The sequence below is a fragment of the Flavobacterium sp. 245 genome (genome assembly GCF_004362055.1).
Classification (GTDB): Bacteria; Bacteroidota; Bacteroidia; order Flavobacteriales; family Flavobacteriaceae; genus Flavobacterium.
The window spans coordinates 1-57671 of sequence record NZ_SNXB01000013.1 but is presented as its reverse complement, the minus strand read 5'-3'; the positions used below and the strand labels follow the sequence as shown (position 1 = coordinate 57671).

The following is a 57671-nucleotide window of genomic DNA, read 5'->3' as shown; positions in this document are numbered from 1 at the left end:
TTTCGAAGAAGCGGCAAGTGCTAAAGCTGCCGAAGGCTGTCCGATAGTAACCGAATTAGATTGACTTGAGCAATCATCTGTTACAGTAACGGTATAAGTCCCAATAGGAAGATTAGATACAGAAGCAGTTGTTCCTACTACAGCATTAGAAGAGTTTTTCCATGAATAATTTACGGTGCCAACAGAATTAGTAACCGCACCAGCAGTTACACTTCCGGTACTAGTGTTATAACACAGAGCATCTGTTTTACTAGAAATTGCAAGTGCTAAAGCTGCTGCCGGCTGTGTTATTATGATGGTTAAAATTCCTGTAGCACAACTATTACTATCTTTTGCGCTAACTTTATAGGTTCCAGCGGTTAAACCAGATATATTTTGTGTTGTAGCAAAATCGACATCATTTTTAGTCCATTTAAAAGTGTACGGACCTTGCCCTCCAGTTGGATTATTAAGCGTAATAGCGCCAGTGTTTCCTCCAAAGCATTTTACATTTGTTTGTGATGCAATAGTAATAATTGGGCATGGAACATCGGTCATTGGAGATACAATATCCTGCGTTGCATTATTACAGAGCGCGTTTTGGAAGAAAAGCTTCGATGTGCTCACTTGTTGACTGCCACAAGTATTTGGTTTTGGAGTCAATCGATATTTTAAAGTGATCGTCTCAACATTTAAGAAATCAATATTCCAGGCAATTTCTTGTCCTGTAATTGTTGTAGTTCCTTTGGTTACAGAAACAGATCCGATGGTGAAATTAGCACCTATGGTTTCTTTCTCAAAAGGAGTTCCAGTTATTGCTTTTGCAACCCAAGATAACTGAGTGAAAATTTGATTATAAATTCCAGTTAAATCTGCACCAGATTCTGTGAAAAATGAACCGCCAGACTGAACGTCATTAAGTATAGTCTGAGCATTTGATTGTTCTGTTCCGCTAATAGCGCCAAAGAGTCCAACAGAAAAAATTTGATTACTATAATTAGTTCCTGAAACAGTAACTGTTTTAATATTATTTGCAGTAGTTATAATTGCTGGTGAGCAAGATCCGCCACAACCGTCACCATTAGTACCGGTTCTATTTGGAACTCCATCCGTTAATAAAACTACACTTCGTGCTGTAGCACAATCGAAAGTAGCGCCCTTAGCAGGATCAGGATCTAATAATATTGATCTGGCTTTTGTCAAACCATCTTGAATATTGGTGTTTCCATTTGCAGAAAGTCCATTTATTACTGATATTAAGTCCGCTTGACCGCTGCTATTTGTTAAATATCTTCTAATTGACGCAGTTGAACTGTAAGTTACAATACCCACCCTGTTTTTCCCTGTCGGGTTATTAGCAGGAAGAAACATTTTATTGATAAAATCAATAGCAGCATCCTGAGCATAGGCTAGAGGTTTCTTACCGTTTCCATCCCCCATACTTCCAGATACGTCAATAACTAAAACAACCTCTAAAGGTCTAGTAACTGGATTTGAACCCTGAATTTTTAATTCAACATCCAGCGCTCCGCAAACTCCAGGAGCAACAGTAACTGTTTTTGTTGGTGTTATTGTTTGCGCAAACCCTATGCTAGATGAAAATAAGAAAAGCAACATACAAAACGGTATGCAGGCTTTTTTTATTAAATGGATAAAGTGTAATGTTTTTTTCATTTTATAGGAATTTAAATTGAAAAACAACTAAATATTTTGCTGTGAATATTTAATTTTCAGAAGGATTGTTTACGATTGTATGTACAACAGTGTTTACTGTGTAATTAGCACAATTTGATGAAGTAGCATTGATTTGCATGCAGTTCCATTTATTGTACGCAGTGCCTTGTGGAACCGTTAAATGAACCTGAAAAGTTGCAGTCTGATTAGCTGGTAGTGAAATAGATGTTATGGCAACATTGCTATTATCAAGAAAACTACCAACCAAATTTACGTTTTGAGATGAACTGCTGCCGTCATTGTTAGAGCAGCTTGAATTTATGTTTAAAACACTTAAATTATAAACATCATCTGAATTTCCTGTATTGGTCAGTACCAATGTAAAATATGCGCCGTCTTTACCCGCATTGCTGTAAATTCTGTCTTTTTCAACTCCGAGAGTTGCTTTGCAAGAACCAGTTTGGGCAAATGATACAGTTGTTATCAAACAGAGCAGTACTGAAAAAAGACCTTTTTGAAAGATGTTTTTTCTTACTGAAAAAATAGCCTTACAATTGGTAATAAATTTCACTGCTTTTTCAAGAGTAGATTTACTTTTCATAACTTAAGATTTAGTTTTGTGGTATTTATGAAATTTTAACACAATCAAAATTATATTAGAGTTTTTGTATTTGATTTTTTTTGTCTGCAACTAACCTAAAAACTCGTTTAACTACCTTTTTTTAACAAAAAAATGGTCGAAAAAAATCAATTTTTGACCATTTTAAGCAAAATAAGTTAAGCTATTTTCTTCGTTTTTTGATGAAAAATAGACTTTTTGAATCTTTGTAAATGGTTAATAGTCAGTTATTTAGTTAAAATTTTATTGATTTGCAAAATATCGATTAAGTGTAAGTTTTAATAGACGAAGTACACTTTTTATTTAAAATTGAAATACCTTTTTTTTGGATTGTTAAAGTTTTGTGGATTTGATATTCTTGTTAAAATTTTCACAGAATGTTAACAGAAATAAAAAAAAGGGGAGGATTAAAAATTCTTTTGTAAATTAGAACTTAGAAAGCAGTTTTATGACAGTGTATTTATTTTAAATAATCTCTTTTTATGAAAAACTTAATTTTAATACGACACGCAAAATCAAGTTGGGAAGCACCTTTAAAAGATTTTGACAGACCTTTGATGAAAAGAGGGATTTTAGATGCTCATGAAGTGTCTTCAAATATTTCAAATTATCTACCTAAGACCTATATAATTTGGAGCAGTACTGCAGCACGTGCCTCAGAAACCGCTTTAATTTTTGCTCAAAACATTTCGTACCCTATAGAAAGTATCGTTTATAAAGACGACCTTTATACTTTTGATGACAAACAGCTCGAAAAAGTTATCAAATCGTGTGATAATAGTTTCGAAAGCGTTATTCTTTTTGGACATAACGAGGCTATTACAAATTTTGTTAATAAATTTGGGGATGTTTTTATCGAAAACGTCCCGACTTCAGGTTTTGTTTCCCTGCAATTCGATTCAGACAGTTGGGACGCACTCAATAAAGGCAGGACACATAAAACAATTTTCCCCAAAGATTTAAAATAAATAAAGTGTACGAACAGAAATATATCGATAGAGAAAAAAGTTGGTTAGCGTTTAATGCAAGAGTACTTCAGGAAGCTGCAGATAACACAGTTCCACTTTTAGACAGACTGCGTTTTGTTGGAATTTTTTCAAACAATTTAGATGAGTTTTTCAGAGTTCGGTATGCTGCAATTCGAAGATTAAGTCTTTCAGGTATTTCTGGTGAAAAATATTTGGGTGGTATTTCTGCCCATCAGTTAATTAAAGATATTACTGAAATTGTAATTCAGCAACAGTCTGAAAGTTTGCGTATTCTTGGAAATATTGAAGCTGAACTAGAAGCTGAAAATATCTTTATTATAAACGAAACTCAAATTACACCAAAACAAGAATGTTTCTTAAAGGACTTTTTTACACAAAAATTAAGTCCAGAATTGGTGACAATCATTCTTAACGACTTGGCTGTTTTTCCAATTTTAAAAGATACTTTAGGTTATCTGGCAGTTCGATTAGAATTAGCAAATGACGAAGTTCGTTATGCCTTAATCGAAATTCCAAAAAACATCAACAGGTTTGTTGTGCTTCCTTCAGACGATGAAAAGCAATATGTGATTTTAATTGATGATGTAATTCGTTATAAACTAAAAAGCATTTTCAACATATTTGATTATAAGACTGTTTCGGCACATATGATCAAAATTACGCGAGATGCACAGTTAGATATTGACAGCGACTTAAGTAAAAGTATGCTGGAGAAAATATCTACTTCTGTAAAAGATCGACGAATTGGTGAGCCGGTTCGTTTTATTTATGATAATTTAATTGAGGAAGATACACTGCAGTTCTTTTTAGAAAAAATGAAAATTGTAGAAACAGACAGTATCATTCCTGGCGGTCGTTATCATAACCGCCGTGATTATATGGATTTTCCAAATTTAGGACGTTACGACTTATTATATAAGCCAAACGAACCTTTGCCTGTTCCGGGATTAAGTTTGGATGGCAGTATTTTAGAAAAAATAAACAAGAAAGATTATTTGGTGCATGCACCTTATCAGTCATTTTCATATTTAACAAAATTTCTGAGAGAAGCCGCTTTAGATCCAAAGGTTACAAGCATTAAAATTACTTTATATCGTTTAGCAAAGAATTCGCAGATTATCAGTTCGTTAATCAATGCAGCTAAAAATGGTAAAAAAGTAACGGTTCAAATTGAGCTTCAGGCACGTTTTGATGAGGCCAGTAACATTTCCTATGCAGAGCAAATGCAGACTGAAGGTATTGATCTGATTTTTGGAATTAAAGGTTTGAAAGTGCACAGTAAAATATGTGTAATTGAAAGAATCGAAGATGGAAAAACACGCCGTTACGGATTTATTTCAACTGGAAACTTTAACGAATCAACGGCAAAAATTTATACTGATGTGACGCTGTTTACCTGCCATCAAGGAATTTTAAAAGACACATCAAAAATATTTGAATTCTTTGATATCAATTATAGAGTACACAGATATAAGCATTTAATTGTTTCACCTCATTACACACGAAGCAAGTTTATAAAGCTTATTGACCGTGAAATTTTGCACGCACTTGCCGGCAGAAAAACACATATTAAATTAAAAATGAATAGTTTGTCTGATTTTAAAATGATCGACAAGCTTTATGAAGCAAGTAATGCAGGGGTAAAAATTCAGCTTCAGGTAAGAGGAATTTGTTCATTGATTCCTGGAATTCCCGGAATGAGTGAAAACATTGAAGCCATAAGTATCGTCGATAATTATTTAGAACATACAAGAGTTTATATTTTTGGAAACGCAGGCCTAACCGAAGTCTACATTTCATCAGCTGATTTTATGACCAGAAATCTTGATGGAAGAGTCGAAGTGACCTGCCCAATTTATGACTTAGAAATTAAAAAAGAATTGATAGATAATTTTAATATTGCCTGGAAAGGGAATGTTAAAGTGAGATATCATTCTTATAAATTAGATAACAAATACAAGCCTCGTAATCATCATGCCCCGTTTAGAGCGCAATTTGAAACCTATAAATATTACCAAAATAAAATTGAAATAGCTGAAGCGGTAACACAAAAAATAAATTAATTAAAACCAATTTTTCAAATCATAAGTGAGCATGATTAATATTAGAAAATTTGCAGCAATAGATATTGGTTCAAATGCCATGAGGCTACTGATATCGAATGTTGTAGAGCAAGACGGCAAAGAACCTCAGTTTAACAAAAGTTCTCTTGTTCGTGTTCCAATTCGTTTGGGACAAGATGCCTTTACTGTTGGAGAAATATCACAAGAAAATACAGATCGAATGGTGGATGCTATGAAAGCATTCAATCTTTTGATGAAAGTTCATAAAGTAGAGCGTTATATGGCGTTTGCTACTTCGGCAATGCGTGAAGCGTACAATGCCAAAGAAGTTGTGGCTTTGATTAAAAAGAAAGCCGATATTAAAATCGAAATTATTGACGGCAAGAAAGAAGCAGCAATTATTGCTTCTACAGATTTACATCATTTATTAAAAACAGACGAAACCTATTTATTTGTTGATGTTGGTGGTGGAAGTACTGAATTTACATTATTCTCTGATGGAAAAATGATCAACTCAAGATCATTCAAAGCCGGAACAGTACGTTTATTAAATAATATGGTTTGTGATGTGGTTTGGGATGAAATTGAAAAATGGATAAAAACCAACACTGCAGATTATGATGAGGTTACTTTGATAGGATCTGGAGGGAATATCAATAAATTATTTAAAATGTCTGGAAAACAGCAAGAAAAACCGCTTTCATACATTTATATTAATTCGCAATATGCATTCTTGAATTCATTGACATATGAGCAAAGAATTGCTGAGTTAGGTTTGAATTCTGACCGTGCCGACGTTATTATCCACGCAACACGAATTTATTTAAACGCAATGAAGTGGAGCGGTGCGCGCCAGATTTATGTTCCAAAAATTGGACTTTCAGACGGAATCGTAAAAGCAATGTATTACGGTAAAATTTAATTTTTCTCCACCAATTACACTAATTTCCACCAATTTTTATTTTTAAAATAGTTTAAATTAATTCGTGAAAATTAGTGTAATTCGTGGCAAACTTATACTTAAGAATAAATGAATAAAACGAGACTTGAAGCCTTTAGTGACGGTGTTTTGGCAATCATCATAACCATTATGATTTTAGAAATAAAAGTGCCTGAAGGACATGAATTTGCCGATTTAAAACCGCTTATTCCTAAATTTCTAAGTTATATTTTGAGTTTTATTTATGTTGGAATTTATTGGAACAATCACCATTATTTACTTCATGGTTTATCAAAAGTAAACGGAAAAGTGCTTTGGAGCAATTTGCATTTATTGTTTTGGTTATCACTAATTCCGGTTTCAACAGGTTGGATGGGTGAACACAATTTTGCAAAAGCATCAATGGCTTTGTATGGAATCATTTTATTGCTTTGTGCCATTTCTTACGTCATTCTGCAGTATGTAATTATCTGTAGTGAAGGTGAAGATTCAGTATTGCGAAAAGCACTAAATAGGGATTTAAAAGGAAAAGCTTCGGCAGTTTTATACATCATTGGAATCGTATCTTCGTTTTACAACGAATGGATTTCAGGTGCGGCGTATTTTGTTGTAGCAATGTTATGGCTCATTCCCGATAAGCGAATTGAAAGAGCTTTTTATTCTAATGATTAATCCATGAAATCAGTTTTTCAGTCTTTTCAGAGCTTCTCTCAAGAAGAATTAAATCTCTTAGATGATTTAATTACATTTCGAACTTTAAAGAAAGGAGAATTTTTATTGACTGAAAATCAGGTTTGCAATGAAGTCGTTTTTATAAAAAAAGGAATTCTGCGTTCTTTTTTTGTTAATCATAAAGGTGACGAAATTACAAACTGTTTTGCTTTTGAGAATGAATTTATGGCTTCTTTCGCCAGTTTTATTACTGAGGAAAAAGCAGAGGAAAATATTCAGGCTCTCGCCGAAACCGAACTACAGATTTTAAACCGAAGTGCTTTGGATAAACTTTACAAATCAGGTTTGAACTGGCAGGAAACGGGAAGAAAGTTAACTGAAATTGAGTTTGTCAATCTTCATAAAAGAATGGTTTCTTTTCAGAAATTATCTGGAGCACAGCGCTATGAGGAGCTTTATCTCAATCATCAAAAATACTTACAGCTTATTCCATTGCAATATTTAGCTTCTTATTTAGGAATTACACCGAGACATTTAAGCCGAATCAGAAAAAGATTTTTAGAGACATTTGTCTAGTCAAATAATTTATCCTAATGGTATTTTTGAAAAAACATTGATATGAAAAAAATACTGATTATAAACGGACATCCTAATGCAGCAAGTTTTAATTTTGGAATTGCCGAATCTTATAAAAATGGCGCAATTGCTTCAGGAGCTCAAGTTGAAACGATTACAATTGCCGATTTAAAATTCAATCCCAATTTGCAGTTTGGTTATCAAAAACGAACGGAATTAGAACCCGATTTAATTGAATCTTGGGAAAAAATCAAAAAAGCGGATCATTTAGTTTGGATTCATCCTGTTTGGTGGGGCGGACTTCCAGCAATTACAAAAGGTTTTATCGACCGTTTGTTTTTACCTGGAATGGCTTTTCAATACAGAGAAAATTCGGTTTGGTGGGATAAATTGCTTAAAGGAAAAACAGCACATATTATTACAACTTTAGACCAGCCCGGCTGGTACTATCGATTGTTTTTTGGTAGGCCTAGTGTGAATCAGTTAAAGAAATCAACTTTAGAGTTTTGTGGTGTAAAACCAGTAAAAGTGAGTTATATCGGAATTGTAAAAACTGCTGATGAAAATCAAAGAAAAAAATGGTTGGAGAAAGTTTATAATTTCGGATTTCAGAATAAATAAGATTCTAAGAAGCAAAAAAAATTAATCCTTTAAATCTAATCCAAATGTGTTGCGCAAAAGTTCAATATTTGGATTGATTTCTAAAAATCGATTATAACGATCCTGATTATTATAAGATCGTTTTGTTTCGGCTTGTTCATTCACAATTACGTCAATTGTAATGTCATGATTGTGCAAATGTCCTTTTAAATGCCCTAGCAAACCATTCATCTGGCTTTCAAATTCTAGTTTTGAGCCTTCGTTTGGCAGTTCATAAGTAATTGTTGTGCCATTCAAAACGGGATCACTAATCAATAATATGGACTCCATAATCTTTAAGCCTTTTTGACCTAAACGTTCTGCATATTTAGTCCAATGAAGACGCATATCTGTTTCGTTAAATTCTTCTGTAGGTAATACTGACGAAGGTTTGACGTACGATTTACTGCTTGCCTCTAGTTCCTTTTTCTTGCGAATACTTGCTAAAGAAAATGCGGAAACTTTTGGCGTGTTGTCTGTTTCTGTTTTTGGAGCTTCCGGAGTTTGAGCTTTTGGAGTTTCAGAAACAGTTGTGTTTTGCGTATTTTCGGCTTCAGCTGAAGTAGTTACATTTTCTGATTTTGTGTTTTCGGAAACAGTTTGGTTTTCAACTTTGGACTTTACACTTTGAACTTCAACAATTGAAAAGCTTCCATTTTTATAATAAGTAGGCGGAATTATGAATTGCTCAGCTTTTTTTTTTCTCCATCAAAATTGATAGAGGCTAATTGCATCAAACATAATTCAACTAAAAGTCGCTGATTCTGACTCAATTTGTATTTTAAATCGCAGTCGTTTGCAATGTCAATTCCTTTTAATAAAAATTCCTGAGAACATTTTTGAGACTGAACGCCATACATTTGCTGTGCCTGTTCTCCAACTTCTAATAAAGCAATAGTTGCAGGAGTTTTGCTGACTAACAAGTCTCTGAAATGAGATGCTAATCCGGCAATAAAATGATGTCCGTCAAAACCTTTTGAAAGAATATCGTTGTATGCTAATAAAAGATCTGGAATCTTATTTTCTAAAAGTAGATCAGTGATTGAAATATAGGTTTCGTAATCTAAAACATTTAGATTTTCGGTTACAGCTTGACGCGTTAAATTAGTGCCGCAATAGGAAACTACACGGTCAAAAATGGATAAAGCATCACGCATGGCACCATCTGCTTTTTGAGCAATAATGTGCAGTGCATCATCTTCAAAATTGATTCCTTGACTCGCAGCTACATCTGCCAAATGTTCTTTAGCATCTTTTACTGTAATTCTTTTAAAATCAAAAATCTGACAACGAGATAAAATCGTCGGAATGATTTTGTGTTTTTCTGTTGTTGCTAAAATAAAAATAGCATGTTTTGGCGGTTCTTCTAATGTTTTCAGAAAAGCATTAAAAGCAGCCGAAGACAACATATGAACCTCGTCAATAATATATACTTTATATTGTCCGGTTTGTGGCGGGATTCGAACCTGATCAATAAGGCTACGAATATCATCAACCGAGTTGTTTGAAGCAGCATCCAGCTCAAAAACGTTAAATGCAAAATCTTCATTTGGATCATCATATCCAGGCTGATTTATCTTTCTAGCCAAGATACGTGCGCAGGTAGTTTTTCCAACTCCACGCGGTCCTGTGAACAAAAGAGCAGAAGCAAGGTGATTGCTGTCAATAGCATTCAACAAAGTGTTTGTAATGGCTTTCTGGCCTACAACATCCTTAAAGGTCTGCGGGCGATATTTACGAGCCGATACTACAAATTGTTCCATATTCTTTTTTATTCGATAGCAAATATAGGGTATAATTTAATGATTTAAAAATTTAAAAATTGAAAGATTTTAAGTGTTTTCAACATTAAAAAGTAACGTGTTTTTTTAGAGAAAGTTGCATTTTTGAATTTAAGTTTTTTGTTTTAATTATTTCTAATGAAATATAGTTTGATTACTATTTTGTAATAAAAAATGTACTATTTTTAATCCGAAAACAATATTGTTTTTGCTAAAAACGAACCTTTTAAATTATTATAAAATGAACTTTTCAAATTTTTTTAGTGTTTTATTGCTGACTTTTTTTTCAATTTCTATTAATGCTCAAAAACAAGATGAAAAAGCTGTTGCCATCATTAACAAAGAGTTGGATGCAATGGGAGGAAAGGATTTCATTAAAAGCATTAATACACTTTATACCAATTCTGTAACGCAAATGGAAGGCCGCACGGCAAATTGGGTGGTGAAAGAAATGAAACCTAATATTGGGAGTTTTGAAATAGTTTACGGAAACCGAGTTGTTTTCAAATTTTGGTACGATGGAAAAACAGGCTATAATTTAAGTGGTGGCGAAAAAACGCTTGCAGATCAGGAAAATTTTAAAGACAAAAAATTCAAGAAAAATATATTCAATGAATTAGATTATTTAGATCCCACATTATATAAATTGGAATATTTAGGAACTGAGGATTTTGAATCTTCAAAATGTCATAAGATAAAGGCAACGTGCAGTAATAAAAAAGTTGAATTTTTATATTTTGATGAAAAAACATCTTTCCTGATTAAAACAGAAACGGTAAACGGCGAAAAAGATTCCTTTTCAGTTGTTGTCTATGGAGATTTTAAAAAATTCGACAAACTGACTTATTTCACTACAATGCGATTTGGAGCTGACAAAGATGCTCAGACAGCAACGATTGTGGAACTTTTTTATAATGACAAAGTAAACGAAAACGATTTTAAATAATTAGATAAACAATATTTTATGAATGCAAAACAAATAGTTAGATTAAGCAATATTATCGGGATTAGTCTATACTCTTACTGGTATATTGGGTATTTACTTTTATAATGATTCAGGTTTTTGGTTTAAAAGTGTTTAAAGAGAATATGACCGAAACGTTTTATCTAAGTATTTTAGGAATTCTTGCTTTGATGGTGGGTTCCTTGATTATCAATTTAATGTTTAATTTGACCAGAATTGCCGAAAGACATAATCTTGATGCAGTAACTAATAAATCAAATAGATTGCGATTTTTGACTTTGATTTTAATTTTCCCCTTGATCGCTGTAATTTTATTTGGTGGAGATTATTTAACCTCGGCGAGAAAAGAGGAACGATTGATTAAATCGGCTGAATCAATTATTGCGATTAATAAAGCGAATAGCGATAAATTGGTAAACTATAATTTTTCTGAAGGCTATATAAAAGAGACTGCCGATATTTTGGCTATTTTGTCCAAAACCGATAAAAATTTCCCTAATGTTACTGTAATTGTAAAAGATTCGGTTAAAGGTTCTCAAGTTTATTTAGGCTTTAGTGATTATTATGAAGGGAGTTTGAAAGACACTATTCATCCGCAGAAAAAAAGATATATTTATCAAACTACTAAAGAAGAAAGAGATTATCTGAAAAGTGTTTTTGAAAAGGGAAGTAACGAATTACGCTATAGTTCTCATAATGGTTATTATGAATTGTTTTATCCTTATGAAAAAAACGGAAAGAAAATAATTCTGTATTTTTCTGAACAACAACGTTATGGGAAACTTGGAAGTTAGTTAGCAAAATATGATAAAATCAAATAATCCTTTATGAAGCAATTTAACTTCGTTAACAATACATTAAATCTAAAAGTAAAAAAGTCTCCATTTTTAGTAAGAGCATTACTGTTTGTGTTGGCTTTTTTATTTTTTGTTTTTCCGCTTGGCGGAGCAATTTTTGGCATTGCAAACGGAGGCGGTTTACAAATTGGTTACTTTATTGGAATTGGAATATTTTCATTAATTGGATTTTATATGGTAAGGATTGCTTTATGGAATACTTATGGTGAAGAAACGATTCAAATACTAGAAAATAAAATCATTTATGAAGCAAATTATGGATGGTTTAAAGATGGAAAAAAAGAAACATTAATAGTAAAACCTCAATATTCTTTTGCTCCAATTGGATATGAAGAAGATAATCAAGGGGTTTTAATAATTGCTTCTCAAGAAGCTAAAATAGAATCCGTGGTTAAAGTTCCAATGTCTCAATTGGAGGAATTAATAACTGTTTTAGAAGGTCGTAAATAATAAATTCTAAATCCATTTTACATGAAAAAATATTTAATACTTATTGCAATTGTATTTTGTTCTTTTAAAATTCAGGCCCAAACTAAGCAGGATTCACTAGATATTAAACGTGTAGCTTTAGCCTATATTGAAGCGCAACATAATCCGAATCCGAAACTTATGGAAGGCGCACTACATCCGAGAATGGTGAAAAGATCTGTTTTTAGAAATAAAGTCGCTCAAAAAGATTATATCTCAGAGTTTTTCGCCGAAAACATGGTTATTTTGGCAGAAACTTATAATGTGAAAGGGGATAAATTTCCTAAGAATCCAAGAAAAGAAATCAAGTTATTAGATGTTTCAGCTAAAACAGCATCAGTTAAACTACTTGCCGATGCCTGGATTGATTATATGCATATTGTGAAGGAAAATGGTGATTGGAAAATTATAAATGTGCTTTGGCAATATAATGATGTGACACAGCATGAATAATTTAGAATGACAGATATAGATAAAATAAGAGTTAAGTCAAAAAACTTTTCGATCATACTTGTTTTGGAATTTATGTATTGTTTTCTGTTATTCTTTATGCAGAAAGTTTTTTTCTTGAAATCAATAGTGATTCTGTTTTTGTATGTTTTTTTATTGATTGCTTTGCCATTGGTATTTAATGTTCATTTATATTTTAAAAGTAAAAAGAAACTTGATTTTGTTCAATCTAACAATATTTTGATTGTTCAGATTCTTGTTTTAATATTCTGTTTCGAATATTTAATATAACTTTAGAATTGAAAAGCAAAAGAACTAAAATGAAAAATCCAATCATAACCGTTGACGAAACCCAAGGGCACCAATTAAAAATTGCGGGAGGAAATTACCGCATTATTATTTCGGGAAAGGAAACCAATGGCGAATATGCTGTCATCGAAATGTCGGTTCCTCCGGGTGCTGGACCAAATCCGCACGCGCATGTTGATTTTACCGAGACTTTTTTTGTGTTGGAAGGAGAGGTTGCATTTAAATCGGAATTAGGGATTTATGTTGCGAAGAAAAATGCTTTTGTCAATATTCCGAAAGGAGGCATTGTGCATGGTTTTAAAAATCTTTCAAACGAACCAGCAAAACTTTTATGTACGGTTACTCCCGCCGGATTAGATGATTTGTTTGAAGAAATGGCAAGTTATATGGAAACTAATTCTTCAGATTCTGAAATTGAAAAGAAAGAAAAAATAAACTCCATTTTTATAAAATACGGACAACAGATGTTCCCTCCAGACTATTTGGATTAATTTTTTAGTTTTCAAATTCAATTCCAGTTTTCAGCTTAAATCTTTTTTAAAATTTTGACTTCCTTAAAAAAAATGGACTGGTAAAAATATAATAATTGCAACCGTATTGTATAAAGTTTTAGTAGTTAATCTGTTTAATTTTAGATAGTTAATTATTAAATACTCTGTTATGAAAATTCAATCAATTTTATTGGGAATGGGGCTTGCTGTTTCTTTGTTGTCTTGCAGTCCGAAGGATGCCGATTTAGAAAAAGAAATTAGTGAAAAATTAAATACGCCTGGAGTACACGTAACAGTGCATGAAGGTGTTGCGACTATTGTAGGAACCTGTGATGATGAAGCTTTCAAAAAAAATATTGAACGTTCTGTTAAATCAGTGCAAGGGGTCAAATCGGTTGTGAACAACTGCCAAATTCCGGAACCTAATGTAGAACCTGCTGCAGCGGCTGTTGTAATCAATCCAGATAGTGATCTGGATAAATCAGTAGGTAAAGTTATAAAAGCATATGATGGCGTGAGTGCTACAGTGGTAGGCGGTGTGGTAACGCTGTCTGGGGAAATTAAAAGAGAACAGTTGCAACCTTTAATTCAAAGTGTTCAGGAATTGAAACCCAAAAAAGTTGATAACAAACTAACTATTAAATAAATTGTTATGAGTTTACAAGATAAATATAGAGAATTGACCGATATGGCTTCTCAGTTAGGAACAACAGATTTGCAGGTAAGAGAACAAGATAATGTATTGTATATTGATGGTACAGTAAAATCGGCATCTGAGAAAGAAAAACTTTGGAATATTTATGGAGAAATTGATCCTGATTATCGATCTGCAGATGTGGTGATGAATATTGAAGTCGAAGAGCGAGTTTCAAAAGAATATACAGTTGAAGTTGGTGATTCTCTTTCTAAAATAGGAAAGGCATATGGAGTTTCTTGGCAGGATATTTTTGAAGCGAATAAAGATATTATTTCCAACCCCGATTTAATTCAGCCCGGCTGGAAATTAAAAATACCGACAGTATAATATTGAGAAAATTTTAATAAGAAAAATCCAAATTCCAATTTCATATCATGTAAAATTGGAATTTGGATTTTTTTTGTTCTCAAATTTCAGGTTGAGATTTTAAAAAAAACTACCTTCCCCTAATACTTAAGTTAAACAAAAATTGTGCTGTTTCCTGATCTGAATCGGCAGAAAAACCTGCTACATAAACTCCTTTTTTTCCGCTAACGGACTTAATTCCGTATACAACTGCCTCATCGCCTGGATCTGAATCCCCTTCGTATCGATACACATGAACAATTTCAAATTTCTCAGGATTTTTTTTAATCATGTCAGCATTTCGATTAAAATCGCACGTAAATCCTTTCTCATTCAATTGATCTAAAGCCTTTGAAACAGTTGCGTAATGATACATTCTTTTCATGATAACTGAATTTAAAAATTATGGAATTTTAAAGATAACTATTTTAAAATTAAAAAGTTATGATAAAATTCATAAAATGGAGAATTTAAAATCATTATTCTTAGTTAGTAAATCGCTACTTTTGCAGCGCAGACCGCCTTATCGTCGTTCCGTTTATCGGGAGGGAGGAAAGTCCGGACACCATAGAGAAGCATAGCGGGTAACACCCGTCGGTCTTAGAAATAGGGCAAGGACAAGTGCAACAGAAAGTATGTACAGGTAATGCTGTAGTGAAACCAGGTAAACTCTATGCGGTGAAATACCAAGTATATCAGCATTTAAGGGCTTCTCGTCCGTTGTTGAAGGGTAGGTAGCTTGAGTCCCGAAGCAATTCGGGATCTAGATAAATGATAAGGTATTGTCTCGTTGAAAAACAAGACAAGAACAGAATCCGGCTTATAGGTCTGCTTTTTTTATATATTTGTGAAACTATCTAACTAATTTTCATGAATATTCCTGCTCCCAATTCTTTTTCAAAAACCAAAAAAAGCTTTCTTCATTCAGTTGTTACAAATCTTACTTTTTGGGTTTTAATTTCAATTATTGCTGGTGTTTTGCTCGGGCATTTTTCACCTGAAAATGGCGTGAAAATGGAATTTCTGGGCAAGAAATTTATTCAGCTTATTTCGATTTTTATTGGCCCAATTATTTTCCTGACTATTGTTTTAGGAATTTCCGGAATGGGAAATCTTAAAAAAGTAGGCCGAATTGGCGTGAAAGCTTTAGCTTACTTTGAAGTAGTTTCGACAGTCGCATTGGCTATTGGTGTTGCGGTTGCGTATTTTTTTAAACCCGGAAAAATTGACAAATCACGATTGGCAATTGGGGATGCAAGTCAGTTTACAAAAGGTGCTGCCGAACATTTTTCGTGGTTGCAGTTTTTCTTGTCCAACTTTACTTTGCAGGTTTTACTGGCAGCGATTGTTTGTGGTATTGCTTTGAATTTTTATCAAAAAAGAGAACAAACAATTTTAGTTTTAGAACGAATTTCAAATGTTGTTTTTACAGGTTTAAAATATGTAATGTATCTCGCTCCAATTGGCGCTTTTGGCGGAATGGCATACACGATTGGGAAATTTGGTTTGGCAACTTTAATTCCGCTCGGAAAATTAATGCTCTGCGTTTATTTGACAATGGCTTTGTTTGTCTTTTTGGTTTTGGGAAGCATTCTAAAATACTATAAAATCAGTATTTTTTCAATTTTAAAATACATTAAAGAAGAACTTTTACTGGTTCTCGGAACTTCGTCTTCTGAAGCTGCTTTGCCAAGTATTATGGTAAAACTGGAAAAAATGGGTTGCAGCAAATCGGTTGTGGGATTAGTAATTCCAACGGGATATTCTTTTAATCTCGACGGAACTTCGATTTATCTTTCAATGTCGGTATTATTCATAGCGCAATTGTATGATGTACATTTGAGTTTTTTCGAAATCTTAAGTGTTATCGGGATCTTGATGATTACTTCAAAAGGAGCGGCAGGTGTGACCGGAAGTGGTTTTATTGTTTTGGCTTCAACGTTGACAGCGCTTCATAAAATTCCGGTTGAAGGATTGGCATTTTTACTTGGCGTTGATAAATTTATGAGCGAAGCCCGAGCCATTACGAACTTGATTGGTAATACTGTTGCTACGATTATAATCTCAAAAACAGAAAGAGATTTTACAGAACTGAATTTAAATCCTTATTTAGAGGAATGATTTTTTAATTATGAAGGCACAAAGAAACAAAAGCCAAAAGCCCAAAGCCGTTTAAAACTTTGCATCTTAGAACCTTTGCCACTTTGCACCTCTAAAATTTAAGATTCGTCTTTTGTAGTTCGAACCAAACTGATTCCGGACATAAAAAATACGATTCCTAAAATTCCGTAAATAATTAAGGATTTTACATCTCTGGTTCCTCCACTTGTGCCGGCAAAAATCACGGCAGTATAAATAAGTCCTATAATTCCGAGGATTGTCAATAATCCGCCGAATAATCTTTTTAGGTTCATGATAATTAGATTTAAAAGTTCTATACCAAATTTATTGCTGTAATGGTTAAATATTGTTATACAATTACTTATGAAAATTATATGATTCGAAGTAATTAATTTGTAAGAAAATAATTTTGTTTTTGTGAGTTTCCTATAGTTTAAATACTATTTTTACCTAAACTAATCAATAACCTTTAGAATGAAGAAAAATTATTTTTTGTTAGCATTGCTTATCGGAGTTACATCAATTTATGCTCAAGATGAGGCCTCGGTTTCAGTTGAAAAAAATCAATTTAAAATAAATATGTTATTTCCGGGATTTGTCTATGAACACGGATTTTCTGAAAAAAATACACTTTATTCTGAAGTAGCTTTAGGTGTAGGATATCAATATAATAGCTATCACAACGACGGAAATGTATTTATTTCGCCGTTGATCACTGAGCAATTTCGTCATTATTATAATTTAGAAAAAAGAGCCGCTAAAGGAAAAAGAACTGCTTTTAACTCAGGAAATTATATTGCTGCAAATGCGATGTATAATTTTGAGTCAATCTCAACCAATGATGAATATGGAAGCTATGTACCATCATTTACCTTAGCAGCACTTTGGGGCTTGCAACGTACTTACAAAGGGAAATTCAATCTTGAATTTAGTGTTGGGCCGGGAGTGAATTTTGACAAATATGACACAGAATTTGTGCCAGTTGGAAACTTTACTTTAGGCTGGGTTATAGGAAAGTAAAACTTAAAGAAAAAAACAGAAAAACCTTGACGAATCAAGGTTTTTCTATTTTAAATTCTAAGCCAATATTACGAACACTTTCAATTTTGATTTTTGGATCTGAATTGAAATATTTTCTAAGCCTGCTGATAAAAACATCCATGCTTCGACCAGAGAAATAATCATCTTTTTTCCAGACAGACATTAAAATTTGATCTCTCTTTAGTAATTGATTATGATTTAAATACAGATATTCTATAAGGGACGCTTCCATTTCTGTGAGTTGCTGGACGTGATTTTTATTATTGAGAGTTAGTCTTTCATTATCAAAAATATACGAACCAATTTCAATTATATTATTTCCTTCCAGACTTCTTTTTTGTTCGATTCTCTTCAAAATATTCTGCAAACGCAAAACCAGTTCATCAACTTCAAAAGGTTTGACAATATAATCGTCGGCACCTAATTTTAAACCTATGATCTTGTCTTCTTTTAACTTTCTTGCCGTTAGAAAAATAAATGGAACTTCGGGATTGATTGTAATTATTTTTTCGGCCAATGAAAATCCGTCCAATACAGGCATCATTACATCAAAAACACAAATATCAAAAGTTTGATTTTTAAAATAGTCTAAAGCTATTTCGCCATTTTCTGCCCAGATTACTTCAAATTGATGCAGTTCTAAATATTGTTTTAAAATGGCTGCAAAGTCAAAATCGTCTTCAGCTAAAAGTAATTTTTTCAAAATAAGGTATTTAAACTTTTAATAATATGGTAAACTGAGTGCCTTTTCCTAAATCACTCACAACGTTAACAGAGCCGTGATGTGCTTTCACAATTTGATTCACATAATAAAGGCCTAAACCTAAACCTTTTGTGTTGTGCAGATTTCCTTGTTGTACGCGATAAAATTTTTCAAAAAGAAGTGATTGCTTGTTTTTTTCAATACCAATTCCGTCATCTTCAAAACTAATAGCAAATTGATTTTCAACTATTCGTGTTTTAACTGTAATTTTATTTGAACCGTATTTTACAGCATTTTCAAGCACATTTAAAAATGCAGTTGTTAAATGAAATTTATCTAAAATTAAAATCGTTTGCTCCGTTTGAAAATCGGTTTTGATATCGATTTTCGGAAAAGTAATTTTAAAATCGTTTACAATTGAAAGAAGAAAATCTTCGGTTTCTATCTTTTCTTTTTGTAATTCAAGGTCATTTTCTGCCAATGAATTCGCCATTACCTGATCAATCAAATTTTGAAGACGATTGTTCTGGCGCGAAATGGTATTGATAATGGAATTGAAATTTTCGTCATTGTCACGAATGTTTTTCTGTTCCAAAATTTTTGTTGAAATCCCCAAAGTCGCCAAAGGCGTTTTGAGTTCGTGGGTAATATTGTTGATAAAATCAGTTTTTACGTCGCTTACTTTTTTTTGTTTGATTAAGGCTTTGATTGCAATTACAAAAAGACCGATAAGCGTTGCAATCGAAAATAAAGACAGAATCAGAATCAACGTCATTCGTCTTAAAATGATCATTTCCCAGTCAATAACCGAAACATACATTGAATCTTCTGTCAGCAAATTATAATCTTGATTTTCAAAAGTTCCGTTTGTAGTTCCAACATAATTCCGAACTAAAAAGGCATGATTTAATGAAGCCAGATTTCCATACAATTTGTTTTGAATAAAAGGCTTTTCAGAGAAAATGGTATCGGCTTTTTTTGCGTTTTTATATAAAATGAATTTGTTTAGTACGATTGCAAAATCTATTTTGAAATTTGGAAGGTCTCTTTCGAATTTAAGCTTGATTCTTTGCGTTAAAATGTTTTGATATTCATTGCCTAAAATCCCTTTTTTGACATCTATTTTATTGTTTTTTCCCTGAATATATTTTTCTGATAAATCCTTGTAAAGTGCCTCTTTTTTAGAAACTAAAACCGAATCAATATCACTATAATTATTGGTGATTTGAGCAATTTCATTTTTAATCTGTGCATGAAATTCGGCTACTTTATAATCGTAGGACGTTTTTACCAAATAGCATTGTACGGTCGTTAACACAATAAGTGCTACGACAGAAAAAGCGATTAATAAATTGATTTTGTGTTTCATTTTTTATTTGAAATTATGGGTCGCAGATGAAGCGGATTAAACGGATTTCCGCTGGTTTGCTTTCTTTTTTTTTACCAATTCACTAAAAATTAATCTGTGTAAATCAGTTTCATCCGTAAAATCAGTGTGCCAATTTTCTCCACCCAAAAATAATGCTTTTGCAACATAAAAAAGCCATTAACCGCGCATTAACCTACAATTAACCTTCAGAACTTTTTTTTAGAACCACTTTTGCACTTTCTCAAATCAAAATAATCTAAAAATTGTTTTTATATGCCTTTAAAAATTCTAGTTCTAATTATGCTTTTTTTGTTTTCCTTTCTTGCAAATGCACAAAATGAAACGCCAAAAGATTCGACTTCAACTCATTTGAATGAAGTTGTAATAAGTCAAAACAAAAAGACTTTTACAAATTCAAACGGAAACATTAAGGTTGATGTTGCAAATTCAATTTACAATTCAATTCCAAATCCAATTGATTTGCTTGCAAAACTGCCAGCTGTACAAGTCAGTTCAGATCGTGAAAAAATTACAGTTGTCGGAAAAGGAAGCCCGCTTATTTATATCGACAATCAAAAAGTGACGATGAACGATTTGAATGCTTTGGCTGTCGCTGATATTAAAACTATTGAAATTATTCAGAATCCATCTGCTAAATATGAAGCTGAAGGGCGTGCCATAATTTTAATTACTAGAAAACTGAGTAAAAAAGAAGGTTTTAAAACTGAAATTTCTGAAATAGCTTCTTTCAAAAAGAACTTCAATAATTACTTAGGATTTAACTCCAATTTCAAGAAAAATAAGATTGAATGGAAAGCTAATTTTAATTATAATCGCTTGAATCCTTGGGAAAGCCATAGTATTAATTATCAAATTCCAAATCCTGATATCGCTTCTGTATATGATGTTTCGGCCAATACAAAAAGAAAACAATTTGTTTTTGGAGGCAGACTATTTTACAAAATAAATGAAGATGATTATTTTTCGTTTAATATCAGCAGTAAACTACAAACGGATGTTTTTCCGATTAATACTTTGACGGAAAATAAAAATAAAGAAGAAGAAAATAATGTCGTTACTTACAGCGACAACGAAGGGAAAAAGAATTTTATAAACTCATTTTTGAATTACTCTAAGAAAATAAAATCTATTGGGGCGCAGGTTTTTACAGGATTGCAGTATTCTAATTTTAATCAAACATCGTGGAGTCAGGTGCAGAATAATTTTAATATGACGGAATTTGAATTGGCTCAAATTAGGGATCAAAAATTCAAAGTAAATGTTTTTTCAGGAAGAGTTGATTTAGAGAAAAAGTTCAAAAATGAAATGAAACTGGAAGCAGGCGGGTTGTATTCGTCTGCAAATTCAAAGTCGGATATTGATATTTATTATTATAAGACCAATACAAATGAAATAAGTAATTATAATTTTAAAGAAGAAAATTTAGCAGGATATAGTCAGCTTTCTGGAAAAATTAAGAAAGTTGATTTTTCAATTGGAATTAGAGTTGAAAATACAAATGTCCTCGGAAAATTTGAATCAGAATTATTGCCTTTAGTTGATAAAAACTACACTAATTTCTTTCCGAAAGCGCAATTCACATTTACAATAGACAGTACAAAAAGTGTTAGTTTTAATTATGCTAAAAGCATTACAAGACCCAATTATTCTTCATTAAGTCAAGGAGCAACTTATATCAATCCGTACTTTTTATATTCGAGAAATGTTTTTCTTAATCCAACAATTATTGATGAAGTTTCGACAACTTTTCAATATCATGATAAATCGGTAAGGTTAAGTTTTACTAAAGCAAAAGATCCTGTTTATAGTAGTTTTTCGTTTGATGATCAAAATAATATAATGACTTTTAAGGACATAAATTTTGATAAATCATCTGGTTTTTCCGCCGATTTTACATTACCATTTACCTATAAATTTTGGACAATGACAAACTCTTTGATTTTTATTTTAGAAAAAGTGGAAGATAAATCTGCAGCTTTTCTGGCTACTAAACCGTATTTATATTACACCTCAAATAACGAATTTAAACTTCCAGAAGGATATTCCGTTGTTTTGAATTTTTGGGGTTTAACAAAACAATACAATGGCGTTTTTGAAACAAGCCGAAGATTTGTTGTTGACATTGCGGCTTCAAAAATCTTCTTTAAAAATTGGAATTGTACTTTAAGCTGTAATAATATTTTTAAGAATGTAGTTCAAAGCGAAAATTTTACGTTCAATAATATTAGCTCAAATTCGAGATATGTAGTTGATAGTCATGAGGTGTCAATCGCTATTAAATATTCTTTCGGAAAAATAAAAGAAAGCCAATTCAAAGAAAAAAATATTGATGAAAATGAAAGTAGAGTGCGATAAAACTGAAATGATTTTTTTAAGCTTATTCTTATAGATTTTGAAAAAAAGTAACGTTCTTTAGCTTGTAATTAAAAGAATAGAAATCTAAAAAAGAATATGAAAAAAAGAATACTTACTGCTTTGTTTTTATTGAGTTTTGTTTTCGCTAATTCGCAGATTGTGAAACCTTTTGTTGGTGGCGGTGTTTATATTCATTCCGATTTTGAAAATTCAGGCTTTTTAAGCTTAAGATCTGGAGCTGAATTTAATGCGAGCAAATACATAAAACCTGAAATTGAAATTAGCGGTTTAATTGGAAGTCTGGAATCTAGCAGTAAGCTTGATGCTAATAATGTAATGGTTGCTGAAATTTCAAGATCGGTATCTGCGGTTAATTTTAGTTTTTGCCCAAAAATTATTCTTGGCAACGAATTAGTTTCGTATTTTGAAATTCTTCCAAAGTATTCTATTTCAACTATTGAAGCTCACAAAAATTCTTATAATTATACTAACGGCAATTTTGTCTCTAGTAAAATGGAAATTGCAAAAGAATGGAGTCAGTCTATCGGTATTGGGATTGGCTATTGTTTTAATTTTTCTGATGAGTACTCGGATGCTATGAGTCTTATTTTAGATTTTCAGAATGTCGATCTCGGAAAACCATTAAATAAATTAAGTCCGAACGCCAGTCGCGTTGATACAAAATGGACATTAGGTTTTGGCATTAACTATTATTTTAATTTGAGAAAGAAGAAGTTTTAGAATCAGAAGTAAAAACAAAAAATCCCATGAATTTCATGGGATTTTTTTATAACCTAAAAAATAAGAATAATTAACCTTCGTCTTCCTCTGTAATTTTTATTGGAGAATCTCCAGGAAGTTCTTCATCATCATCGGTTGAATTTAATTCGAAGAAACTGAAAAAAGAACCTCCGTAACTTTTCTGAAAAGAAAAATTACTTAAATGATCTAGTTTAGTGTATTTAGAATGCTCAATAATCATCATTCCGTCTTCGTGAAGCAAATCTTTTTCAAAAACAGTCACTACTATTTTTTCAAAAGTTGCCTGATCTAATCCGTAAGGAGGATCGGCAAAAACAATGTCGTATGAAGTTTTGCAGTTTTCTAAAAATTTAAAAACATCACTTTTAGTCGCCGCAATATCAAAATCATATTCTGATGAAACTTGCTTGATGAATTTTACGCATCCAAAATCACCATCTACCGAGGTAATTGGCGCGCTTCCGCGTGAAGCAAATTCATAACTGATGTTTCCGGTTCCTGAAAATAAATCTAAAACCTTTAAGCTGTCAAAACTAAAATGATTGTTCAAAACATTAAACAATGCTTCTTTGCTCATATCAGTTGTTGGTCGTACAGGAAGATTTTTTGGTGGAAAAATTCGGCGGCCTTTGTGTTTTCCTGAAATGATTCTCATGATTGGAATAAGATATAATGTTTTTTATTTTCTGTTAAAGAGAAGCTGTTTTTTTGCTGTAAAGTGCTTACATCCATGAAGGATATATTACGAATGTATTTATACGCAATGGCATAAAACGGATCGTTCTGGTCTATTGTGCCCAATAACTCGAGTGGGAAAATCTCTGGATTTAAGTTCGACTGTTCGGCAGTAAATAGTAGGTAATATATGAAATCTTCAGGGGTTTGATATTCGAAAGAATTGAAAAAAAGCAGTTTTTGATTCTGAACCACAATAACCTCAAACTGGCCAGGATTAAAATTGACCACCATTTTCTTATCGTCATTGTTTCTTGAATTGTCTAAGATTTTTTCGACCAAAATGCTGTTTGCATGTTTGTAGTCAAAAGATCCAACATTATCAATCAAAAAATTATTGATATTCACATACGGAATATAAACAGAATTCATTTGATAATTGGGAATTTCATCAAAAGTAAAAAAATCCGTTTCAAAAACTTTTGTGTTGTATTGCAAATAACTTCCTAGATATTCTTCATCAAACAAAGCTGTTGGAACAAAAGTCGACAGATTGTTAGTATGAATAACCATTACTTCATCATAAGTATCTTTTAAAGGCGGATTATTCTTAAAAGCTTCGGTAAAAAGATCTTCAATTTTAGTGCTTTTGTTTGAAGTGTCGAACTTTATTTCTTTGTACGAAGTAATAATATTATTTAAAGTATCAAAACAACAAAATGAAAATCCAGTCAGGGAAACCTGAATAGAAAGCTTTTTGTAATTTTTGGAAGTAATGTTAGTATTTTGCAATGACATATTTGATTTACAATTCGTTACCTGTTTTTTAATCAAGAAAGAATTTAAGGCGACCACAAACTTACAAATTAAAAAGGAACAATAATAATTGCAATTTCAAAAAACGTTTTCAAAAACATTTTAAAGTATCGTTAAGTTTTCTTTACCATTTAAATTTGCAAATAAAGGAACTCAAATTTTAATAACTATATAACTTATATAAGTTCATAAAGCAAAGAACTCAATAGTAAACTTTAGTTTTCTTGCATTACTTCAATGAGTTTTCAATTTTAAAGATTAAACTTGAATTTTCTTATATGACTTATATGGTTATAATTGATTTTGCGATTAAAAAAGACGAACTTTGTATGACAATTTTACCTTATGACTTCAACATTGTTTTACAGCGTTTTACAAAAAAGATTCCCTTTTGCACCTACTTACAAACAAGATATATTTTTTCAAAAAATTGCTATTTTTTTGACCGAACCTCAAAACGATACCATTTTTGTATTGAAAGGATATGCCGGAACGGGAAAAACAACGGTGATTTCGACTATTGTAAATAATCTTGGAGAAATTAATAAAAAGTTTGTTTTGCTTGCGCCAACGGGCCGTGCGGCAAAAGTGATTTCGAATTATTCAAATACTGCTGCTTTTACAATTCATAAAAAAATATATTTTCCTAAAAAATCATCAGGTGGAGGTGTGGCTTTTACAAAACAGGTAAATAAACATAAAAACACCATTTTTATCGTCGATGAAGCTTCGATGATTTCAGACAGCTCTCTGGACAGTGGTTCGCTTCTTGACGATTTGATTAATTATGTGTATTCTGGAGTCAATTGTAAAATGATTCTTTTAGGAGATACTGCGCAGTTGCCACCAGTGAATTTAGATATTTCGCCAGCGCTTGATATTCAAACTTTAGGTGTTCATTATGATAAAGAAGTAGAACATATCGAATTAGATGAAGTAATGCGTCAGGAAGAAAGTTCAGGAATTTTATTCAATGCGACAGAGTTACGTGAATTATTGAAAGAAAGCTTTATTACCGAATTTAAATTCAATGTAAAAAAGTTTAAAGACATTGTTCGTTTAAGCGACGGTTACGATATTCAGGATGCTATAAACACTGCTTACAGCAATTATAGTATTGAAGATACGGCGTTTATTGTTCGTTCAAATAAACGTGCAAACCAATACAATGAACAAATCCGAACCCGAATTTTATTTAAAGAAAGCGAACTTTCTGTTGGTGATTTTTTAATGGTTGTCAAAAACAATTATTTCTGGCTTAAAGAAACTGATGAAGCTGGATTTATTGCCAATGGAGATATTATCGAAGTTCTGGAAATGTTCGGAATTAAAGAATTGTACGGATTTACTTTTGCGAAAGTAAAAATAAGAATGGTCGATTATCCAAATCAAAAACCTTTTGAAACGGTTTTGCTTTTGGATACCATAAAAAGTGAATCTCCGTCTTTAACTTACGAAGAATCAAACCGTTTGTATGAAGAAGTAATGAAAGATTATGAAGATGAACCAACAAAATACAAGAGGTTTCAAAAGGTAAAAGAGAATGAATATTTTAACGGATTACAAGTAAAATTCTCTTACGCGATTACCTGCCATAAATCACAAGGAGGACAGTGGGATACCGTTTTTATCGAACAGCCTTATTTGCCAAATGGAATTGATCGCGATTATATCAGATGGCTTTACACGGCTATGACGCGTGCCAAAAATAAATTATATTTGATAGGATTTAAGGACGAGAGTTTTGAGGAATGATTGTGTTTGCCACGAATTTCACGAATTAGCACGAATTTTATGAAAAGAACCATATTGATTGTTTTGTTGTTATTGATGATAAGTTGTGATAAGAAACAAGAAGGTGAAAAAGTAGCTTTAAAAAATAAAACAGTAGTTTTTTTCGATCCGCTCTCTTTAGGAGCTTCAGGTGTAGACGCCAATTTAAAAATTACTGCTTATTTTAGTGAATGTGGAGAATGGGGAGGTCATCATGAGGATCTAAAGATATTTTCAAAAGAAGGAAATTACAAAGACCAATTTTTGAATTATAGAAAAACAAATATTGATTGTGATAATCGCGATTCAAAAGGAAGAAATATAGAAACTGTAGTTGTTCAAAAAACAATAAAACTTACTGAACCGAATAAGAAATCTTTAATTGCATATATGAAAAGAATGATTGAATCAAAGGTTCAAGAAAGATTCCCAGGCCACGCGGGTGATCAGTTTTCAATATTAAATGCTGATTCAACTTTTGTAATTGAAGTTTATGATAAAGATTCAAATAATGTGAGAAGTTATAATCAGCTATTGACTGAATTAAGACTTCATAAAAAGTAATTTGTGTTAATTCGTGAAATTCGTGGCGAAAGAAAAAATATTTTTACAATGACAACACTAAATGATTTACATTCGATTTCGTCTACGTTTTCGAATACAGATAAAATGCCGGTTCTATTTTTAGGACATGGCAGTCCGATGAATGCAATTGAAGAAAATCAGTTTGTGGCTCGTTTTCGTGAGTTGGCTAAAACTTTGCCACAGCCAAATGCTATTTTATGTATTTCGGCACATTGGTTTACAAAAGGAACAAAAGTTACTTCGATGGAAATGCCAAGAACCATTCATGATTTTGGAGGTTTTCCGCAGGCACTTTTTGATGTTCAATATCCCGCAAAAGGAAGTCCGGAATTGGCTTTGGAAACAAAAAAAATATTAGATCCAATTCAGGTCGAATTAGACGAACACTGGGGTCTAGATCACGGCGCGTGGAGTGTCATTAAGCATTTATATCCAAATGCCGATGTTCCGGTAATTCAGTTAAGTATTGATTATACAAAATCGGGTCAATATCATTTTGAACTGGCTCAGAAACTTCAATCATTGCGACATAAAGGCGTTTTAATTGTTGGAAGCGGGAATATCGTTCACAATTTGCGTTTAGTTGATTTTAGGAATTTTGATAAAGACAATTACGGCTACGATTGGGCGATTGAAGCCAGAGAAACGGTAAACAATTATTTATTGGATGGAAATTTTCAGCCTTTGATAGATTTCGAAAAAATGAGCAAGGCTGTTCAGATTGCAATTCCAACACCGGATCATTATTTGCCTTTATTGTATACTTTAGGTTTAAAGGAAAAATCAGAAGAACTAAGTTTGTTTAATGATAAATTATTGGCGGGTTCTTTAAGTATGACCTCGGTAAAAATTATGTAAAAACTTTGTGGAACTCTTTGCAATTCTTTGTGCAACTTTGCGTAATAACTATACTACAGAGATTCTCAGAAAAAAAATATAAGATAATATGAAAATAATAGCGGTAATTCCGGCACGATATGCATCAACACGTTTTCCTGCAAAACTAATGCAGGATTTGGGAGGCAAAACAGTAATTTTAAGAACGTATGAAGCCTCAGTAGCAACAAATTTATTTGACGATGTTTTTGTCGTAACCGATTCTGATTTAATTTTTGATGAAATTGTTTCCAATGGCGGAAAAGCAATTATGAGCATCAAAGAACACGAATCTGGAAGCGATCGAATTGCAGAAGCTGTTGCCAATCTTGATGTTGATATCGTGGTAAATGTGCAAGGTGATGAACCTTTTACAGAAGCAGGACCTTTAGAGCAGGTTTTATCTGTTTTTAAAAATGATGAAGCTAAAAAGATTGATTTGGCTTCGCTGATGCGTGAAATCACAGATGAAGATGAAATCAACAATCCAAATAATGTGAAAGTGGTTGTGGATCAATCGCAGTTTGCATTGTATTTTTCAAGATCTGTAATTCCGTATCCGAGGGATAAAGATGTTGGTGTTCGTTACTTTCAGCATATCGGAATTTATGCTTTTAGAAAACAAGCTTTATTAGATTTTTACAGCCTTCCTATGAAGTCTTTAGAAGCTTCTGAGAAGCTAGAGCAACTTCGTTATTTAGAGTTCGGAAAACGTATTAAAATGGTCGAAACAACGCATGTTGGAATTGGTATTGATACGGCTGAGGATTTAGAGAAGGCGAGAATGATGCTGAAGGATATCTAGTCTCTTAAATTGAACGCGGATGAAACGGATTCGCTTTCGCGAAAGCGCGGATTTATACGGATTTTTTTGCGTCTGTCAGGCTGAGCGGAGTCGAAGCCCGCGTTCCAATTGGAGTGCCTTCGACTTCGCTCAGGATGACAAAAATGAGGATAAAAGAAAAGCTCCAAATCAATTACGATTTGGAGCTTTTCTTTTATCTAAAACATTCTAAAATCCTTAGTACAAACTAGGAAATTTAGAAGGATTAACTTCATTCATCATGCTATACACTTTCTCGAAAATATCTTCGGCAGAAGGTTTTGAGAAATAATCGCCGTCAGTTCCGTATGCTGGTCTGTGGGCTTTTGCAGCAAGCGTTTGTGGTTTGCTGTCAAGATATTTGTAAGCATCTTGTTCTTCTAGAATTTGCTGTAAAATATAAGCAGAAGCTCCACCTGGAACATCCTCGTCAATTACTAAAAGACGATTTGTTTTTGCAATACTTTTTACAATATCTTTATTTATGTCAAACGGAAGAAGTGATTGAATATCGATAACTTCACAATCGATTCCTAAGTCTAATAATTCGTTCGCCGCTTGTTGAACCAGTCTTAAAGTTGATCCGTAAGAAACTAAAGTAATATCTGAACCTTCTTTCATGGTTTCAATTACTCCAATTGGCGTTTTAAATTCACCAAAATTCAATGGCGCTTTTTCTTTTAAACGGTAACCATTTAAACATTCAATTACTAAAGCCGGTTCGTCACACTCTAAAAGTGTGTTGTAGAATCCTGCCGCTTGTGTCATGTCTCTCGGAACTAAAACGTGAATACCGCGAATCGCATTGATAATCATTCCCATTGGAGAACCAGAATGCCAGATACCTTCTAAACGGTGCCCGCGTGTTCTGATAATTAATGGCGCTTTTTGTTTTCCAACCGTTCTATATTGTAAAGTAGCCAAATCATCACTCATGATTTGGATTGCATATAATAAGTAATCTAAATACTGAATTTCAGCAATTGGGCGCAAGCCTCTTAAAGCCATTCCAATTCCTTGTCCAATAATAGTGGCTTCGCGAATTCCAACATCGGCAACACGAAGTTCACCGTATTTTTCCTGCATGCCTTCTAAACCTTGGTTTACGTCACCAATGTTTCCAACATCTTCGCCAAAAATTAAAGTTTCTGGATATTTAGCAAATAAAGCATCAAAGTTATCACGCAAAAGCATTCTTCCATCAATGTCGGCTTTCGTATTATCTCCGTATTCAGGAAGTACTTTTTGAACCGAAAAAACATTTTTATCTGAATCCGAATGTAAATTACTGCTGAATTTTTCCTGAGTTTCATTTAAAAATTGGGTAATCCAAGCTCTTAAAATCACTTTGCTGTTTGGAACTTCGATAAAACGAAGAATCTTTCTCGCATAAACCAATAATTCCTTTTTAAGCGGTGCTTTAATCGCACTTAATTCCGAAATATATTTTCTGATTCTGTCTTTGTGGTTGATACTTGCTTCTGCAATTTGTTCCAATAAAGCCAAAAGGTTGTTTTGTTCCTCAATAATAGGATTAATGAAGGAATTCCAAGCCTCTTTTTTAGCTTCAAGAACTTCTTTTTTCAATTGGAAATCAATTTCTGCAAGTTCTTCTGGTGATGCAATATTAATTGCAATCATCCACAAACGCATTTGGCGAATACAGTCAAAATCTCTTTCCCAAGCTAGTCTTTCTCCATTTTTATAACGTTCGTGTGAACCAGAAGTAGAGTGACCTTGTGGTTGTGTTAATTCATTTACGTGAATTAAAACCGGAATATGTTCTTCACGCGCGATTTGTCCGGCTCTTTCATATGTTGAAACCAGTTCAGCATAATCCCATCCTTTTACTCTAAAAATATCATAACCTTTAGAATCTTCGTCACGCTGATATCCTTTCAGGATTTCAGAAATGTTTTCTTTTGTAGTTTGATGTCTGGCGTGAACCGAAATTCCGTATTCATCATCCCAAACGCTCATTACCATCGGAACCTGTAAAACTCCAGCGGCATTTATCGTTTCAAAAAACAAACCTTCAGATGTACTTGCATTTCCTATAGTTCCCCAGGCAACTTCATTTCCGTTTACAGTAAATTTATCTTTGATGGTAATTCCGTCAACATTTCTGTAAATTTTTGATGCCTGTGCTAATCCCAATAATCTTGGCATTTGTCCGGCTGTAGGTGATATATCTGAACTTGAATTTTTTTGTTTTGTTAAGTCTTTCCACGACCCGTCTTCGTTTAAACTGTGCGTTACAAAGTGTCCGCCCATTTGTCTTCCGGCAGACATTGGATCAAAATCCAAATCGGTGTGGCCATATAAACCAGCGAAAAATTGTTTTGGAGTAAGCTCGCCAATTGCCATCATAAAAGTCTGATCGCGATAGTAGCCAGAACGAAAGTCACCGTTTTTAAAAGCTTTTGCCATAGCAAGCTGCGGCACTTCTTTTCCGTCTCCAAATATGCCAAATTTGGCTTTTCCTGTTAATACTTCTTTACGACCTAAAAGACTACATTCACGGCTAGTTACTGCAATTCTGTAGTCGTTCAATACCTCAGTTTTGAAATCTTCAAATGTCAAAGTAGTATTGTTTTTTTCTTTTATCATAATCTTTAATGGTCATGTTTAGACTGCGAAATTACTTAAAAACAATCAATAATCATAATTCTTTAAAATAAATATAATTTAATTATCTGTATTTAAAATCAAAAAACTACGTATTTTATTTATGTGATTTTTAGTTAAAAATGTATTTTTATGATAATAATGTAACTTTTTGTTTAAAATTTATTTGATTAGAACCATTTTCTAGTAAAAAGATTAACTAATGTTTTTGGGGCAAATGTGATAACAAATCGTATTTTTTCGTTGTATTTGCTTTGTGAAATTTCCCAACCGTTATTAGAATACACCGGAAAATAAAGTTCAAAATAATCAGGAACCAAATTTAAACGAATACCGCTGTCATAAGCAAAAAAAGCTGTTTGATGCTTATTTTTCAAAAATCCAACATCTCCATAAACTTCAATCCAATTCCAAATTGCGTAACTCGCATTTAAAGTTGTCATCCATTGATTGGCATATGAAGGTTCTAACTGTGACTTAAAACCACCTTCGGCAATTACGTACTGCTGACTGAAAAATCCAGTAGATTCAGATCTTCCAAAAAGATTATAATCAAATAAATAATCAGTTGGTCTGTCTAAACCAAAACTGAAATAATCTGAATTTGTTGTATTATAAAGGAATGTTCCTGCGTATAATCGTAAATTTAATTTATGATTGTTTTCAAATAAACGTCTGTATTCTACTTCTCCAGAAAGCTTTCCAAAATCTCCTGAAAACTGAATATCATTCATATAACTAAAATGATTAACCAATTCGGTTTTTGTATTGGAATAACGCGCGTTAAAAATGGAATAATTTGGTTTTGAATTATCAGTAATATAATCACTTGCCTCGCGATTTACAATTACTTGGCGAAACATAATAAGCTGTTTTCTGTTGTCTCTAAAGTTTTCTTCACGTATGCGAAGCTGCACCATTGGGTTTAATCTTAAGTAAGTTGCATCTGGCGCATAATGAAAATAATTTTGACTGATTGAATATCGAACATTAAAAAGGGTGCTGTTTCGATAGTATTGGTTCCAAGAAAATGCCGAAGAACCAGATATGGTTTGTGCTTTAATAGAATAAGCCGGATTAATATCAAAGGTAAACGGCTTGTCTAAAATGGTTTTGTTATGAAAACGAATTCCCGGCGTGATACCATCATAATAATTATAGGTTAAAGTCGGAATGTATAAAATCTGATTGTAATAAGGATCTTCTAGGTCTTTGGCAAAATTAAATTTAATAGGACGATTTGTAATTGCAATTGTTTTTAGAGATTTCCAGTTATTGCGCTGATTGTATTCTGGAACTTCATTATCATAATTCAAGACTAATTTATCGGCATTTTTTCGAGTAAATTGATAAATCGAATCATTGTTTTTTGGTTCAATCCATTCTTTAAAAACAACTTCATTTTTTTTAATTCCATAAACGGGAATTGGCGCATAAACTCCGGTTACATTTTTGATTGAAAACTGAACAGAGTCTTTGGTTCTTGAAACATCGGTAAATCTAAAATCAATAATGTCGCGTGATTCAATAATAGTTTTAAAAAACCAATCAATGTTTTTTGTGCTATTTTGGGTTAGTATTTTTTCAAAATCATATCGATTCGTTTGTTGTGTTTTATTCAAAGTATAAAATTCCTGAACACTTTCTGGAACAATATTATGATTTAAATAATCGTCTAAATAACTCAAGCTCAAACCAGCGCGATATTTGCTTGCGATTTGTTCGTTGAATTTAATTAATGTATTTTTTGGATCACCAAGTGGCTGATCTAAATTTTTTCGAGCCATCAGCATATAATAATAGCTGTATTGCTCATTAAAAGTCAAGTTAGTAATGTTGTAACTTTTAAAAAGTTTCATGTCCGAAAGCTTGCCAAGCATTTTTTGATCTAAATGGTGTTCTTCCATATATTTCATCATGGCATAAATCTGAATTCCATCATAAATCCAGTTGTCTTTTCTTGGATTCATGCGAAGACTAGTTTTTAAATAATTGCTCAGATATGTTTTCAGAAAAGTAATTTCGAACATAAATTCATCTGAAAACGGACTAATAAACGACGGCAACTGATTAAGTCCGTAAAAAGGATTTCGATCATAATCTGCCTGAGAAACTGTAATCTTTGCGTGCGGGTATTTCCCAATAAATTCATTTGCAAAAGAGGCCACTCTGTCAATGACCAGCGCGCGTTGAATTTCGTTCAGTTTTTTTGTTTTTAAGTCAGAAACTACTTCGATAGAACCATTTGAATAAGTTCTGAAACTGTTCTGTTTTTCAATAAACAAATTAAAATCGGTTCTGTCACTTCCTGAAAAAGTGTACGTACTAAAAGCAGGATTTGAGTCGTCTTTTGAAACCGAATTCAAATCAGTGCTGATTGAATAATTTGCAGGAAGTTTTATTTCAAGCTCATAATTGACAGCGGCATTGGCAATATCATCGAGATTGAAATTATTATTTTTTACAAAACGGTGATTTTCAAATCGGGCAGGGCTTAAAAACCAGTTTTTTAAGTTCATGCCACCATTTTGATCAAAACCATAATGTGTAAATTTTGCACTAGGTATTTTAGAAATATAAGTAAGATGCAAATCTATTTTTTCGCCCGGACGAAGTTTTCTATTTAATTTTACAACAATAAAATCAGGATTTTTTTCTGTTCTTTCCCATTCCAGTGCCGTATTATCAGAATCGGTCAGGTTTAAAATTGTTGTATTGCCTCTTTCTTCGGGTTTGGCAACATGAAAACCTCTGTAAAATTCATCCGAAAAGCGTTTTGCCAAAGGCGTATTTTTGTCTGAAAAAGCATTGTTCCAGTCATTCAAAACAATTGAAATCAACGAATCGTTTGAAGTATTGTAATAGGTAATATCCTGTTTGACATTTAGTGTTTTAAGTTCAAGATTCACCGCCACTTCCATCTTAGATTGATGTTGTGCGTATTGTTTTATTGAACTTAATAAAACTAAAATGAAGAATATAACTTTATAAAATGATTTCAAGGATGGCTTAGAAATTAAGGGATATACTTAAGTTACGAGCTTAATGTTGTTTTGGTTTTTTGTAAAAATAACATAAAAAAAGCTGTTTAAAAAAAACAGCTTTCAATTTTTATATTTTAACCATATAAGCAATATTAGAAATTTTAGTTTTGCTTACTTTTCACGCAAAGATTACATGTACTTATATTGCTTATATGGTGAAAAAAATATTAGAAATTCGGACTTAAATCGTATTTCTTGTAGAATTTATCTAGAACATCAACAACTTCATCTTCAGTATCAACAATTTTAAATAAGTTTAAATCTTCTGGACTTACCGTTTTCATTTTTTCAACCAAAACCGTTTTAACCCATTCGATCAATCCTGACCAAAATTCAACACCAACTAATATAATTGGGAATTTTCCAATTTTCTTAGTTTGAATCAAAGTAATCGCTTCAAACATTTCGTCCAAAGTTCCAAAACCTCCTGGCATAACCACAAAACCTTGCGAATATTTAACGAACATTACTTTTCTCACAAAGAAATAATCGAAATTCAAGTTTTTATCATGGTCGATATAAGGATTAAAATGCTGTTCAAAAGGTAGTTCAATATTCAAACCAACTGATGTTCCGCCACCTAAATGTGCACCTTTATTTCCGGCTTCCATAATTCCTGGCCCTCCGCCTGTAATTACGCCATAACCCGCTTTACTGATTTTAAAAGCAATTTTCTCTGCCAGCAAATAGTATTTGTCATCTGGTTTTGTTCTTGCCGATCCAAAAATCGAAACACAGGGACCAATACGCCCCATGCTTTCATATCCATTCACAAACTCCGACATGATTTTAAAAATCGCCCAGCTGTCATTGGTTCTAATTTCATTCCAAGTTTTCTGTTTTAAACTGTCTTGAATTACTTTATCTTCATCATTATCAAAATCTTCTAATCTCATTTTAGGTATTTTAATTATTTATATTTTTATTTCTAGCTGTGTCGTTTTAATTATTGTCATCCTGAGCGTAGTCGAAGGTTAAGGAGCTATTTCCTGCTGTCCTTCCAAATCTTTTGCGCCGAACCCCGGCACAAAAGGATTTTCCCTCCCATCAGGGCTAGGGCAATCGGGTTCAATTAAACAATCGGTTTAATCGAAGCAATTTTCTTTAAAATTTAATATTTTAAAAAAGAGCGGATGCTAAATTAACACTTTTTATTAGAATTGTTACAAAAAGGGAAGCTTATAATCTAAAAGTAATGTTTAGATAATAATGAAATTTAGTTTGGTGTTTCATTATCAATTAATTATCAAATAGGATTTTTATAAAGTCTGATAATTTTGTTCTGATGGAATTTTAATAATGCTTTAAAAAGAGCTGTAGGCTCGATCTATATTATAGGGATGGATTTTAATCCATCCCTTATTAAGATTTTTATTCTAGTTCTTTTTTCAAAAACTTAGCTGTATAACTTTTTTTATTTTTCGCTACTTCTTCAGGAGTTCCTTTTGCAATCAATTGCCCGCCACCTTTTCCACCTTCGGGGCCAATATCAATTATATAATCGGCAAGTTTGATAACGTCCATATTATGTTCGATAACAAGAATCGTATTTCCTTTGTCAACCAGTTTATTAATAACTTCCATTAAAACTCTGATGTCTTCAAAATGCAAACCTGTTGTAGGTTCGTCCAGAATATAAAATGTATTTCCGGTATCTTTTTTAGATAATTCTCCGGCTAATTTTATACGCTGTGCTTCACCGCCTGAAAGCGTTGTACTTTGCTGACCAAGTGTAATGTATCCTAAACCAACATCCTGAATCGTTTTTACTTTTCTGTATATCTTAGGAATGTTTTCAAAAAACGGAACCGCTTCATCAACCGTCATATTCAATACATCCGAAATTGACTTTCCTTTGTATCGAATTTCCAATGTTTCTCTGTTAAAACGTTTACCCTGACAGGTTTCGCATTCTACATAAACATCAGGCAAAAAGTTCATTTCAATAGTTCTAACACCAGATCCTTCGCAGGTTTCACAGCGTCCGCCTTTTACGTTGAAGCTGAAACGTCCGGCTTTGTAACCACGAATCATACTTTCAGAGGTCATTGTGAACAGGTTTCTGATTTCTGTAAAAACCTCTGTATAAGTTGCCGGATTCGAACGTGGCGTTCTTCCAATTGGACTTTGGTCGATATCAATTACTTTATCAATATGTTCTAAGCCTTCTATTTTTTTATAAGGCTGTGGTTTTTTCACGCCATTAAAATAATAAGCATTCAAAATCGGGTAGAGTGTCTCGTTTATTAAAGTTGATTTTCCACTTCCTGAAACTCCAGTCACACAAATCAATTGTCCTAAAGGCAATTCAATAGAAACATTTTTCAGGTTATTTCCTGTTGCTCCGCTTAGTTTTAAAAACTTTCCATTTCCTTCACGGCGCTTTTTCGGAATCTCTAATTTCATTGTACCATTCAAATATTGAGCGGTAATTGTGTTCGATTTTAAAGTTTCGGCAGGAGTTCCAATACTGATAATTTCTCCGCCATATTTTCCAGCTTTTGGTCCAATATCAATTACATAATCTGCCGTTTCGATCATGTCTTTATCGTGTTCAACCACAATAACGGAGTTCCCGATGTCTCGTAATTGTTCCAAAGATTTAATCAGTTTTTCATTGTCTCTTTGGTGCAAACCAATACTCGGTTCATCCAAAATGTATAAAACCCCAACCAATTGCGAACCAATTTGTGTTGCCAAACGAATACGCTGCGCTTCACCTCCAGAAAGTGATTTTGAACTTCGGCTTAAAGCCAAATAATTCAAACCTACATTCATCAAAAAGTTCAAACGATCTTTGATTTCTTTAACAACTTCAGAAGCAATCAAAAGCTGTTTGTCGGTCAAATGGTTATTCAAATCCTGAAACCAAGCCGTTAAATCAGAAATATCCATATCACACAATTCGGTGATATTTTTTTCATTCACTCTAAAAAACTGTGCTTCTTTTTTCAAACGTGAACCTTCGCAAACCGGACAATTAATTTCGTCCATGAAATCTTTTGCCCAGCGTTTTATACTTGTTGTTGCGCTTTCGTCATATTGATTTTTGATGAAATTAGAAATTCCCTCAAAATCAATTTTATAGTCTCTTGTTACACCAAGATCTTTCGAGCTTACTGTAAATTTATCTTTTCCGCCATGCAAAATCATCGTCATGGCTTCTTCCGGAATTTTCTCAATTGGATCAGTAAGCTTAAAGCTGAATTTTTCTCCAATAGTTTCTAATTGCTTAAAAATCCATGAAGATTTATATTCACCAAGCGGTACAAAACCACCTGCTTTTATCGATAATTTCGGGTTAGGAATTATCTTTTTAACGTTGATTTCATGAACAGTTCCTAGTCCGTTACAATGAGGACAAGCGCCTTTTGGCGAGTTGAATGAGAATAAATTCGGTTCCGGATTTTGGTATGAAATTCCTGTTGTTGGACACATTAAGTTTCTACTGAAATAACGAACTTCATTAGAATCTTGATCTAAAATCATCAGAACATTTTCACCGTGATGCATGGCAGTATTGATACTTTCAGCCAATCTTTTCTGATTGTCTGGTGTATCTTCAATCTGCATTCTGTCAACTACAATTTCAATATCATGTGTTTTATAACGATCTAGTTTCATTCCCGAAACCAAATCTTGAACTTCACCGTTTACACGAACTTTCAGAAAGCCTTGTTTGGTAATTTGCTGGAATAATTCGGCATAATGTCCTTTTCTGGCTTTAATAACCGGAGCAAGAATATTGATTCGTTTGCCATTATAATCTTGGATAATCAAATCTTTAATTTGCTCATCAGAGTAGGAAACCATTTTTTCGCCAGTGTTGTAGCTGTATGCATCAGCACCACGGGCGTATAAAAGTCTAAGGAAATCGTAAATTTCAGTAATTGTTCCAACGGTCGAGCGCGGACTTTTGCTGGTTGTTTTTTGTTCAATTGCAATAACTGGCGAAAGTCCGTCAATTTTATCAACATCAGGACGTTCTAAACCGCCAAGAAATTGTCTAGCATATGCTGAAAAAGTTTCAACATAACGACGCTGTCCTTCGGCATAAATCGTATCAAATGCCAAAGATGATTTTCCCGAACCCGATAAACCAGTAATTACAACCAGTTTTTCACGCGGAATAGAAATATCGATATTTTTAAGATTATGAACTCTTGCGCCAAGAACTTCAATAGTATTGTCTTTTTCTAACATAATTTTGAGCAAAACGCAAAGTTACCACTTTGATTTGTTCTTTTTGTGCTCGATAGCAAAAGTTTATGTTACAATTAGTAACAAAAAACGCTGACTTAAATTGGTCAGCGTTTTGATAATTATCTTGAAAACAATTTCATTTAGAATTTTTTACTCTATAAGATTTACAATTCATTATTATTTAATATCTGCAGAAGAATTAAATGTATTGTATGCCGAAGCATATAGCATAAGATGGTGTAAATTCTGCGTCATCTTTTGACTTGGTTCGATTTTTTTGTTGAAAATGAAATTGTAAAATGACTTTCTCGTAGAATATAAATTCAATTCGCTTAGAACTGATTCAAATTTTTCTGAAAATATTTGATTATGTTTATTTAAAACTCTTGTTATTTCAATAATTCTGAAACCTTCGGCGTTGACTTCTGGAGCCGTGTCTTTCATTTTTTTTATTGCGTTATTAATTTGTTTTGAAGCCTTGGTAATTTTCTTCCTATTTTCATTTACTTCAACATTTAAATCTACAAGTGCTGAAACGCTGGCTATTACAGTTTCAATTGCAACAATTCCTAATTCAGCATAAAGATCTCCTTTTGTTACTTTTTGATTGTTTTTATATCTTTTTTCCAATCGTATGAAAGAATTATCAACTGAAGTTAATATATCCATACCTGCTTGATCAATTCTTCCGTGAAAATTCACAGAAAACTCTTGAGGGCTTGAAGTGAATGAATTATAATCGTAATTAGAAATAAAATCATTTTTTTCTTGCATCTTTTTATCGTTGGATATTTCCTTTATTTTAGATAAAAGATTTTTAAAAACGGCAATATTCTTAACGACTTCTTCTCTTTCTTCCTGCAACAGATGAAAAGCATTTTCTCGATCTTTGATTAATATATAATAATTTGATTCTATAGCTCTAAAATGCTTTTCTAAACTTTTTAAGTCTCTTTCATCTTGTTGGAGACGGTTGTAATTTCCTAGTGTAGCTATGTTTTTTAACCAGCTCATGATACTAATTCTTTAACAATGTTAGTGTTTCTTGTCAGTTCGTTTTGTACATTTTTAATACTGTTGCTTCGGTGCTCAACATTCTTAGAATTTACTAATTTCAGAAATTTTTCATTTTTGTTAAAAACTACAAATGGCAATGCAAAAAAATCAATAATTATGAGAGAACATATAAAGTAAAAGACTTTTAAGCCAAAGTTGTTTTCTAAAATAGTGATGAGCCACAAATCAAAATTATTGTAATGAAAGCGGAAAGCAAATGAATTAATTATCATAAATATAAATACAGGAACGCTATATATAATATACATAAAGTTCCTTCCTGTAAACAAGTATTGTCCGCCAAAGAAACCTCCAAAAAATAAACTTTGATAAGCATGTGATAATTTTCTATTTCTGTATCTTTTCTCTTTTTTTCTAGTGAAAAGATTTCCTGCAAAAAAGTATAAAAAACCAAATAATACTAACCAGCTATATTTAGAAAAAAAGCCTGCTTTTTCATTTCTTAAAATTGCGATTTTACGGTAATCATTGTTTGCATTTGCCAGATTCTTTACGATACGGTATGTTTCAGCACGTTTCTCAATTATTGAAATATTGTTTGGATTCTGGAGTAAATATTTGGTGTAATATCTTATTGCTTTATTGTACTCTTTTAAATTTAAATTGCAATCCCCAATAAAAGTTAAAATTTCAGGGTTTTTAATTTTGTTCTCTAATGAAGAAAAATTCTCTAAAGCTTTTTTATAATTTTTAATTTCAAAATAAATTTTCGCCTTTTGGTAAGTAACAGTAGATTTATTCGTTTTAGAATCCAATTTTGAGTAGTTTTCATAATCATTTACGCTTAAATTTAAATCCCCATTTAAAGCATAAGTATTAGCTCTTTTAAAATAGTACTCAGATTTTTTTGGAAATTTTTTTATGCAAACAGTATAATCTTCAATTGCTTGATTAAAATTTGCTTCTTTTAAATTATAATCTCCTCTGACATTTCGCGCCACAACATCTGTTGAATAGTATTCTAAGTATTTATCAATATCTTCTTTAAAATCGCTCATTTCATTCAAACCCTGATTAGCAATTGCACGGCCAAAATACGCTTTAGATTTATCTCCTTCTAATTCAATTACTTCATCAAAATCTTCGTACGCATTTTTATGTTTATTCAATTTTAAATATGAATTTCCTCTTAACATTAATGCTGTACTTAATGTATCTGTAATTTTTATAGCTTCGGATGAAAAATTTACTGCATTTTGAAATCTACTATTTTTGAATTCATTCGAGGCTTGAGAAATTAGATTATTATAATTTTTTATCTGTTCTTGATAACTAATTTTTTCTTTGCATCCTGTTAATGAAAGAATTGTGGCTATAATTATTATATGTTTTTTCATAACTAAAAATCCAACTCAAGCGGCGTGTTTTTATCGGTCAAAACTTTATTAAAGAGATCAAAATTTTCCAATGGATTTTTCGAAACAAAATCGCTCACCCCTTTTAATCCTTCTAAAATTAATTTTTCATTATTTTCCTTTAAACCCTTATCAATAATTTCAAAATGTTTATCTATAATTTGGCTTCTTTCAGCAAACACATTATTTATGATACTTTGTTTTAGCTTAAATTCAGATAAAATTGTTGTTAATTCATTTTTTAATTTTAAATTTTCATTATCTAATCTTTTCGACTCTAGATATATATTACCCATGTCATTTGCTAACCCCGATATTTTTTGAATATTATCGCTTAAGTCTTGCGTTTTTTGTAAATATTTGTCAGATGCTTGCTCTATTTTCTCGTATAAAATTTCGACCTCTTGAACTTGTATATTTGTATTTTTTTCCATTTTAGAATAGTTTTATAAAGTTTTAACTATTAGATTAATATTTAAGAAGAAACTACAACGCAGGCGCATGTTTCCCTTTTCCATTTCCATTTGGATGTCTGGAACATGAGTTTCCGGTTAAAGTTGAAATTGATGAAGATGAAGTACCGCAGTATTTACAATTGTATTTTGCTTTTTCTGATCCTTCGTAAAGTTTGTGTTTTCCTTTTCCTGATCCAAGTGGATGACGGGAACAAGAATTTCCTGTTAAGGTTGAAATGTTTGAGCTCTTTGAACCGCAGTATTCACAATAAAAATTAGGCATAATAATTTGGTTTTGGGTTATTTGACCAAAACTAAATACATCTTTACAAACAAAAAACACCACATCTATAATGTGGTATTTCTATTCCATAAAAGAGGGATTTTATTTCTAAAATTATATTAAATAAACAATTGGAGTTGAACAGTTGTTCCGTTTTCTGAAAAATCAATCTGGATTGGATTTGTATTTTTAGGCTGTAGAATTTGTATGCGTTCTCTTGCAATTGTAATTCCTCGCGAAACATGCATTTTGGATACCTTTTTAGTAGCTTTTCCGTTATCTGTTATTTTGATTTCTAATAGATTTTTACCTAATAATAAAAATTCAATTTTGAATTCAGGATGCAGATGATTTCCACCAAAAGCATGTTTGAAAATATTTTCAACAAAAGGCTGTAAAAACATTGTTGGAATTACAGTCTCATAAACATCGATGTTCTCATCAATCATTATCTGATGTTTAATTTTGTTTCCAAAACGCTGGTTTTCGATTGAAATATAAGTAGTTAAATATTCTATTTCATCTTCTATTGTAATGGTTTGTTTTGAAGAATTATCTAAGGTCTGCCTCATTAAATAGGCAAATTCGCTAATATAAATTGCAGAGTGGATAGCATCTCTATTAAAAACAAATCGCTGAATTGTATTTAAAGCATTGAATGTGAAATGCGGATTCATTTGACTTAGCAATGCCTCAAGTTTTGCTTTTGCGATTAAATTTTCGGTTAATGCTTTTTGGCGGGTTTGTTTTTTGATTCTTAAAATAATAGAAAGTATTCCGGCAGTCATAACTACAAGTAACAAAGTATAGAACCACCAGGTTTTCCAAAACGGTGGATTTACAATAATATTTAAAACTTTGAAAGCGCTTGTTATTCCCGCATTAAGATCTGAAACTTGAATTTCAAGATTGTAATTGTCGTTAGGTAAATACGATAGATAAATGGTCGGTTTTGTAAAATAAGGACTCCATTGATTGGTAGCTTTTAATCGGTATCTAAATTTTAATTTATTTGGAAATGAATGTCCTTTTGGAACAAAATCAATAGAAAAAGTATTGTGTTTATAATCGCAGATTAATTGATTTGAGTTGTAAGTAAACCAATTAAAATTTGATTCTTTTATCGGAATAGAATTGATGCTGATGGCTCTGATTTCAATTTTAGAAACTGTTTCCTGAGTTTGGATAATTTTTTTTAAATCTATAGTAAAAAATCCTTTTTTTGTTCCCAGCCATAATTGGTTTTCAATAATTGACGAAGCTGTAACATCGCAATCATTTAAGCCTTGTTCTTTGTCAAACAAACGAATTGTATTGTCTTTACAAATATTTATTCCTTTTTCTGTTCCAATAAAAATGTAATCTTCGTATGCTTCTAAAAAAGTAATAGTATTTCCAATGATTTTATTTTTTGGAATCATTTTTAAAACTCGAAAAGATTTTGATACATCTAAGACTGATACAGCACCAAACTCTGAGGCAACAATTAAATGTCCGTCTTTGTTTTTAGTTATAAATTTCAGCTTGCTTTCTGCCCATATCTTTTTATTCAGAAGCGAATGGAATGCATGGTTTCCATATTCAAATAATCCTTTAAAAACAGAAATTAAATAAGTTTTTTTCTCTGTATTTGCTATTCCAACAATGTCAACGGGTGTATTACTATCAAATTCAGAAAAATGTTTTGCTTTGAGCTGATATACATTATCGTAAACCCGAACACCACCATAAGGAATGGTTTCAATGAATTTATTGTCATTGGTAAAACCAATTTTATAAGTGTGAATGGGTAGATAGTTTTTTATTTCTTTCTTAGAGTTAATCTCAAAAATTCCAATATTACTCGTAACCCATAAGGAATTATGATGTTTTAAAACTTCATAAAACTCAATTTTAGAAGCTGGGGTTTCATAGTTTAATTCGTAAAACCCATCTTTGTGTGTAGGTAATTTATTTGTGGACGTTTTGATATAATTGAATTCAAAATTTTTGAATGCAGTTAAATTAATTGTTTGTAAAACATTGTTTTTGTGATCCAAAAATGAAATTCCATCCTGATGAAGAATTATTTTCTCATCATTCCATTTTTCCAGATCAACAATAGTTTTATTGCTGAAAGAATTATAATTGATAGGGTTGTCTAAACCAATTTCATAAATTCCTTTGTCTTTAGAGCCAACATATAAAATGTCCTTTTTTGAATTGTAAACAACGTTGAGTAAGTTTTTAGAATCAAGCCCAAATTGCTCTGAAATTTCCTCCATTTGGCTGTTTTCAATTTTATAAAGTCCTCCGCTTAAATCAAACACACCCCAAGCAGCAGCATAAAGCGTATTTCTTTTGTCTTTTACAAAATCCCAGACGATTGATTTTCCAAAAGGTTCTGATGAAATCCTATTAGAAATGGTATCGTTAATTCTAAAACGATCTAGAAAACCTTTATTGCCGCTAAAAATAATGTTGTCATAAAATCCTAAGCTATAAGCAAATCGATAACTAATAACTTTTTTTATAAGCGGGCTAGCTTTGGAGTAACTAATTTTAAATAGACCTTCATTTATAGCTGAAAAATAGACTTCATTTTTATAAACAAAGAAATCACTGACTATAAAAACGCCAAAATGAGGTTCAATTCCTTTTGGATTTAGAACTTGATTCGTATTGATGTCAATTATAGAAACGCCTAATTCAGTACCAACAAAAATTTTATTTTCGTAGGTAAAAAGTTTTCGGGCTCTATCATTGGCCAAACCTTTTTTCTGATTAATTACAGTGAATTTTTTACCGTTAAAAGTATAAACACCGCCTGCATAACTGGCAAACCACATATTGCCTTTACTATCTTGAATGATGTCCCAACAGCTGTAATTGCTGATATTTTTTGGAAAAACAAGATTGGTAAAATTACCGTTTTCTAATATTGAAATTCCATTTTCTGTTCCTATCCATAAGTTTGATGCCTTGTCTATAAATAAGGAACGAACCGCATTGTTAGGAAGTCCATCTGCGGTTGTGTAATTTTTTGAAGGTTTTTGTTGTGCCCAGGAAAATGAAATCAGTAAAAATAAAAAGCAAAAAGTGTAGTTATTTCTGAATAGCATTCATTAGTTGTTTTTTGTTGTAATAATCTTCTGAAACTTTTACGGTTACGCCATTTCTCAAGGTTAACTTTGATTCTTTTGTCTCAAAAGATTTAAAAAAATTTCTATTGATGATATAACTGCTGCTAACTTTTAAAAACTCTTTTTCCGGAAGTGATTCCCTCATTTGTTTCATCTTTCTTGAGACAATGATAGTATCTGTAGTAGTTACTATTTTACACTTTCCACTACTGTTCGATGATTCACAATAGATAATGTCTGAAACTAATGTCGCTGAAAAACCTTTTATATTTGAGAAAATAATAGTGCTATTAATTGTATTATCGTTATTAGAGTTGTTTACATTGCTTTTGAAAATTTCAATCCTGTTTATGTGTGGTGTAAGATCCTTTGTACTTTCATAATTATCAAGAATCGATTTTATGTTCAACGGATTTATAGGTTTCATTAAATAATTTAAAGCACTGCATTCTATAGCTTTTATAAAATGGTTAGAATGTCCAGTAACAAAAACCACTTCAAAGTTAACTTTATCGAAATGCTCAATTAGTTCAAAACCATCTTTTTCGGGCATTTCAATGTCTAGAAAAACTAAGTCAGGTTTGTTTTTTTCTATCGACATAATTGCTGCATCGACAGAGTCGCATAAATCTAAAATCTCAATTTTATCAGAAAACAAACTGTTGCAATAATCATGAATTAATTCTCTGCATTCTAAATCATCATCAATGATTATGGCTTTAATTTTCATAATAGATTTTGGTGGTATTTGGTTGTTTTTGGAAAGAAAAGAAAATACTGCTTTAGGATTAATAAATTAATTACTCAATCGTCATAGAACGCAATTTCATTCTATATGCTTCAAGTGCAATAGATTTCGAAATAAAACCATAATATTTCTCATTTCGTAAAACGGGAAGAAATGCTGATTTTGAATTTTCGAATTTTGTCATTACAATTTCCATGCTGTCATAAGAGGAAATAGTGGCAGCTGGTGTTTTCATAACATCTTTTATTTGAGTGTATTTGACGCGATAGGTATTAAAAATGATTTCTCGAATATCGTTAAAATGTACAACGCCTACCAACTCTTTTTCGTTATTGACAACAGCAAAAACAACTTGATTGGAATGCGAAATAAGATCAACTAATTTGCTTAAATTTTCTTCAGGATGAACAGTTAAATAATCACACTGAATAATGGTGTCAATATCTAAAGTTGATAAGATATTTGAATCTTTATTGCTGGTAAATGCGTGGCCTTTTTTAGCAAGATTTTTTACGTCAAGCGAATATTTTTCAAAACGTTTTGAAATTGCAAAACTAATTGATGAAACAATCATAAGCGGAATCATTAAGCCGTAACCTCCTGTAATTTCGGCAATAAGGAAAATTGCGGTTAATGGCGCATGAAATAATCCGCTCAAAATTCCGGCCATTCCTACCATTGTAAAATTACTGATTGGCAAATTTGATAAACCTGTCAGATTTACTAGTTTAGAGAAAAAATAGCCTAAATAAGAACCTAGAAATAGAGAAGGAGCAAAATTCCCTCCATTACCGCCGCTTCCAATGGTAAGCCCAGATGCAAAAACTTTTACCATCATCGTACATCCAACAAATAAAAGCAACACCCAATGATTGTTTCTAAAATCAGCAAAAAGTGTATTGTCTAGAAGTTGTCCGGGATCATTTTCAGATAACGTTTTAATGCTTTCATATCCTTCGCCAAATAGAGTAGGGAAAACAAAAATAAGTAAAGCCAAAAGAGAGGAACCAATAAGTGCTTTTTTGTACGGCCCGATTTTCATTTCGGCAAAATAATGTTCTACACGCTGAAAGTTTCGTGAATAATAAATAGCAATAAAACCAGTTAAAAAGCCTAAAATCACATAAAAAGGAATATTATGATAATTAAAAGTTTCTTGTCTTTTGAAAGATAACAGAATCGTTTCATCTAAAACAATTGCTGAAACCAATGCACCAGTAGCCGCAGAAATCATAATTGGGGTAAAAGCCGCTATACTTACATCAACCAATAAAACTTCAATAGCAAAAAGAACTCCTGCAATTGGAGCATTAAAAGCAGCTGCAATTCCGGCTGCAACACCGCATCCAATCAGTAGCGTTCGGTCTTTGTAGGCCAATTTATAATTTTGAGCATAATTAGATCCAAAAGCAGCTCCGGTAACAACAATCGGACTTTCTAATCCGGCAGAACCTCCTAAACCTACAGTTAAAGAGCTTGTGATAATTTGCGCATACATTTGTTTTTTCGGAATGATGCTTGCTTTTTTTGCAACGGCATATAAAATTTGTGAAGTTCCTTTTTGTATCGTTCCGTTTAAAACCTTTTTTATAACCAAGACAGTCAATAAAATCCCTATTATCGGCAGGATACTATTAATGAAGCCTAGTTTTAAAATGCCGCTGATATAGGTTGCAAAAGAAAAAACGCTATGGGCAAAAGTTTTTAATATAATTACCGCAAAAGCACATGAAATACCGACTAGTACACTTGATAAAAAAATAAACTGCTTTGGCGTCAATAAAGATTGAGCTAAGGCAATAATGGTTTCTAATTTTCGAAAAAGTCGCTTTATCATAATTTTTTTACAAAGTTCAGGGGAATGCAAATTTAGCTCTAAACAATCAATTTTTTCAAGTTTTTTGGTGTAAATGTTATCTTTTAAAATCCTACTGCCTTGTCGTCACCTCTAAAATCTGCGCCTCCTTCGAGCTTATTATCAGGCAGAACCAAAATAGCATCAACTTTGCCAATTACTGGTGTCGTTTTTTCATTAATCAAATAGCCTTTTGCTCTTAAATTTTCTAATGTTTTATCACTGAAAGCCTTAGGCTCGAAAGTAATTAAATCGGGAAGCCATTGATGGTGAAATCGAGGAGCATTAACTGCGTCCTGCATACTTAAATTATACTCGTAGACATTTAAAATAGTCTGCAGGACAGATGTAATAATTGTAGATCCGCCTGGAGAACCTACTACCATAAAAAGTTTTCCATTTTTTTCTACAATTGTCGGAGTCATAGAACTCAGCATTCTTTTTTGCGGTACAATGCTGTTGGCTTCATTTCCAACAAGTCCAAACATATTTGGAGATCCAGGTTTTGCACTAAAATCATCCATTTCGTTGTTTAAGAAAAAGCCCAATTCATCACAATAATATTTTGATCCAAATCCGTCATTGATAGTAGTCGTGGCCGAAACAGCGTTTCCAAATTGATCTACAATAGAGTAATGTGTTGTTTCTGTACTTTCATTATAAGTAACTTTTCCTTCTTTAATATCTGATGACAAAGTCGCTTTTTCTGAATCAAATGTTGACATTCGCTCTTTTAAATAATCGTCGGCTAATAGCCCATTAATTGGAATTTTTACAAAATCTGGATCACCTAGAAACTGACTTCTATCGGCATAGGCTCTTCTTTCTGCTTCGACAATTACTTGAATTGACTGTTCTGAATTATGCCCCATTTTTGATAGATAAAATGGTGAAACCATTCTCATGATCTGAGCGAGGCAAATTCCGCCGCTGCTTGGTGGAGCCATCGAAGTGATTTTTAAATCTTTATAGTCAAATTGGAGCGGTTTTCTCCATTTCGCTTCATAAAGTGCCAAATCTTTAAGTGTAATAATGCTTCCTTTTTTCTGTAAATAATCAACTAAAATCTGAGCGGTTTTGCCCTTATAAAACTCGTCTTTTCCATTTTTTAAGATTCGTTTTAAAGTACTGGCTAGCGCAGGATATTTTATAGTGTCTTTTTCTTTAAAATTTCCAGCCATAAGTGTATTTGGCCCATTTACTTTTACAATCGCATCGTGATAGGATTCTAGTTGTTTTTGCTGTTTTAAAGTTACTACAACGCCTTTTTCAGCAAGTGCAATTACAGGCTTTAAGATTTCGGACATTGGCAGAGAACCTAATTTTTTATGAACAGCAAATACGCCAGCGATGGTTCCAGGAATGCCAATTGCCAGAGCAGTTTCAGTACTTTTTCCTTTTATCACATTTCCATCTTTATCCAGAAACATATTTTTTGTGGCAGCTAGTGGTGCTTTTTCTCTGTAATCAAGACTTCCAACTTCGCCATTTGCTTTTCGATAAACCATAAAGCCGCCTCCACCAAGGTTTCCAGCATATGGGTAAGCAACTGCCAAAGCTAATTCGGTTGCAACCATTGCGTCAAATGCATTACCGCCTTTCTTCATTATTTCGACACCAATTTGTGAGGCTTCTTCTCTGGCTGAAACAACCATTGCTTTTGATGCCGTAAAACCTGTTGGATGTACCGCTTGCTGCGCAAAACTGCAAAAAGATATAAGATAGAATAAAAACGAAATTTTTTTCATAAAAGAAATAGATATTAAATCGGCTTGATTTTATAATGATAATAATTTTTGATTGGCATGAAGTCGAAGATCTTCAAAAAAAACAGTGAATTCCTGCTCAAATTCGGCATAAAATTCTTTTAATTCTTCGCTCGCAAACTGCATTTTCGAAACGTTTCTGGATCTTCGGTCCATTTGAGTCAGGATCTGATGAATTCCTTCAACGGTTCTGTAGCTTAAAAGCCAGTTTCTTTCAATCATGTAAGGCATTAATCCTTGTGTTTTTTCAGTTAAAACAGAATAATTTTCATCTAATGATTTATAAAATCGGTCGATGAAACTTTCCAGATTTTCATCGGAATATTTAGTCCAGTTTTTGGCTAAAAAATGATCGTACACAATATCAACAATAACACCCGCGTAATGATGGTATTTTTCATGCAAGCGTTTGGTACTCTGTCTAAAAATATCGTGCGAATCAGTATAAGTATCAATAAATCTGTGCAAAAGAATTCCTTTTTGAACATCTTCTGGGAAATGTTCAAATTGTTTTCCGCGAATGCCATCGGCCATAAAATTGCCAATTTTGATTAAATCATTATCGCCTGAAAGATATATATGAGCAAGGAAGTTCATTTTTTTAAAGATGCTAAGGTTCTAAGATGCTAAGGGACTAACTTATTTTAGTAAATGTATTTTTTTTTAAGCTCCTAAGTTTCTAAGATACTAAGAAACTAAGTTATTTTAGTAAATGTATGAAAAGTTTTTAATATCGATTTATTGAAGTGTTTTACAGTTTTTAAACTTGATAATTATTTAAAATCAAGGCAACTTAGAATCTTAGCATCTTAGTCTCTTAGCAACTTTAAAAAAAATCTTAGTCCCTAAGCATCTTAGAACCTTAGGAACTTTTCTATATTTGTAATAAAAATAACCTTAACTCATTAAAATGACTTTAATAAAATCAATATCCGGAATTCGCGGAACAATTGGCGGGAAAGTAGGTGATAACCTGACTCCCGTTGACGCAGTAAAATTTGCATCGGCATACGGAACCTTTTTAAAAAATAATGCTTCAAAAGAAAAATTAACGGTTGTAATTGGTCGCGATGCGAGAATTTCTGGGCCAATGATTCACAATTTGGTTGTAAATACTTTAATTGGTTTAGGGATTGATGTTATTGATCTTGGGCTTTCAACAACACCAACTGTTGAAGTTGCTGTTCCTTTAGAAAAAGCTGATGGAGGAATTATCCTGACGGCTTCTCATAACCCGAAACAATGGAATGCGTTAAAATTATTAAATGAAAAAGGGGAATTTTTAAGCGGTGCTGATGGTGCTAAAATTCTTGAAATTGCCGAAGCTGAAGCCTTTGATTTTTCTGATGTTGACAGTTTAGGTGAAATCACACCAAACGATGCTTATATGGATATTCATATTGACGAAGTTTTAAATTTGCCTTTAGTAGATGTTGAAGCTGTCAAAGCGGCTAAATTTAAAGTTGTAGTTGATGGCGTAAATTCGTCAGGAGGAATTATTATTCCGAAACTTTTGGAACAAATGGGAGTTGAAGTTGTAAAATTATATTGCGAACCAAACGGACATTTTCCTCATAATCCAGAACCTTTAAAAGAACATTTAACTGATATTTCTGAATTAGTTGTGAAAGAAGGTGCTCATTTAGGAGTTGTAGTTGATCCAGATGTTGATCGTTTGGCTTTCATTAGCGAAGACGGGGAAATGTTTGGCGAAGAATATACACTAGTTGCCTGTGCCGATTATGTTTTGAGTAAAACTCCTGGAAATACAGTTTCGAATATGTCATCATCACGTGCTTTGCGCGATGTTACAAAAGGACATAACGGAAATTATGAAGCAAGCGCAGTAGGAGAGGTGAATGTTGTAGAATTGATGAAAAAAAATAATGCTGTTATTGGCGGAGAAGGAAACGGCGGAATTATTTATCCTGAATTGCATTACGGAAGAGATAGCTTGGTGGGAGTGGCTTTGTTTTTAACGCATTTAGCAAATAAAAAAATGTCGGTTTCTGCTTTGAGAGCTTCTTATCCAGAATATTACATGAGCAAAAATAAAATTGAATTAACACCACAAATTGATGTTGATGCCATTTTAACTCAAATGACAGAGAAATATAAAAACGAAGATATTTCGACAATTGATGGTGTGAAAATTGATTTTGCTGTAGAATGGGTTCATTTAAGAAAATCAAATACAGAACCAATTATTCGTATTTATACCGAATCTGCAACGCAGGAATCTGCAGATAAATTAGCATTAAGAATTATTGACGAAATAAAAGTTATTGCAGGATTATAATCTTATGATTTACATACAAAAAGCCTCTTTTGAAATCTCAAAAGAGGCTTTTTTCTGTTTTATACAATTCTAATTTTTAATTATTTTAATTGATTTTCGAATTTTGCCATAAGAAGCATTTACTATATACACTCCAGATGCAAGTTTGTCTCCGATTTTAATATCTTCATTAGTGAAATAATTTTTTGATTCGTAACAAACGATTCCTTTCATATCAACAATTTTTATTGTTAAAGGTTCCGTACTGGCTGATTTGATATGAAGGGTCGATTGACTTTTTACAGGATTCGGATAAATGGTAAACGAATCTTTTTCGGCAATAGGGTCATTAACTCCCAGATTGACTAAAGTAAAATCCATAAAATTGAAATTCATCCCGTCAGACTTGAATTTAATTTTCATGTAAACTTCTCCTTTTGGCAAATAAACGCCGTTTACTTCTTTATTAGTAAAAGTTTGCCAATCTCCTGTGGCTGGAAAAGTTTCATCAGTTTTTATCGCGACCTCGTTTACAAGAATATCAAACTTTCCATTGTTAACTGGTGCTGCAACTCTAAAGGTTATGTTGTACGTTCCTGCATCGGCAACATTTAGTAAAAATTCATTCCAGTCGCCAACTTGTATCGACGATACGTGTTCGCCGCCACCGGTGTCGAGTGAGTTTTGCAATCCGGTACCTCTTCGTCGATAATGTTTATTTGCGGGTACTTTTCCTGGCACATTCATTTTTTTAGAAGTATAACTTTCATTAATGTATGCGGTACCAATTGGTTTTAAAACCCCGCTGTTCGGACTTAATAATTGTCCTTCGAGCATGTCAACCCAATCAGCAGGGACACGTCCGGTAAACCAAGAATATCGGTAAATATCTGGATCATTTTCAAAACTGCTTACAACCGCTTTCATAAAACTGATTTTATCGGCTTCGCTTTGAATAACTCGGTTTGCAAATTCAGTTACCCATATTGGACGATTAAATGCTTTTAAATTTCCTGTAACTCCAACAACAGAACCTGCAGAGTCATCATAAGTATGAAAAGCAATATAATCGACTTTGCAAGTTGGACATAAAAGAAAAAACTCATTGTGCCAAACAACTGGACTGCTGTATCCTCCGTAATTATTTGGGCCATTATAAGCAGGAGATGCGCTTACGATTTCTAAGTTTTTTGCAGCGGCAACTTTTTCAACATTTGCCCAGGCATTTACGGCTTCTTGAGGCGTTAAGCGTGCGCCGTCATTAAAATTAGGTTCGTTGAACGCGAGCAAGTACTTTGCTCCAGGTTTTATACTGTTAATAAAAGTCTGTACTTCATTATCATTCAATTTTCCCCATGCCATTGGTACATATTCAACTCCCAAAGAAGCATAATTGGCATTGATGTCATTTTCAGGAGTTCTACCCCAGTTATACCACCAAGAAATTCCTGGTTTTAAAGCTTGTAAATCGGCGATTGAATTATTACCGTAGGCGATACCTCGCTTCGGACTTTGCGCAAGGGCGTTTTTTGAAATGCAGATTGCAAGAAATGCAAAAAGTAATTTTTTGATCATGAGTACTAATTTGTAGTGGTTTTTGGAAAGTTTTTAGTGCTTTCAAATGTATACTGTTTGTGTAAATTAGTATTTATCCTAAACCTATAAAAAATCATTACAAAAACACATCAAAAAAGTGTTTTAAGTATTTTAAAAGTTAGTTTTCTTCTATTGTCTGATTTCTGTAAAAGAAAAAAGTCCAAAAAGCGAAAACTTTTTGGACTCTGATTATTTTTATGCAATTGTTATTGAACGCGATGTTTCCATCTTTTATGCGTCCATAAATAATATTCTGGAGCTTCGAGAATTTGTTTTTCAACTTCTCTTAAATAGATTTCGGTAATTTCAAAATTTTCATATTCTTTTGGATTATCAGCAATTGGGACAATAGTTGCTTCATAATATCCTCTGCCAACTTTCATTACTTTAATAAAAATAACACTTAAGTCGTATTTTTTTGCCAGCATTTCAGCACCTGTATGTACAGGAACTTCAATTCCCATAAATTTCATCGAATGAAAAATTCGATCTAATTTTGGCGACTGATCGCTTGCGAGTCCGTACAAACTCAAAATTCCATCTCTTTGATTTTGTGCCATCAGCGGAATTGCTTTTTTGGTTTCAACCAGTTGCGCATCATATTTTCCTCTGATTTTTCGAACCAGTTTATCAAAATAAGGATTTGCAATTTTTTTGTAAACGCCAACACCATTAAAAAGCATTCTTTTATTAAGCGTTAAAAGCCATTCCCAGCTAGCATAATGCGAAGCTACCAGAACGACACTTTTTCCTTTTTTTTCATATTCATGAAAAAGATCCATGTTAGTAATAACAAACCTTTTTTCCATTTCTTCTGGCGAAATACTCATTGTTTTGATCATCTCTAAAAACATATCGCACATATGCTGATAAAATTTCTTTTCGATGTTTTTTCGTTCGGCATCACTTAAATGCGGCAAAGTAAGCGCAAGATTTTCACGAACCACTTTTCTACGGTAACCAATAACATAATAAACCAGAAAGTAAATACAATCTGAAAGCCAGTAAAATATTCGAAAAGGAAGAATAGAAATAAGCCAAAGAAAAGGATAGGCCAAAATATAGACAAGAAACTGCATTTATTTTTTTTTACAAATATAAATCAAAAATGAATAGCGAGCGATATTTTGCTTTGACCCTAACATATGTTTAAGAATAACTATATTTACAATTCAAATTAAATAAGTTTTATGAATATTATTTTAGCAGGGATTATAGTTGCGAACGTTGTTGTTAGTTACAAAGGATTTAATGATCTTTCTTTTTTTAGAAAATACGAATTTCATGTAGGAAGTATTCGTTCAGGAGAACAAATAAGAATGTTCTCTTCCGGATTTTTGCATGTCGATATGATGCATTTAATATTTAATATGCTTACGCTTTACTTTTTTGCGCCAACCGTTATAGACAACCTTCATGCATTTTCCTTTATTCTTATTTATTTTGGAAGTTTGATTTTTGGAAATCTTCTTACGATGATGTTCCATAAAAACGATTACAGTTATCGTGCTGTTGGAGCTTCGGGTGCGGTAATGGGTGTTTTGTATTCTTCAATTTTATTAGAACCAAATAATGAGTTGTTAATATATGGTGTCATACCAATCCAAGGTTATATTTTCGGAATTTTATATTTATTGTATTCAATTTATGGAATGAAAGCTAAAAATGATAATATTGGCCACACAGCACATTTTGGAGGCGCAATAGGCGGATACTTAATCACTTTGATAAAGCAACCTTCATTAATTAGTGAGCATACTTTCATCGTTATTTTGCTGTTGCTCCCAATTATTATACTTTTTGGAATGGCTAAATTAGGAAAATTGTAAGGCTGGCATAACTTTTGAAATGCCCTTATCAATAATTTAAAATATAACAAAAATGAAAAAAGTAGTATTATTTTTAACAATCATGTTTATGACTATGTCTTACGGCCAGGAAACCAAACAAATGCCTCTAATCACTGTTAATGGCGAAGGAAAAGTAAAAGTAGCACCTGATCAGGTTTGTATTTCGGCTACGGTTGAAACAAAAGGGAATAATGCTAAAGACGTCAAAAAACAAAATGACGAAAAAATGGACGCTGTTTTAAAGTTCATTAAAAAGATGAATATTCCAGCGGTCGATTTCAAAACAAAACAGGTAGCTTTGAATCCGCAGTATGACTACGAAAAGAAAAAAACGAGTTATAATGCGACACAAACTGTAGAGATTATCGTAAAAGATTTGTCTAAATACGACGAATTAATGGAAGGCTTGGTTCAGCAAGGAATAAACCGAATTGACAAAGTAACATTTGAATCTTCAAAAGAATTGCAATTGCAGACAGAAGCTAGAAAATTGGCAATGAAAGATGCTAAAGCAAAAGCGGAAGATTATGTTTCTGTTCTAGGTCAAAAAGTTGGAAAAGCGTTTGTTATTTCTGATAATTCACAAGTTTATCACCCACAGCCAATGTACGCTTCTATGAGAATGAAAGAAACTGCAGATGCTTTAGGAGCTTCAAACGAAACTTTAGCAATTGGTGAAATTGAAATTACTGCTAATGTGAGCGTGAGTTTTATTTTGGACTAAATTTTCAAAATTTCAATATTTTTAAAAATCCAAATCCCAATTTTAAAATTGGGATTTGGATTTTTTTTGTTACTATACTTCCCTCAACACTTTATAATATATCACGCAAAAAAATATCTTCGGCTGATTTGCTTTCTATTAAGCTTTAAGAAACCTTTCTTGCTCAAGAAGTTACCAAGATTGATTTTGAAATACAGCTGGTAGTTTTATTAAAACTAACTTTTTAAATTTTTAGTTTTTTTTGAATTCACAACATTAAAAGAATAGGAAAGCATTAAATAACTCCAATAAGCCAGCTTTGTTTCATCCTGTATTTTAGGAAGATATTTCATAGTGCCGGAAGATTTATAAAATGAAAAAGCACAATTAATTTCCAATTGTTTTATTGGCTGATATTTTACAGAAATATCATTTTCAAAGCCAAGATATTTTGTCAGTTCTTGTCCTGTATTATTTAGAAGAGGATATTGAGAGTAAAAAAGATGGAAGTCGGAACGAAGTGATAGTTTTGAATTTAAGGATACTGTGGCAAAAAGATAAGGATTGACCAATCCTTTCCCAGAAACATCAGCTGGAAATCGAGTAAAAACATTCATGTTTCCATTAAATTTCCATGTTACCCCGTATAAAACATCAAAGTCACCCGTGGTATTGGTGGATAATCTTGGCGAACTTCCACTGATTATTTCAGCGCCTAAACGCAAGATTGATTTTTTTGTGGAGAATTTAATTTCAGGCTGAAAATAATATGCTGACAGATTTTTGCCATTGATGTTTTTGCCGAATTGAGTATAGGTATTAAGTGTATAGGACCAATTTCTTTTATTAAATTCTATTCTGGCTCCTGCTGTCGCTCGGGCATACAAGTTTTCAGTGTATGTATTTTTTAAAAAATCCATAGCAGTTATAGAATTGAAAGATAGTGTTGAATTAAATTTGTATCTAAAATAGTTGATCAATAAATATTTGTATTTATTTGCCGCTACAGGAGAATAAGCCGATTCAAATTCAGTGTTATAATTACGTGTAAATAAGGCAAAAAAATCATCAGATAATTTCTCAGTCTGTTTCATTATCCGAATTCCTTCATGCGCTCGCCCTTGTTGAGCCCAAGGTGCATCAGAAAATAATCTGCCGTTGTCTAATAAGATGCTTTGTCTTCCAATTCGAACATTTAAGCTTTTAAATTTCGTCTCTAAGAAAAGTTGATAAAAATTTATGCTTCCTACCTTTGAAGCGTCATATTTTTGATCCCAGAGATGAATTTCTTGAAAATCAGATTTAATAAGCCATTTTTGCCTTTCGTACTGAGCAGAGATTCTATTTCTTTGCGAAATATAAAAATAAGGATCAACTGTATTGTTAGGAGGAATAATATAGTTTGAGGTATATTCAGCGCGTGGCCTTATTTCGAAATTTACTAAAAATTGCTCAGATAGTTTTTCAGTCTCTTGTGCATTTGATTTATGGGAATATAGTAAAGCAATAAATACAATGTGGCATATCTTAATTATGGCATTTATTTTCATTTTATATTATTCCTATAGATTTAATGTGTAAATGCAATAATACTAAAAAATACTCCAATATGATTTTTATTGTAGAAATTGTTTTTGAGGAATTTTGACTGTCATTGTAGAAGAGGATAGCTTTTAAGAAAGCAACTGGTTGAAAAGCTTTAAATACTTACATAGTAATATATAATAAGAATAACTTAGTCGATCAAGAGAAATTTTAATCAAATACAATAGATAATTTAGGACATTAGCAAAAAGTGGTTAGGTCAGTTGTTGCTAATTTTTTAAAAAGAGATGTCTTTAAGTAGCCCATTTTGTTTAATATGATAAAATAGAGAGAAAAATCTTTCATGCATGGAAAAAAGTTCAACGGCTAAATTTATTGTTATCAGAAAGTTAGCAAAAAGTTTTAAAAAAAATAAAAAAAAAACGAAAAAAAGTCTTGTAAATGCGGATAAACTGCCTACTTTTGCACCCGCTTTGAAACACAAGCGAAATTGAAAAAGAAACATACGTTCGTAGACATATTGAATTGACAGCCGTCTCGTTTTATAACGAGACAAAAGAATAAAGAGTAAGATAATCGAGAGATCGAGAATGAACCGATAGAGACTGATTCGAATAATAATTAGTTCTAAGCAGTTAGAACAGACAATATACGATGAAGAGTTTGATCCTGGCTCAGGATGAACGCTAGCGGCAGGCTTAACACATGCAAGTCGAGGGGTAGAAGTCTT

50 protein-coding genes, 1 rRNA gene and 1 other RNA gene (1 of these 52 running past the window's edge) are annotated in these 57671 nt (G+C 32.4%); 26 read left to right on the top strand and 26 right to left on the bottom strand.

Features of this window, described 5'->3' with window-relative positions; translation table 11 throughout:
• A protein-coding gene (locus EV145_RS19960) for a gliding motility-associated C-terminal domain-containing protein (protein ID WP_133526954.1) crosses the window boundary here: on the bottom strand, positions 1–1653 show its 5' portion. 9366 nt of this gene lie to the left of the window's left edge; the window shows 1653 of its 11019 coding nt (coding positions 1–1653); it begins with the start codon at positions 1651–1653; its stop codon lies off the left edge, out of view.
• Positions 1654–1702: 49 nt separating this feature from the next.
• A complete protein-coding gene (locus EV145_RS19955; protein ID WP_133526953.1) occupies positions 1703–2254 on the bottom strand; it encodes an Fn3-like domain-containing protein in 552 nt (183 codons plus the stop codon).
• A 500-nt stretch (positions 2255–2754) separates the two neighbouring features.
• Between EV145_RS19955 and EV145_RS19950 the strand changes: the two genes are divergently transcribed.
• The 6 genes from EV145_RS19950 to EV145_RS19925 all read left to right on the top strand — a co-directional run bounded on the left by EV145_RS19950 (position 2755) and on the right by EV145_RS19925 (position 8133).
• The gene (locus tag EV145_RS19950) at positions 2755–3240 is read left to right on the top strand and encodes a SixA phosphatase family protein (RefSeq protein ID WP_133526952.1); all 486 of its coding nucleotides are present in this window, start codon (positions 2755–2757) and stop codon (positions 3238–3240) included.
• A 5-nt stretch (positions 3241–3245) separates the two neighbouring features.
• Positions 3246–5324: a polyphosphate kinase 1 gene (gene ppk1, locus EV145_RS19945; protein ID WP_133526951.1), complete on the top strand. Its 2079-nt coding sequence runs from the start codon at positions 3246–3248 to the stop codon at positions 5322–5324.
• A 31-nt stretch (positions 5325–5355) separates the two neighbouring features.
• Complete coding sequence (locus EV145_RS19940) at positions 5356–6246, top strand: Ppx/GppA phosphatase family protein (protein ID WP_133526950.1); 891 nt, start codon at positions 5356–5358, stop codon at positions 6244–6246.
• Between the two features lie 108 nt (positions 6247–6354).
• A complete protein-coding gene (locus tag EV145_RS19935; protein WP_133526949.1) occupies positions 6355–6936 on the top strand; it encodes a TMEM175 family protein in 582 nt (193 codons plus the stop codon).
• Positions 6937–6939: 3 nt separating this feature from the next.
• Positions 6940–7512, top strand: a complete 573-nt coding sequence (locus tag EV145_RS19930; RefSeq protein ID WP_133526948.1) for a Crp/Fnr family transcriptional regulator — start codon at positions 6940–6942, stop codon at positions 7510–7512.
• A gap of 42 nt (positions 7513–7554) precedes the next feature.
• On the top strand, positions 7555–8133 hold the full coding sequence (locus EV145_RS19925; RefSeq protein WP_133526947.1) for an NAD(P)H-dependent oxidoreductase: 579 nt from the start codon (positions 7555–7557) through the stop codon (positions 8131–8133).
• Positions 8134–8154: 21 nt separating this feature from the next.
• On the opposite strand, the gene EV145_RS19920 is transcribed toward EV145_RS19925, so the two are convergent.
• On the bottom strand, positions 8155–8499 hold the full coding sequence (locus EV145_RS19920) for a DNA polymerase III (protein WP_133526946.1): 345 nt from the start codon (positions 8497–8499) through the stop codon (positions 8155–8157).
• Between the two features lie 329 nt (positions 8500–8828).
• Positions 8829–9914, bottom strand: a complete 1086-nt coding sequence (dnaX, locus tag EV145_RS19915) for a DNA polymerase III subunit gamma/tau (protein WP_133526945.1) — start codon at positions 9912–9914, stop codon at positions 8829–8831.
• 259 nt (positions 9915–10173) lie between these two features.
• On the opposite strand from dnaX, the gene EV145_RS19910 reads away from it, so the two are divergent.
• The 7 genes from EV145_RS19910 to EV145_RS19880 all read left to right on the top strand — a co-directional run bounded on the left by EV145_RS19910 (position 10174) and on the right by EV145_RS19880 (position 14495).
• Positions 10174–10878, top strand: coding sequence for a hypothetical protein (locus tag EV145_RS19910; RefSeq protein WP_133526944.1), 705 nt, complete (start codon positions 10174–10176; stop codon positions 10876–10878).
• 143 nt (positions 10879–11021) lie between these two features.
• A complete protein-coding gene (locus EV145_RS19905) occupies positions 11022–11690 on the top strand; it encodes a peptidase (protein ID WP_133526943.1) in 669 nt (222 codons plus the stop codon).
• A 33-nt stretch (positions 11691–11723) separates the two neighbouring features.
• Positions 11724–12203, top strand: a complete 480-nt coding sequence (locus EV145_RS19900) for a hypothetical protein (RefSeq protein WP_133526942.1) — start codon at positions 11724–11726, stop codon at positions 12201–12203.
• 21 nt (positions 12204–12224) lie between these two features.
• A complete protein-coding gene (locus EV145_RS19895; protein ID WP_133526941.1) occupies positions 12225–12674 on the top strand; it encodes a nuclear transport factor 2 family protein in 450 nt (149 codons plus the stop codon).
• Between the two features lie 317 nt (positions 12675–12991).
• Positions 12992–13471, top strand: a complete 480-nt coding sequence (locus tag EV145_RS19890) for a cupin domain-containing protein (RefSeq protein WP_133526940.1) — start codon at positions 12992–12994, stop codon at positions 13469–13471.
• A 169-nt stretch (positions 13472–13640) separates the two neighbouring features.
• Complete coding sequence (locus EV145_RS19885) at positions 13641–14117, top strand: BON domain-containing protein (RefSeq protein WP_133526939.1); 477 nt, start codon at positions 13641–13643, stop codon at positions 14115–14117.
• Positions 14118–14123: 6 nt separating this feature from the next.
• Positions 14124–14495, top strand: a complete 372-nt coding sequence (locus EV145_RS19880) for a LysM peptidoglycan-binding domain-containing protein (RefSeq protein WP_133526938.1) — start codon at positions 14124–14126, stop codon at positions 14493–14495.
• A gap of 109 nt (positions 14496–14604) precedes the next feature.
• Here the strand turns inward: EV145_RS19880 and EV145_RS19875 are convergent, their stop codons facing one another.
• A complete protein-coding gene (locus EV145_RS19875; RefSeq protein ID WP_133526937.1) occupies positions 14605–14898 on the bottom strand; it encodes a hypothetical protein in 294 nt (97 codons plus the stop codon).
• Between the two features lie 125 nt (positions 14899–15023).
• Between EV145_RS19875 and rnpB the strand changes: the two genes are divergently transcribed.
• Both rnpB and EV145_RS19865 read left to right on the top strand, forming a co-directional pair.
• An RNA gene (rnpB, locus tag EV145_RS19870) (RNase P RNA component class A) lies at positions 15024–15352 on the top strand.
• Between the two features lie 31 nt (positions 15353–15383).
• Positions 15384–16634 carry a cation:dicarboxylate symporter family transporter gene (locus EV145_RS19865; protein WP_133526936.1) on the top strand — a complete coding sequence of 417 codons (1251 nt, stop codon included), beginning with the start codon at positions 15384–15386 and terminating at the stop codon, positions 16632–16634.
• Positions 16635–16732: 98 nt separating this feature from the next.
• Here the strand turns inward: EV145_RS19865 and EV145_RS19860 are convergent, their stop codons facing one another.
• Positions 16733–16927 (bottom strand): hypothetical protein, encoded by a 195-nt coding sequence (locus tag EV145_RS19860; RefSeq protein ID WP_133526935.1) that lies wholly within the window; start codon positions 16925–16927, stop codon positions 16733–16735.
• Positions 16928–17108: 181 nt separating this feature from the next.
• On the opposite strand from EV145_RS19860, the gene EV145_RS19855 reads away from it, so the two are divergent.
• Positions 17109–17654 carry a DUF3575 domain-containing protein gene (locus tag EV145_RS19855; protein ID WP_133526934.1) on the top strand — a complete coding sequence of 182 codons (546 nt, stop codon included), beginning with the start codon at positions 17109–17111 and terminating at the stop codon, positions 17652–17654.
• Between the two features lie 34 nt (positions 17655–17688).
• Here the strand turns inward: EV145_RS19855 and EV145_RS19850 are convergent, their stop codons facing one another.
• Positions 17689–18378: a response regulator transcription factor gene (locus EV145_RS19850; RefSeq protein WP_133526933.1), complete on the bottom strand. Its 690-nt coding sequence runs from the start codon at positions 18376–18378 to the stop codon at positions 17689–17691.
• A 10-nt stretch (positions 18379–18388) separates the two neighbouring features.
• Complete coding sequence (locus EV145_RS19845; RefSeq protein ID WP_133526932.1) at positions 18389–19747, bottom strand: sensor histidine kinase; 1359 nt, start codon at positions 19745–19747, stop codon at positions 18389–18391.
• A gap of 273 nt (positions 19748–20020) precedes the next feature.
• On the opposite strand from EV145_RS19845, the gene EV145_RS19840 reads away from it, so the two are divergent.
• Positions 20021–22123: an outer membrane beta-barrel family protein gene (locus EV145_RS19840; protein ID WP_133526931.1), complete on the top strand. Its 2103-nt coding sequence runs from the start codon at positions 20021–20023 to the stop codon at positions 22121–22123.
• Between the two features lie 96 nt (positions 22124–22219).
• On the top strand, positions 22220–22864 hold the full coding sequence (locus tag EV145_RS19835) for a hypothetical protein (RefSeq protein WP_133526930.1): 645 nt from the start codon (positions 22220–22222) through the stop codon (positions 22862–22864).
• A 70-nt stretch (positions 22865–22934) separates the two neighbouring features.
• On the opposite strand, the gene EV145_RS19830 is transcribed toward EV145_RS19835, so the two are convergent.
• Together EV145_RS19830 and EV145_RS19825 are read right to left on the bottom strand one after the other, a co-directional pair.
• On the bottom strand, positions 22935–23540 hold the full coding sequence (locus EV145_RS19830; protein WP_133526929.1) for an RsmD family RNA methyltransferase: 606 nt from the start codon (positions 23538–23540) through the stop codon (positions 22935–22937).
• A complete protein-coding gene (locus EV145_RS19825; protein ID WP_133526928.1) occupies positions 23537–24358 on the bottom strand; it encodes a DUF3822 family protein in 822 nt (273 codons plus the stop codon). The genes EV145_RS19830 and EV145_RS19825 overlap by 4 nt, the downstream gene beginning before the upstream one ends.
• A gap of 363 nt (positions 24359–24721) precedes the next feature.
• On the opposite strand from EV145_RS19825, the gene EV145_RS19820 reads away from it, so the two are divergent.
• From EV145_RS19820 to kdsB, 4 genes are all read left to right on the top strand, one after another.
• Positions 24722–26131 carry an ATP-dependent RecD-like DNA helicase gene (locus EV145_RS19820; protein WP_133526927.1) on the top strand — a complete coding sequence of 470 codons (1410 nt, stop codon included), beginning with the start codon at positions 24722–24724 and terminating at the stop codon, positions 26129–26131.
• A 39-nt stretch (positions 26132–26170) separates the two neighbouring features.
• Positions 26171–26713 carry a hypothetical protein gene (locus EV145_RS19815; RefSeq protein ID WP_133526926.1) on the top strand — a complete coding sequence of 181 codons (543 nt, stop codon included), beginning with the start codon at positions 26171–26173 and terminating at the stop codon, positions 26711–26713.
• A gap of 48 nt (positions 26714–26761) precedes the next feature.
• Positions 26762–27592, top strand: a complete 831-nt coding sequence (ygiD, locus tag EV145_RS19810) for a 4,5-DOPA dioxygenase extradiol (protein WP_133526925.1) — start codon at positions 26762–26764, stop codon at positions 27590–27592.
• An 88-nt stretch (positions 27593–27680) separates the two neighbouring features.
• Entirely contained in the window at positions 27681–28415 is a 735-nt protein-coding gene (kdsB, locus tag EV145_RS19805) for a 3-deoxy-manno-octulosonate cytidylyltransferase (RefSeq protein WP_133526924.1), read from the top strand.
• A gap of 216 nt (positions 28416–28631) precedes the next feature.
• Here kdsB and EV145_RS19800 read toward each other — a convergent pair whose 3' ends face one another.
• The 13 genes from EV145_RS19800 to EV145_RS19740 all read right to left on the bottom strand — a co-directional run bounded on the left by EV145_RS19800 (position 28632) and on the right by EV145_RS19740 (position 49566).
• On the bottom strand, positions 28632–31043 hold the full coding sequence (locus EV145_RS19800; RefSeq protein WP_133526923.1) for a thiamine pyrophosphate-dependent enzyme: 2412 nt from the start codon (positions 31041–31043) through the stop codon (positions 28632–28634).
• 188 nt (positions 31044–31231) lie between these two features.
• The gene (locus tag EV145_RS19795; protein WP_133527035.1) at positions 31232–33982 is read right to left on the bottom strand and encodes an aminopeptidase; all 2751 of its coding nucleotides are present in this window, start codon (positions 33980–33982) and stop codon (positions 31232–31234) included.
• Positions 33983–34272: 290 nt separating this feature from the next.
• A complete protein-coding gene (locus EV145_RS19790) occupies positions 34273–35001 on the bottom strand; it encodes a TIGR00730 family Rossman fold protein (RefSeq protein WP_133526922.1) in 729 nt (242 codons plus the stop codon).
• A gap of 475 nt (positions 35002–35476) precedes the next feature.
• The gene (gene uvrA, locus EV145_RS19785; protein WP_133526921.1) at positions 35477–38308 is read right to left on the bottom strand and encodes an excinuclease ABC subunit UvrA; all 2832 of its coding nucleotides are present in this window, start codon (positions 38306–38308) and stop codon (positions 35477–35479) included.
• A 177-nt stretch (positions 38309–38485) separates the two neighbouring features.
• Positions 38486–39322 (bottom strand): hypothetical protein, encoded by an 837-nt coding sequence (locus EV145_RS19780; protein WP_133526920.1) that lies wholly within the window; start codon positions 39320–39322, stop codon positions 38486–38488.
• Positions 39319–40722, bottom strand: coding sequence for a tetratricopeptide repeat protein (locus tag EV145_RS19775; protein WP_133526919.1), 1404 nt, complete (start codon positions 40720–40722; stop codon positions 39319–39321). Before EV145_RS19775 ends, EV145_RS19780 begins: the two co-directional genes overlap by 4 nt.
• A 2-nt stretch (positions 40723–40724) precedes the next feature.
• Positions 40725–41174, bottom strand: a complete 450-nt coding sequence (locus EV145_RS19770) for a hypothetical protein (protein WP_133526918.1) — start codon at positions 41172–41174, stop codon at positions 40725–40727.
• A gap of 52 nt (positions 41175–41226) precedes the next feature.
• Positions 41227–41478, bottom strand: a complete 252-nt coding sequence (locus tag EV145_RS19765; RefSeq protein WP_133526917.1) for a hypothetical protein — start codon at positions 41476–41478, stop codon at positions 41227–41229.
• 119 nt (positions 41479–41597) lie between these two features.
• Complete coding sequence (locus EV145_RS19760; protein WP_133526916.1) at positions 41598–44579, bottom strand: histidine kinase; 2982 nt, start codon at positions 44577–44579, stop codon at positions 41598–41600.
• Positions 44563–45330 carry a LytR/AlgR family response regulator transcription factor gene (locus tag EV145_RS19755; RefSeq protein WP_133526915.1) on the bottom strand — a complete coding sequence of 256 codons (768 nt, stop codon included), beginning with the start codon at positions 45328–45330 and terminating at the stop codon, positions 44563–44565. Before EV145_RS19755 ends, EV145_RS19760 begins: the two co-directional genes overlap by 17 nt.
• Positions 45331–45400: 70 nt before the next feature.
• Positions 45401–47185: a chloride channel protein gene (locus EV145_RS19750; RefSeq protein ID WP_133526914.1), complete on the bottom strand. Its 1785-nt coding sequence runs from the start codon at positions 47183–47185 to the stop codon at positions 45401–45403.
• Between the two features lie 83 nt (positions 47186–47268).
• Positions 47269–48951: a gamma-glutamyltransferase gene (gene ggt, locus EV145_RS19745; RefSeq protein ID WP_133526913.1), complete on the bottom strand. Its 1683-nt coding sequence runs from the start codon at positions 48949–48951 to the stop codon at positions 47269–47271.
• Positions 48952–48981: 30 nt separating this feature from the next.
• Positions 48982–49566, bottom strand: a complete 585-nt coding sequence (locus EV145_RS19740; protein ID WP_133526912.1) for an ACP phosphodiesterase — start codon at positions 49564–49566, stop codon at positions 48982–48984.
• 313 nt (positions 49567–49879) lie between these two features.
• On the opposite strand from EV145_RS19740, the gene glmM reads away from it, so the two are divergent.
• The gene (glmM, locus tag EV145_RS19735) at positions 49880–51268 is read left to right on the top strand and encodes a phosphoglucosamine mutase (RefSeq protein WP_133526911.1); all 1389 of its coding nucleotides are present in this window, start codon (positions 49880–49882) and stop codon (positions 51266–51268) included.
• A gap of 69 nt (positions 51269–51337) precedes the next feature.
• Here the strand turns inward: glmM and EV145_RS19730 are convergent, their stop codons facing one another.
• A complete protein-coding gene (locus EV145_RS19730) occupies positions 51338–52822 on the bottom strand; it encodes a glycosyl hydrolase (RefSeq protein WP_133526910.1) in 1485 nt (494 codons plus the stop codon).
• Between the two features lie 227 nt (positions 52823–53049).
• Complete coding sequence (locus EV145_RS19725) at positions 53050–53922, bottom strand: lysophospholipid acyltransferase family protein (RefSeq protein WP_133526909.1); 873 nt, start codon at positions 53920–53922, stop codon at positions 53050–53052.
• A gap of 111 nt (positions 53923–54033) precedes the next feature.
• On the opposite strand from EV145_RS19725, the gene EV145_RS19720 reads away from it, so the two are divergent.
• Positions 54034–54672 carry a rhomboid family intramembrane serine protease gene (locus EV145_RS19720; RefSeq protein WP_133526908.1) on the top strand — a complete coding sequence of 213 codons (639 nt, stop codon included), beginning with the start codon at positions 54034–54036 and terminating at the stop codon, positions 54670–54672.
• Positions 54673–54724: 52 nt separating this feature from the next.
• Entirely contained in the window at positions 54725–55417 is a 693-nt protein-coding gene (locus EV145_RS19715; protein WP_133526907.1) for an SIMPL domain-containing protein, read from the top strand.
• A 215-nt stretch (positions 55418–55632) separates the two neighbouring features.
• On the opposite strand, the gene EV145_RS19710 is transcribed toward EV145_RS19715, so the two are convergent.
• Positions 55633–56946, bottom strand: a complete 1314-nt coding sequence (locus EV145_RS19710) for an alginate export family protein (RefSeq protein WP_133526906.1) — start codon at positions 56944–56946, stop codon at positions 55633–55635.
• A gap of 646 nt (positions 56947–57592) precedes the next feature.
• Between EV145_RS19710 and EV145_RS19705 the strand changes: the two genes are divergently transcribed.
• Positions 57593–57671, top strand: a 16S ribosomal RNA gene (locus tag EV145_RS19705); the annotation flags it as partial.

What these genes read in the sequence shown, in the direction of transcription:
- EV145_RS19760 (WP_133526916.1), bottom strand. Translation starts at nt 44,579, where the DNA reads ATGCTATTCAGAAATAACTACACTTTTTGCTTTTTATTTTTACTGATT.
- EV145_RS19865 (WP_133526936.1), top strand. Translation starts at nt 15,384, where the DNA reads ATGAATATTCCTGCTCCCAATTCTTTTTCAAAAACCAAAAAAAGCTTT.
- EV145_RS19880 (WP_133526938.1), top strand. Translation starts at nt 14,124, where the DNA reads ATGAGTTTACAAGATAAATATAGAGAATTGACCGATATGGCTTCTCAG.
- EV145_RS19905 (WP_133526943.1), top strand. Translation starts at nt 11,022, where the DNA reads ATGACCGAAACGTTTTATCTAAGTATTTTAGGAATTCTTGCTTTGATG.
- EV145_RS19955 (WP_133526953.1), bottom strand. Translation starts at nt 2,254, where the DNA reads ATGAAAAGTAAATCTACTCTTGAAAAAGCAGTGAAATTTATTACCAAT.
- EV145_RS19825 (WP_133526928.1), bottom strand. Translation starts at nt 24,358, where the DNA reads ATGTCATTGCAAAATACTAACATTACTTCCAAAAATTACAAAAAGCTT.
- uvrA (WP_133526921.1), bottom strand. Translation starts at nt 38,308, where the DNA reads ATGTTAGAAAAAGACAATACTATTGAAGTTCTTGGCGCAAGAGTTCAT.
- EV145_RS19845 (WP_133526932.1), bottom strand. Translation starts at nt 19,747, where the DNA reads ATGAAACACAAAATCAATTTATTAATCGCTTTTTCTGTCGTAGCACTT.
- EV145_RS19890 (WP_133526940.1), top strand. Translation starts at nt 12,992, where the DNA reads ATGAAAAATCCAATCATAACCGTTGACGAAACCCAAGGGCACCAATTA.
- EV145_RS19835 (WP_133526930.1), top strand. Translation starts at nt 22,220, where the DNA reads ATGAAAAAAAGAATACTTACTGCTTTGTTTTTATTGAGTTTTGTTTTC.
- EV145_RS19755 (WP_133526915.1), bottom strand. Translation starts at nt 45,330, where the DNA reads ATGAAAATTAAAGCCATAATCATTGATGATGATTTAGAATGCAGAGAA.
- EV145_RS19820 (WP_133526927.1), top strand. Translation starts at nt 24,722, where the DNA reads ATGACTTCAACATTGTTTTACAGCGTTTTACAAAAAAGATTCCCTTTT.
- EV145_RS19910 (WP_133526944.1), top strand. Translation starts at nt 10,174, where the DNA reads ATGAACTTTTCAAATTTTTTTAGTGTTTTATTGCTGACTTTTTTTTCA.
- EV145_RS19885 (WP_133526939.1), top strand. Translation starts at nt 13,641, where the DNA reads ATGAAAATTCAATCAATTTTATTGGGAATGGGGCTTGCTGTTTCTTTG.
- ggt (WP_133526913.1), bottom strand. Translation starts at nt 48,951, where the DNA reads ATGAAAAAAATTTCGTTTTTATTCTATCTTATATCTTTTTGCAGTTTT.
- EV145_RS19860 (WP_133526935.1), bottom strand. Translation starts at nt 16,927, where the DNA reads ATGAACCTAAAAAGATTATTCGGCGGATTATTGACAATCCTCGGAATT.
- glmM (WP_133526911.1), top strand. Translation starts at nt 49,880, where the DNA reads ATGACTTTAATAAAATCAATATCCGGAATTCGCGGAACAATTGGCGGG.
- EV145_RS19855 (WP_133526934.1), top strand. Translation starts at nt 17,109, where the DNA reads ATGAAGAAAAATTATTTTTTGTTAGCATTGCTTATCGGAGTTACATCA.
- ygiD (WP_133526925.1), top strand. Translation starts at nt 26,762, where the DNA reads ATGACAACACTAAATGATTTACATTCGATTTCGTCTACGTTTTCGAAT.
- EV145_RS19920 (WP_133526946.1), bottom strand. Translation starts at nt 8,499, where the DNA reads ATGCGTCTTCATTGGACTAAATATGCAGAACGTTTAGGTCAAAAAGGC.
- EV145_RS19710 (WP_133526906.1), bottom strand. Translation starts at nt 56,946, where the DNA reads ATGAAAATAAATGCCATAATTAAGATATGCCACATTGTATTTATTGCT.
- EV145_RS19940 (WP_133526950.1), top strand. Translation starts at nt 5,356, where the DNA reads ATGATTAATATTAGAAAATTTGCAGCAATAGATATTGGTTCAAATGCC.
- EV145_RS19840 (WP_133526931.1), top strand. Translation starts at nt 20,021, where the DNA reads ATGCCTTTAAAAATTCTAGTTCTAATTATGCTTTTTTTGTTTTCCTTT.
- EV145_RS19925 (WP_133526947.1), top strand. Translation starts at nt 7,555, where the DNA reads ATGAAAAAAATACTGATTATAAACGGACATCCTAATGCAGCAAGTTTT.
- EV145_RS19800 (WP_133526923.1), bottom strand. Translation starts at nt 31,043, where the DNA reads ATGATAAAAGAAAAAAACAATACTACTTTGACATTTGAAGATTTCAAA.
- EV145_RS19715 (WP_133526907.1), top strand. Translation starts at nt 54,725, where the DNA reads ATGAAAAAAGTAGTATTATTTTTAACAATCATGTTTATGACTATGTCT.
- EV145_RS19815 (WP_133526926.1), top strand. Translation starts at nt 26,171, where the DNA reads ATGAAAAGAACCATATTGATTGTTTTGTTGTTATTGATGATAAGTTGT.
- EV145_RS19730 (WP_133526910.1), bottom strand. Translation starts at nt 52,822, where the DNA reads ATGATCAAAAAATTACTTTTTGCATTTCTTGCAATCTGCATTTCAAAA.
- EV145_RS19935 (WP_133526949.1), top strand. Translation starts at nt 6,355, where the DNA reads ATGAATAAAACGAGACTTGAAGCCTTTAGTGACGGTGTTTTGGCAATC.
- EV145_RS19830 (WP_133526929.1), bottom strand. Translation starts at nt 23,540, where the DNA reads ATGAGAATCATTTCAGGAAAACACAAAGGCCGCCGAATTTTTCCACCA.
- EV145_RS19895 (WP_133526941.1), top strand. Translation starts at nt 12,225, where the DNA reads ATGAAAAAATATTTAATACTTATTGCAATTGTATTTTGTTCTTTTAAA.
- EV145_RS19790 (WP_133526922.1), bottom strand. Translation starts at nt 35,001, where the DNA reads ATGAGATTAGAAGATTTTGATAATGATGAAGATAAAGTAATTCAAGAC.
- kdsB (WP_133526924.1), top strand. Translation starts at nt 27,681, where the DNA reads ATGAAAATAATAGCGGTAATTCCGGCACGATATGCATCAACACGTTTT.
- EV145_RS19740 (WP_133526912.1), bottom strand. Translation starts at nt 49,566, where the DNA reads ATGAACTTCCTTGCTCATATATATCTTTCAGGCGATAATGATTTAATC.
- EV145_RS19950 (WP_133526952.1), top strand. Translation starts at nt 2,755, where the DNA reads ATGAAAAACTTAATTTTAATACGACACGCAAAATCAAGTTGGGAAGCA.
- EV145_RS19900 (WP_133526942.1), top strand. Translation starts at nt 11,724, where the DNA reads ATGAAGCAATTTAACTTCGTTAACAATACATTAAATCTAAAAGTAAAA.
- dnaX (WP_133526945.1), bottom strand. Translation starts at nt 9,914, where the DNA reads ATGGAACAATTTGTAGTATCGGCTCGTAAATATCGCCCGCAGACCTTT.
- EV145_RS19775 (WP_133526919.1), bottom strand. Translation starts at nt 40,722, where the DNA reads ATGAAAAAACATATAATAATTATAGCCACAATTCTTTCATTAACAGGA.
- EV145_RS19720 (WP_133526908.1), top strand. Translation starts at nt 54,034, where the DNA reads ATGAATATTATTTTAGCAGGGATTATAGTTGCGAACGTTGTTGTTAGT.
- EV145_RS19795 (WP_133527035.1), bottom strand. Translation starts at nt 33,982, where the DNA reads ATGGAAGTGGCGGTGAATCTTGAACTTAAAACACTAAATGTCAAACAG.
- EV145_RS19765 (WP_133526917.1), bottom strand. Translation starts at nt 41,478, where the DNA reads ATGCCTAATTTTTATTGTGAATACTGCGGTTCAAAGAGCTCAAACATT.
- EV145_RS19770 (WP_133526918.1), bottom strand. Translation starts at nt 41,174, where the DNA reads ATGGAAAAAAATACAAATATACAAGTTCAAGAGGTCGAAATTTTATAC.
- EV145_RS19930 (WP_133526948.1), top strand. Translation starts at nt 6,940, where the DNA reads ATGAAATCAGTTTTTCAGTCTTTTCAGAGCTTCTCTCAAGAAGAATTA.
- EV145_RS19750 (WP_133526914.1), bottom strand. Translation starts at nt 47,185, where the DNA reads ATGATAAAGCGACTTTTTCGAAAATTAGAAACCATTATTGCCTTAGCT.
- EV145_RS19780 (WP_133526920.1), bottom strand. Translation starts at nt 39,322, where the DNA reads ATGAGCTGGTTAAAAAACATAGCTACACTAGGAAATTACAACCGTCTC.
- EV145_RS19875 (WP_133526937.1), bottom strand. Translation starts at nt 14,898, where the DNA reads ATGAAAAGAATGTATCATTACGCAACTGTTTCAAAGGCTTTAGATCAA.
- EV145_RS19725 (WP_133526909.1), bottom strand. Translation starts at nt 53,922, where the DNA reads ATGCAGTTTCTTGTCTATATTTTGGCCTATCCTTTTCTTTGGCTTATT.